Below are 57,671 nucleotides of genomic sequence, written 5' to 3'. Positions count from 1 at the left end.
TACTGGTTAAACCAATATTGCCACCAAGGTCCACCATAGTTTTGGGGTTGGACTCGTATTTTTTAATAAAATCTATTAATGCAAGGTATTCTTTTTGAATGACCACTTGGTTGAAAACAGGAATATCGCTACTGTTGTTTCTAAGCTTGTACTTGCTGTTTTTATGTACTATTTGCCAAGAGTTGTTTAGGAATTGAATGTCAGAAATACCTTGTGCATAAAAAAAATTCATGGCCTTACTGTTGTCCTTGAAAGTTTGATTTGGAAGCGATAAAAGTTTACTCGCGAAGCTTTCACAAAGTACGTAGAAGGAGTTTTTCAAGCCTAATACTTTTATCTTATTTATCGTTTTACTCATTTATTTTCGGTTAGTGAATTCAATTCGCTATGCGCTTTTCTATTTTTAATTAATTTTGCTGGAATACCTCCAACAATACTATATTCTTCTACTGATTTAGTGACTACAGAACCTGCCGCAATAATGGCACCTCTACCAATGTGCACACCATCTAGTATGGTACAGCCATGGCCAATCCAAACATCATCCTCAATAGTAATTCCTTTGGATATTAAGCCTTGGTCGTTGATGTTTTTCTCTAGGTCTTCGTACTTGTGGTTAGTTGGAATTATCATGGTTGCACCAGCAATTAACACATTGTTGCCAATGGTGGTTTTACCAAATCCGTAAATGATACAATAAGGGTTGATGCTACAATTATTACCTATGGAAATATCTCCCCCGTTTGAAAAAATAAATACCCCTTTTAAAATTTCACATGAATTACCAATAACAATATGGTTGCCTGGTTTTTTTATTTCAATGTTTACATCATTACCAAGATGGGTGTGTTCCCCAATACTTAAATTAGCGGTGTTATAGGTTTGTTTTAATTTAGCTAAATTAATGTGCTTATCTAAAAGTAAAAAGAACCTTGTGACGATATTTAATTTACGCTCCATTTGGCATTTAATTTCATGGCACCAATATTTTGACCTTCATAAATATTGGAATTTCCATTATTTATTTCAATACTTACACCATTTTCTATGTATTCATAATTAATGACCTTCGGGACAAATAATGAGCCATCTATTTGGTAAGATCCAGCAAGTAAATTACTGATGTCGATTACCACTTCTACCTTGTTTTTTGTTTGGTCTAAGTTAATTCTTTCAAAAATAGTTCCAACTTTTTGATTCCAGTTATCCTTGAGTAAAAAACCACAAGTTAGATTACGGATGCTTTCTTGGGAAATGACCTGCGCAGAAATAATTAATTTAGATCCTTCATGGCGGGCTTCAATTTCTTCGAAGTATGCCGATTGATTTTGTTTGTTTTTATTGAGTTTGTAATTCTCTACTACATTACTCGCTTGGTATTCGCGGATAATATCTGTTGTTTTTCCTTCCGATACGATAGTTCCGTTTTCTAATAGTATGGCTTTATTACACAATTGTTCCACGCTATTCATGTTGTGACTGACAAACAGTACAGTTCTACCAGTACCTGAAATATCTTGCATTTTACCTATGCATTTTTTCTGAAACTCTACATCTCCAACAGCCAAAACTTCGTCTACAATAAGCATTTCAGATTCTAAATGCGCAGCTACAGAGAAACCTAACCGAACAATCATTCCCGAAGAATATCTTTTTACTGGGGTGTCAATGTATTTTGAACAACCAGAAAAACTAATAATTTCATCTAAGTTTTTAGAGATTTCCTTTTTCGACATGCCTAAAATTGCACCGTTAAGGTATATGTTTTCTCTTCCTGTTAATTCCTGATGAAATCCAGTACCAACTTCTAGTAATGAGGTGATACGGCCATTATACTGAATACTACCTTGGGTGGGACTAGTAATTCGAGAAAGTAATTTTAGTAAAGTTGACTTTCCTGCACCATTTTTACCAATAATCCCCAATACGTCTCCTTCTTCTACTTCAAAAGAAACATCTTTTAATGCCCAAATATAATCGGAATCATTTTTTACACTTCTATCGTTTAAACCGGTTACTTGTAGATAAGGGTCTTCTTTCCCTCTTAGTTTACTGAAAAACCTATTTAAATCATGCGAAATGGTACCCGTTCCAACCTGACCAAGTCGGTATTGTTTTGATAAGTTACTTGTTTTTAATGCTATTCTTCCCATGATTAAATTGTATCAATAAATGATCTTTCTACTCGGTTAAATACAGACATTCCAGCCAATAATAAAAGGATAGAAATTACAAATGAATAAATTAAACCCGATAATTCAAAACTAGCGTTTTGATCAAAAAAGGTAAACTTAAATGTTTCTATTACACTAGTCATTGGATTGGCCATGATAATCCACTTGTATTTTTCGGGAACCATATTTAAAGGGTATACAATTGGTGTGGCATACATGGCTAATTGAATACCAAACTGAATTAAAAATTTTAAATCTCGGTACTTTACCGTTAAAGAAGAAATGATTAAACCAATACCAAGACCAGCTGCCATCATGATGAAAATAAGAACTGGTAATAATAAAATACTAGAATTTAAACCCGCTTCAAAGTCTGTGAAAAATACATAATAAAGGTATACCGCAATAAAAATTAAAAATTGAAAGAAAAATTTAATAAGGTTGGTAAATATAATTGACAAAGGAACGATTAGTCTTGGAAAGTATACTTTGTTAAAGATGTTTTGATTTTGAGAAAAAGTTTCAGAAGTTTTGGTAACACAATCTGAAAAATATGACCAGATGGTAATTCCCGATAAGTAGAATAATATTTGAGGGATACCGTTGGTTCCTATTTTTGCAATATTACCAAAAATCACGGTAAAGGTTAGGGTGGTTAAAATGGGCTGTATAACTACCCAAAGTGGTCCTAATATGGTTTGTTTGTATAGAGAAATGAAATCTCTTTTGATAAAAAGAAAAAGTAAATCTTTATACCTAAGCAATTCTTTTAAGCCAAAATTAATAAACCCTTTTTTAGCAAATATTTCTACGTCCCACTTATTTGGTGTGGTTTCACTTCCTACTTCCATTAACTTTTTGTGCAAATATAGTTTTTTTCTTTATTTAGGGGATTTGATTTATAAGTCAATTTTAATAGAAAGTAGGTGAGGGGTATTGGATATGGTTTAAAAAGGACTAAAACAGCATAAGTTTTTTTAGTAAAACACACATAATATTTTCATTTTAAGATGCTTGATGAGTAGCTGCAGGAGCATGGTAGAATGTAATGCCTGAAATGTTTGGAGGGTATGTAATGAGGCTGGTTATGAGTTTTTTTGATTATCAGAAAAGCAAAAGTTATAGGTCGCGGAAAAAGGTCCTTTTTTTTAAAATATAAAATACTTTTCTTTTCCTCGACTAAGTAGAAATTTATTTGTTTTAAATTTCTCATTTTGTTCGGCGATTTTTTTTAGAAAATTATATTAATTTATGTAATCTAATTTTTAAACCTAGAGTGTGTAAAATTATCCCCACAAGTCTTTCTCTTTGCGACACATACTTGTCAATTAAAATTTATTAAAATCGTTTATAAGGTAGTGGTTGATTTTTTTTTGATATATTTGTATATTATATAAATAATACTTTATGATGATGAAACAGAAATTTTTAATAATTATTCTTCTATTTACCACTTCAGGTGTGATAGGACAAACAGGTCCGGGTGGGATTGGTAATTCCAGTACGAACATGCTTTGGTACGATATTAATTCTGAAAACATTGGTAATGGTGCTATGGTAGAAGAGGTTACCGATTTTTCTGGTAATAATAACCACTTGGTGCAAACTGATGTTTTAAAGCGGCCAGTAAATGTGACCAATGTTTTTAATTCTTCCATAGCTTCTTTAAGATTTGATGGCGGGCAGAGTTTAACTGGGGGGGCAATGGCAGCTTATAATGGGGTGACTAAATATAATCAGTATTATATTGGAAGTGTTGATGACTTAAGTTTACTTTCTGTACCTTTTGCTTTCAAATGTGTTACTCCTTCTCGAGCATTTTCAACCGGATTTTTAACCCAGTTTGGGCTTATCAATGCAATTGGAAGACGATATGGGTTTGTTCGTAGAGCAAGCTTAGGCTCACCAACGACTTTAAAGGTTTTTCAAAATGATTATAATTCTTTGTCCGGTTTAATGAATGCTTATTTAGATTTCAGTTTGATCAGTTCTGATCCGGATGTTATAGAAAATACATTTATTACACATTTAGAAACATGGTTAGGTGGCAGTACTGGAGCATCAGGTACAGGTTATTATATGGATGGGTTTATTTCAGAGGTATTTGCTTTTAATATAGATTTAAATACTGCACAAACAAAAATATTACAAAATTATATTGGTGCAAAATACGGTACTACTATACCTACAGATCATTATGATTATGAAGCGACACATGGTGTTGGTTTAGTAGGAATTGGTAGAGATAACAATTTAAATAAACACTTGAATTCTATTGGTAATGGTATGGTGAGAATTCAGAAGTCTGCTATGACAGATGGACAGTATTTATATGTTGGGCATAATGACGAAAACTATTCTTCCTTAAGTACGGATGTGCCCGTGTTATTACTTAATTCTTCTAGACTTTTAAGAACATGGCGTATGGATGAGCCTACTGATGTAGGAAATATTCAAGTTACTTTTCAATTAGATAGTTTAAGTGATTTTAGTCCAGCACCTAGTGCTTATAAATTAATTGTAGATGCAGATGGTGTATTTGCTGCTGGAGCAACAACCTACTCTGGTACCTATAATGCTGTAACACGTACGGTTCATTTTACGGGGATTGATATGAATGCAGGTGACTATTTTACTTTATTAGGAGATGAACCAGTGGAAATATTTTCAGTATCAGATGGTAATTGGAGTGATCCAAGCACATGGAATTGTAGTTGTGTTCCTTCTGGATTGAATTTGGTGACTATCTCTTCTTTTACCACTGTTAATGTAGATACAGATGGGTATACTAAAGATTTAACTATTGCTGGTGACGGTGAATTGGAGTGGACTTTTGATAATAATTTAACCATTCAAACGGATGGCTTAACTATTTTCGGTGATATTACCATGCCTACAGGGAGTATTACTTTTGCAGGAACATCTATCCAAGAAATAGATTTAAATGGAGGAGAGTTTGATTTTAATGATATAGAAATAAACAACAATGGAGATGTTGTAGAATTACAGAATGGTACAATTGTATTAAATGGTACTTTAACCCCAACGAGTGGTAAATTTGATTTTACTGCAGGATCCTTTATTGTTAATTCTGTTTCAGCAGTGTCTTCTGCCAGAATTGCTGCGGTAAACGTGAATGCTGAACTTTCAGGTAATGCTACGGTTAGAAGATTTATTCCAGCAGGTGTTGCTGGTAATAGAAACCTAGCTTCTCCGGTTGTAGGTGCTACTTTAGCCCACTGGGATGATAGTTTAGCAATTAGTGGTTATGGTTTTCCTGATGGTTGTGCTTATGGGGATACTACAGCAAGTGGATGTTATTTTTCAGTGAAGTATTACTGGCAAGATCGTTTTTATGATATTACCAATATCAATTACGTCTTAGAAAACGGTAAGGGTTATGAAATTTTTATCGGAGATGATTTAGTGACATATTCAGGAACTACCATTGCTGTTACTGGTGCATTAAACAATTCGGATGTAACTACAATGAATACTACCGCTTGGGGTACTTTAGGTAATCCTTACGCTAGTCCAGTTTTGTTCAGTCAAGCTTCTACAACCAATGTAATGGGGAAATATTTTTATATCTATGATCCTGCTTCTGGTGGTTACCAATGGTATGATAAGGTTTCTAATACCTCTAGTATACCTCAGTTGGCAAACGGTTTGTTGGCAAGTGGACAAGGGTTTTGGGTAAAAGATTTTGGGTTTTTAACATTCCCGCAAAGTGCTAAAACTAGTACTAATGCTACTTTTATTAGAAATAGTGTGGCAGAGAATGGTATTCAATTAAAGTTGACACAAGACAATACTACTTATTTCAATGTGTCCAGTATTGTATTTGATCATACTGGAAGTGATTTAAAAGATGAAATGGATATCGAGTATTTAAGTACAGGTTTAGAAAAAGCTTCTTCTTTATATATGACAACAGATACTTTTAAATTAACCAAATCATACTTATTAAGAGATTATGCGGATAAAACAATTAACGTTGCTTTAAAAGCATTAACGGAAAGCTATTTTACCATTCATATTGCTGATGTTGCTAGCGTAAATGATTATTCAAATGTTTATTTATTCGATCAAACGTTAAATAAAATGATTGATTTACGTGCAGAAGGAGCATATACTTTTTATAGTGAAGTTGGAGAGTTCGATAGATTCAAAGTAATCTTCACGAATGATGTATTAAGTACAGATGACTTTATTACTACAGTAAACACTGGTACTGAAATTAATATTACTCAATTAGGAAGTGCGATTGAAATTAGCGCATTGAATGGTTTTGTAAATAATACGGTTTATGTTACCAATGCATTGGGTCAAGAAATTTTATCCCCTAGAGAAGTAAACTTGTCAAATGGATCAAAATTGTTAAATTTGTCCACAGACTTAAAAGGTTTGATGATTGTTGTAGTGAAAAATGTTAACGGCATTACAACGAAAAAAATTATTTTATAAAATTGAATTAAAAGAACATGAATAATAAAGGATTAAAAATAGTTTTATTGTTAGTATGTATTGTAGCTATAACCGCTATAGGAATTGCACAACCTCCTGCAGGACCACCTCCTGGCGGTGGTATTACTGGTGCAAATACACCTCCTTGTTGGGCACCAGAATGTGTTCCTATTGATGGAGGCTTGAGTTTCCTGCTTGCTGCTGGCGCACTTTTAGGATTTAAAAGCTTAAAAGGCAAAAAATAATAAAATTTAACTTAAATAATTTAAAACTTCATCTTGATAAAAGATGGAGTTTTTATTTTTGATAATGAAACTAAATAGAAAAGATGTATTAAGGTTTGCAGGTTTAGGGATTGGTCTTTACTTGCTTTGGCTGGTGATTTATCATTTTGTAATTACCACACATACTAACTGGGACTTTTTGTTAAACTATAACATTGTCTCCTTGTCTCATCATCTGTTTCACTTTTTTGGTATAGAAACATTTATTGATATTGAAAGTAACCATGTGGCCCTCCTAAGAGATCTTACAAGGCATACAGGTGTTTTGGTTGGGGATAATTGTAATGGCTTTAAATTATTCTCCATTTTCTCTATTTTTATTATTGCTTTTCCAGGCAATGTGAAATCTAAATTTATTTTTATTCCGATTGGCATGTTGCTTATACACCTGGCAAATATCATTCGGGTAATGGCTTTGTTGTTGATTAATGATTACAACCCTGCTTATTTAGATTTTAACCACGACTATACCTTTACTTTATTTGTCTATTTAGTCATCTTCCTTCTTTGGTTATATTGGATTAAGCATTATGGAAAAAAAACAGCTTAATAAAAGCAAATATTTATTTTACGGCTTAATAGCCTTTATTGTAATAAGCGGCTTTCTTCAGGATTTTTTCATGAAGAACATCAACTTGGTGTTAAAACATATAACAACAGGTTTGACTAATTATAGTGTACCGCTTTTTTATCCTTTAGAAGACTGGACTGTTGCGCAAATATATTTGCTTAAATGGGTGTTGACTATTTTTTGGATGATTTACTTCTGGACCTTATCTTTTTTTACGCTAAGGGTTTATTTTAAACCACGTGGCATAAGCGTACGTGCCATTAATTATGTTTATTTAATACTGTTTGGGTTGGCTGGAATATTGTATGTTACAGGATGGGTATTTGGCATTGGTAATACCATGTATCATATCGTCCGAACACTAACAGGACTGACAAATTCTTTTATGCCAGTCCTTATTGTGTTTCTATTTCTTAATTATTTCCCGAAAGAAGCGGAAAATTAAACTTATTTATTGGTTTTGATATAGGACTCAATCGCCATAGTCATGCTTGGGTTTTTTGGTTGTGGTGCATGAATATCTAACCTAAGGTTATTCTTTTTTACTGCATTCGCAGTAGTGGTTCCAAATGCTGCAATCATGGTCTTGTCTTGTTTAAAATCAGGAAAATTCTTTAACAAGGATTCAATACCAGAAGGACTGAAAAACACCAATAAATCGTATTTTACTTCCTCTAAGTCCGATAAATCAGCAGCAACAGTTCTATACAGAACCGCTTTGGTATACTTTACATTACTTTCCTCTAATGTATCCGGAATATTTTGTCTTAAAATATCAGAGCAAGGCAATAAGTATCTTTCATCTTTGTGCTTCTTAAGTACTTCTACTAAATCGACAATATTTTGCTTTCCGTAAAATATTTTACGTTTTCTATACACTACATATTTTTGTAGGTAATAGGCAATTGCTTCAGAAATACAAAAGTATTTCATGGAGTTAGGTACTTTATACCTAGTTTCTTCAGCTATTCTAAAAAAGTTGTCTACCGAAGTTTTACTGGTTAAAATTACTGCTGAATGCAGGCCTAAATCAATTTTTTGTGCTCTAAACTCTCTTGCAGTAACACCCACCACATTAATGAATGGACGAAAATCAATTTTTAATTTGTATTTTTCGGCTAAATCAAAATAAGGTGATTTTTCACTTGCAGGTCTTGGTTGCGAAACTAAAATAGTTTTTACGCTCATATCAAATTAAAATTTTCTTAGTTATTTCAATTCTAATCTACAACGAATTTTAAAATAATTAAAATGGGTAGTATTTCGAGGGTGCAAAGATACAAAATTATATAGAAATACGAAATATTAAATTGTCGCGCCTCTTTAAAAGATTTAAATCGCAGTACCATTCCTGTTACCAACATAGCTATCCCCCCTATAATGAGGATGAAATCGTGAAGTCCTTCGTTAGGAAAAACACTTAATGCTGTAATTGGAAGTAAAATTAAACCTATGATTTGGTAATATTTAATGATATTGGCTATGTCAAAATAAACAAATCGATTAAACCAGTTAGAAATTAAGAATAATACGCCAATTTTAACCGCATGAAAAAGGAGTATAAAAAGTAAGATTAAAGTTAACTTGGAAAAAGAAGCAGATGCGGTGTTTATTATATTGTAGGTAATTAGCAAATAGATGTAAATACTAAATGTAATGAGGTAATTAAGCACTAAAAAGTAACTAGAGGCAGATAAGGTGCCCAGTATTTTTTTGTTCATATTGGTGCTGGTACTCAATAAACCTTGGATATAGTTGGGTTTGTTAATTCGTGCAATCGCTACCAATAAAAGGGATACTACCAACATAAACAAAACCAAATACATGGTATTGTTTTGTATAGGGACAAGTTTTCCAATGTCGAAATCGCGTGGATTCATGCTATAAAATTAAGGATTTATATACCCAATATGTTAAAAAATATATCTAAACAAATTTTTAGTGAATTACCAAATTAGAAAAGTGAAGTAACTTTGAATAGAAATTATTTGTAATTTTTGATTTTTATTTAAAGAATAACCGATCTTCAATTGAGCCTGACTTCAAATACTGTTTAAATCTTTCATCAAACAAGGCTATATTTTCATTAACTTGTATTTTAGATATTAATTCAATTTTACCATTAATTATGTGAAGAGAACTCGAATCATAACTATTATCAAGGTATAGTCTTGGGTCATTAAAAATACCTTTTTTTATGTAACTTGTAATAATTTTTTGATTATTAAAAAAACTGTTGTTCAAGCTGTAGAATGTTGTTTCATCTTTTACAGCGATAGCGTTCAGATTATCTCTAAATACACAATTTGAAACAATTGCAGTTGATTTTTCACCTAAGCTTAATCCTTTATCAAGAAATGAATTAAGCTCACATTCAGAAATGTGCACATAACTACCACTTATGTCTAGCCCATCACCATTCGCATCTATTTTTTTAGGATAAAATACAGAGCTCTTTACGTTTGCAAAACAAAAATCTAAGTCAACTTGATCAGCATAATTATCAATAAAAAAACAGTTTGAAATATTTACTTTAGAGTACTTAATATTAATTCCATCATCTCCTTGACTGTTTGAAAATGTTGAATTTATTAATTGAACATTACATTCATAAATTGCAAATTGTCCAGTAAACAATCTACCATTAAAAAATGATGATTTTCCACCTGAAACGACTGTATTATTAATATAAGCAGTGTTTTTTCCATTTCCAATAATGGAGAAAGTTCCAAATGGTTTGTGTTTATCCATTGATGTGATATTAATAGGATTCGACTCGGTTCCATTCAAATAGACACTTCCATTTATTTGAAAATGAATATTTGAATCTAACATAATAGTAACACCTTCTTCAATTGAAACCGTATAGCCCGTTGGAAGACATATGTTATTTTCAACTTGATATTTCCCTTTTTTTATATAAATCGTATCATTTAATAATTTATATTTTATGCCAGCTTGGTCCAGACCATTGATTTCACTTGGTTGATAACTTGTTCTGTTGATATAATTAAAGTAAATTTTCTTTTTTGACAATGTATCACCAGTTACTGCGTTTATGTATAAGAAATCTTTCTTAGGATTAAATGTCTTGTTTGGAAGTTTAATTGATAATATAATGTTCTTATAAGATAGGTCGGGCGAAAAAATTACCCCGTTCAGAATACTTACCAATTGATTGGTAGATTTGTTGATTATTTTAATTTGAGCAAAAGCATCTAATGCAATATCTATTGTACCAGCCGTTGTATCAATGGAACCATAAATATGTGCATTTGAAATATAGTCTTTATATATATCTAGTGTGTTATCAATTAAAGTTTTTATGGAGTAGTTAATTAAATTTAATTTTCCATGATTATAGTCAGCGTTTTGAACCGTTTTGATAGAATTAAAAACACTATCAAGTTGATTAGAAATGTGATTTCTATTTGAGTAAAATTTATAGAGGAACTTATCTCGATCGTTTCTAATTGAATTCACTGAAAGTAATAATTTAAAAAAATGATTCCACTCATATTTGTGATACCGTTCATTAAAACTTTTAAATACTAAACTATTAAAATCAGGAACGGCTTCAAAATTTAATTCTTTTGATACATCTGATCCTTTATATTCAGGGCGGTATATTGGATAGAAATGACCCCGACTAAAATCATAAACAAATTTTAAGTTATCTCCAGTAACATGATGAGAATTATTATTTAGGGCCATTAAAGCAAGAAATTTCGCCATGTATTTTTGGTCGATTTGCTTCAGAATTAATTCTAATCTATCATTTTTAATGTTATCTGTAAACCTCTCATATTCAGCTACTGCTAAACTATAATTCTCATCATCTTTTGAATCCAAGTGCCCATGAAAATTATTTAGGGATGATATGTGTGGTCTACCTTCTTTTCTTGTCCAGTCACTTGTATTTGATAGTATTACAAAGTTAGTGATTCCGAAATTTCTTTCCAAAAACTCTTTTTTAATATCTTCTACAAAGTAATATGAACCTACATTTTTATTGTTAATTTTGAGTATTTTAAATGTGCCAGTAGCACTAATTAATCCAGCTTCTGAACCAAGGAAATTCAATGAAATTACTTCTTCAGCTTCTTCACTTTTTATTATTTTAAAACGTCTTGCATTATTGATTTTCGGTCCTGTTTTAGAAAGTTTTAGCGAATAAGAATATTTATCATTAATGTAATGATTCATGTGAGTTCCATGGTATTTGATTTTTGCATCACAAAACTCACCATCTATAAGTATTTTAATGTCTACCCATTTTTTTTTAACAGGTTCTCTATTTCTATAATTAGCTAGTTTTTCCTGTGCGTTTTCATCAATTAAAATTTCAAGATAATCTTTTTTTTCAAGAGAAGTGGTAAGACCATAAAAAGTTTTTACGCCAAATTTTATAGTTTTTTTACTGAGATCAAATGTAGTGGTGGGAAAGAATAATATGCAAACTAATAATAAGGATAAAAGTAAAATAAATGTTCTTTTTAAAGCAGAATGCTCATAAAATTTATTCATAATGAAAATATTTCTAATGTAAAATTAACAAAAAGTATTTTAAAACTTCGCAAGTTAATTTTTTTATTTGATTTACGATAAATACTTAATGTGTTTGGACAGTATAATCGTTTTAACACAATAATTATTTTCTATTCTGAACAATTAAACCTGGATAGTGCTAGATAATTTATTTAACTGAAAATGTTTTTATCAATATTTGAGTTAGTACTTTGACCTTATTAAAATCAATTGGATTAAGTACAGCTTCTTAATAAATTCTTGCATCATTTTTTAAAAAAAAATACTGCCGCCTAAATGGTATTACTTTGTACCTGAACTAATTTTCCAATGTCGAAATCGCGTGGATTCATGCTGTAAAATTAAGTATTTATACATTCAATCGACATTAATTTTTTACATTCTATCGAAAACAATAAAATTATTTACATTTGTTCAAAAGAAAAAAAATATGGCAACTGATTTATATACGCATCCAGATTATTACAATTTAGACGATTTGTTTACCGAAGAGCATAAGTTGATAAGGGAAGCGACGAGAGCATGGGTGAAACAAAATGTTTCCCCAATTATTGAAGATTATTTTGAGCGTGCTGCTTTTCCAGAACATTTGGTAAAACAACTTGGTGAAATTGGTGCATTCGGGCCTTATATACCTACTGAATATGGTGGACCTGGATTGGATCAAATTTCCTATGGTATTATTATGCAGGAATTAGAAAGATGTGATTCTGGTTTAAGATCTACTTCTTCGGTACAAAGTTCTTTAGTTATGTACCCAATTTATAAGTATGGTGACGAAGCACAAAGAAAAAAGTTTTTGCCAAAATTAGCAAGTGGTGAATTTTTAGGTTGTTTTGGTTTAACAGAACCTGATCACGGTTCTAATCCTGGTGGGATGACCACCAATTTTAAGGACATGGGTGACCATTATTTACTCAATGGCGCTAAAATGTGGATTTCTAATGCGCCATTAGCTGACGTAGCAGTAGTTTGGGCAAAAAATGAAGAAGGTAGAATTCATGGTTTGTTAGTAGAACGTGGCATGGAAGGTTTTACGGCGCCAGAAATGAAAGGTAAGCATTCTTTAAGAGCTTCTATTACTGGAGAACTTTTGTTTGATAACGTAAAGGTGCCCAAAGAAAATTTATTACCGAATAAGTCCGGTTTAGGAGCGCCACTAGGTTGTTTAGATTCTGCAAGATATGGAATTGCATGGGGTGCTTTAGGCGCTGCTATGGATTGTTATGATCAAGCTGTACGATATGCCAAAGAAAGAACACAATTCGGTGTTCCAATTGGCGCTTTTCAACTGACGCAAAAAAAATTAGCGGAAATGATTACGGAAATTACAAAAGCACAGTTATTAACGTTCCGACTTGGTCAAATGCGTAATGCAGGTACAGCTACTTCTGCTCAAATTTCAATGGCTAAAAGAAATAATGTGGAAATTGCATTGAATATTGCTAGAGAAACAAGACAAATTCTAGGTGCTATGGGAATTACCAATGAGTTTTCTGTAATGCGACATATGGCAAATTTAGAATCTGTAGTTACTTATGAAGGAACGCATGATATACATTTGCTTATCACAGGTATGGATGTGACTGGGATTTCTGCATTTACTAGAACAGCACCAGATTTAAATAAATAATTTAATAAGAAATAGCCTTAAAAAGGAGCCTTGTGGCTCCTTTTTTTTATGGAATAATTCTTCCTACACCAGCTAGTTTTCCACGCCAATATTTGGAAGTTTCTATGTTCGTTGTAATAATACCGCTACTGGTAGAAGCGTGAATCATAGTCAATGGTTCGTTAATGGCAGAAGTAACTATCCCCACATGGGTGATTTTAGATCCAGATTTGAAAAATACCAAATCACCTTCTCTCGCTTCTGAAATTTTAATTTTTTCGATATGTTCTTTTTGAGCGGCTGCAGAACGAGGTAGCTGAATTCCTTGGCTGTTATAAACAAAACCCGTGTATCCAGAACAGTCAAATCCCTTTGGACTGGTTCCAGCCCACTTATAAGGTACGCCCAATTGTGCATTAGCTGTAGAAATAATTTCACTTCTTAATGCCATTATTTCTTCTTCTGCATAAACTTCATTATTACCATGCGTTTTGTTGGGGCGCTTATTCTTAATGGGGTAAACAATTTCTTCTTGCTTTTGTTCCTGTGGGAGTTGAAGGCCACTCGGACGGACGGTCTGTAGTTGGTTTTCTAAAAAGTTTCGAATAATTATGGCGTTTTTTAGTTCTTTTTTAGCCGTTAAGTCTTTTTCTAAACCGATTAAGTATCGCTTTAAAGCTGCAATTTCAAAATAATGCGCTTTGCTGTATATGTTGGCTTTGCTATGTGCTAGAAACTGGATGTATGTTTCAATCGCTTTTTCTAAAGATTCTGGATGCCTAGGATTATATTCAACATCACTTGCGAGTCTAAATAAAGCCAAACTTTTATAAAAAGTAGGCATGCCACTATAATCATAGTCAGGTATGGCAAGTAATTTATTTGCTTTACGAAGCACTTTCGTATAATGCTTTTGACTGTATAATACTTCCAATTGGTCAATTTTTTTATCCTGACCAAAAGACATTGAAGTAAATAAGAGTACCACAAAAATTAATAAACCTGCTTTCATACTTCAAAATTACGGCTTTTAATGGTCCGTTTCGTAAAGTTACAATAGCAAATTTCCACAGTAAACTGTTAAGTGTTTTAGATAAAGTTCGATTTTTTAGGGCTTACCCGATTAATTCATTTATTTTTGATTAAAAATTATATAAGTTGAAGTATTTTTTAATTGCAGGAGAAGCTTCTGGAGATTTACATGGAAAAAATCTCATGAAGCAATTAATGGAAGTCGACAAAGAGGCAACATTCCAATTTTGGGGTGGAGATCAAATGGCGAGCATTGGAGGAGAACCTTTAAAGCATATTGATTCACTAGCTTTTATGGGTTTTGTGGAAGTGATCGCAAATTTAGGCACTATTTTAAAAAACATCAAACTTTGTAAATCTCAAATAAAGGCCGCCAAGCCGGATGCATTAATTCTGATTGATTATCCCGGTTTTAATTTAAGAATAGCGGAATTTGCAAAGCAATTAAATATTCCCGTGCATTATTATGTTTCTCCACAAATATGGGCTTGGAAACAAAATAGAGTACACAAAATAAAAAAGGTGGTAGATGAAATGTATACTATCTTGCCTTTTGAAAAAGCTTTTTATAAAAAGTTTGATTATGATGTGCAGTATGTTGGTCACCCATTGGTAGATGCCATACAAGAATTTAAAAAAGAAGCCTTAAGTAAAAAGGATTTTTTAAATCAATTTGAATTAAGTGGGCAACCTATTTTGGCGCTTTTGCCAGGCAGTAGGGTGCAAGAAATTAAAACTAAATTGCCAATTATGCTAAAAGCTGCGGCGCAATTTAAAGATTACCAGATTGTTATTGCTGGTGCACCTAATAAATCTATAGCATTTTACCAAAAGTATTTGAATGGTTTGTCGGTTAAAATTATTGAAAATTCAACCTATAATTTACTTAATAATAGTAGTCTTGCCATGGTTACTTCTGGTACCGCAACATTAGAGACTGCTTTATTTAAGGTGCCCCAAGTGGTATGTTATAAGGCTAGCTATCTTTCTTACCACATTGCAAAAAGGTTGGTTAAGGTACCTTATATTTCCTTGGTAAATTTAATCATGAATAAGGAAGTGGTCAAAGAGTTGATTCAAGGAGATTTGACCAGTAAGAAAATAGTGAAAGAATTGCGACGTTTAGAAGCTGATAGTGCTGATTTACAAATGGAATATGATAAGCTAGAAAAAGTGTTAGGTGGTGGTGGTGCTTCTCAAAAGGTGGCGAAAATGATTTTTAACCGCTTAAAAGCTTAATTCAATAGGTTTATCTTGTTTAAAATGTTAATAATTTAAAGTTTGCATGGGTCATCACTTAAAATCAAGATTTAACTTTGTGTCGTGAAAACGTGGTTCCTCTTTATATTATTGGTCATTTCCAATTTCTGTTTTTCTCAATCTTACGAGATTGGGATTTTAAGACGGTATGAAATTAATGACCTGTTGATTTCGTACCATAAAGGATCTTATAATGTGTATGGTGACGGAGAAAAAAAGCATACTATTTTACCTACCGAGTCGGTGGAGATTAAAGTATCTGGTAACCAACTTTCATTGATCCAAGGTGTGCAGCCTTTAGGGGTGTACGATACCATTTGGATAGAGGAGTCCTTGCCCAACCATTCTTTTAGAATTCAAGGGTTAAAACCAAAAAAGTTAAAAGAAAGAAAATACAATAATAATTTAAGAATTACCATAGATAAAAACCACAGCATAAAAGTGGTTAACTTAGTGCGTATGCCAAATTACTTGGCGGGTGTAATTGAAAGTGAAGGTGGTGGTGGTCGCCATTTAGAGTATTATAAGGTGCAAGCGACCCTTAGTCGTACCTATTTATTAAGTCACCTCAAAAAACATGCAAAGGAAGGTTTTCAATTGTGCGACCAAGTACATTGTCAAGCTTATCATAATATGCTTATTTACACGCCTACAATTATTGATGCCGTGCAAGCAACAAAAAATATAGTGATGATTGATGCACGATTTAAGTTAGCCAATGGCTTCTTTTTTGCCAATTGTGGTGGGCAGACCAGTGAATCGGACTTTGTATGGAATAATGCAGTTTCTTATTGTAGAAGTGTAGTAGATACTTTTTGTATTCATACCCGACAAGCCACTTGGGAGAAAAGGATTCCAAAAGCAGCTTGGAAAGAATACTTGGTCAAAGAGTTTGCTTATCCTGTGAGTGATTCTATTTTTAGAAATTATCTGTATTATTTTACGCAAGAGCATAGGCTTGCATTTTATCAAATACCACAATTAGGGATTCCATTAAGAGATATTCGATACCATTTTAAATTGCGTTCCACTTGGTTTGATTGTCATTTAGAAGGGAATGAAGTGGTTTTAAATGGGCGTGGTTTTGGACATGGTGTCGGCTTGTGTCAAGAAGGTGCCATGAATATGGCAAAACAAGGGTATTCTTATAGTCAAATTCTTCAGTTTTATTTTTCTAAAGTTGGCTTGATTAATTATTTTGATTACCTGTTTTTTAGGCAAGGTAAATTTTATGATACTATGATAAATTAAAAAAGGGACTTGTTACAGTCCCTTTTATTAAAATAATAAATAAATAAACTTACTCAAAAAATACAGTACATGCAGCAGTGCAATTCGCATCTGGACCAGTACCGTTACCAGAGAAAGAATTTGCGGCTTCTACAGCAGTTATGGTAGTCGCTATAGTAGAATTACAAGAAATTTGAGCACCGTTATCGATATATAGACCATAACTATTTGCGTTATTCACATTACAGTTGTTCATCTCTACTTTACCTTTCACATGAATATTTGAATACTCATAAGCCCAATAGTTTCCACCATCCGCTATGGTAGTATAAATTAATTTATTATTTGGGTTATTGGATTCAATTCTCATACCCGACCAGTATCCAGTCGAAGCATATCTACCCACAATAGTTATTGGGTTAGAAGAGGTTCCTGTTGCATTAAGATAACCAGTGGCTTTTACATTAATTACTGCTGTGGCTTCCATTTTAATATTTGATCCTGGAGAAAGTGTTAATCCACCGTCAATAGTTAAATCGTCTACAAGTAAAGGAGTTGTAGTAGCAGGCCAAGTAACATCAGTACCAATGGTTCCGTTTCTTACTTCAACATAGTCGTTGGTATTTGCTTCGTTATAGTTTGAAGCACCGTCAATCTTATGAACTTGATCCACTGCCAGACTAAAACCAATTTTATTGGTACCAAAAGTATTCGAAGAAAAATTACTGATTAAGCCACCGTTTTCTATAAATAAACCATATTCTGCATTGTTTGTAATGGAGGAATTACTCATGGAGATTTGTGCATTGTTACCTACGTATACTCCTGCATAGTCCCAAGCCCAATATGTTCCTGCATCACTCACTGAAGCGTGAATAAGTTTATTGTTTGGGTTGTTAGACTTGAAGGCTATACCTGTCCAAAATCCTTTGGCAGCAGTTTCGCCTTTAAAAATAATTGGGTTTTCTGCTGTTCCAGTTGCATTCATATAGCCATTACTCTCAATGGTAATGGATGATCCTTCACACATGGTAAATATAGCGCCAGGCATTACTGTTAATTCTGAGGAAACATAAATGTTACCACATACTTCGTAGTTTTTCGCTACTAAGGTAGTAGGTGCTGCAATGTCATCTATCAGTGCTTCCGTAATTATTTCGGGCGGGTATTCACAAGTGCCATTATCCTTTTTTACGGTATGGTCATAATTTAAAGCTAGTGGGTCTGTACATCCTTGTCTACAGGAAGATAATCCTATTGCAGTTATTGCAATGGATAGCATTAAGAATTTCTTTTTCATCATTATAGTTTTAGTGATTAGTTAAAACAAATTTATTACCAATTTATTAATCATTGGGTAGGGAATTCCCTAGGGTGCTAATTTTCAATTAATCCCAAGGCAATTACTTTCTTTACTAAACCGGTTATGTTTTTCACATCTAATTTGATGTAAATATTGTGTTTGTGCATTTCCACTGTCTTTACCGATATATTTAAGGTTTCCGCAATTTGATTGGTTGATTTTTCTTGCATTATTTCTTTTAAGATACCCAATTCTCTATTGGTAAAATGGAGCTGTTGTGGCAAGGTAAATGCTTTTAAAATTTTTTGTGTTTTCTGACTGATGTATTGCTGCCCATTAATTACCATTTCAATGCCTTTGGTGATTTCTTCAAAAGGCTCTGTTTTTAAAATGTAGCCATGTGTTCTTTTGTTAAAATATAAAATAGTACTCTCGTCCGAGACTGAGCTAAGCATAATTACTTTTACAGCGGGGTAGTCGGCAATTAACAAGTTGATAAAGGTTTTTGCATGGTCTTTTCCAAATTTTATATCGAGCAGTAAAATGTCGATTTTTTCCTTACTTAAGGTGGAAAATAAAGCTGTTTTATTGTCGCAAGTTAAAAAAGTAGCATTGGGTATTTTAACCGAAAGCAAGTTTTGAAGTCCCGATAAAATTAAGTGGTGGTCGTCTGCAAATAAAATATTCATGACCTTATAATTTTAAATTTATTATGGCTAGGGTGCCATTGTTATCTTCACTTTCAATAGAGAAAGATGCTTCAATGGTGCGTAGCTTATTTTGCATTCTGGCATAACCGTCCGCTATTTTGTAATTATTTATATCCATCCCTTTTCCATTGTCTTCTACCATAATGTTTAAGGTGTTTTCAAGGATTGAAACCTGTACGTTACATTCGGTGGCATCAGCGTGTTTTAGTACATTGTTTATTAATTCTTGTGTACTTCTAAAAATAACACTTTCGGTAAATTTATCCAGAACAAATGGGGATTGTATTAAGTCGTTGAAATTGATTTTGATTAGGGCAGTAGAGTTTTCATGACAAAATTGTTCAATGGCTTGAGAAAAGGACTTGTTTTTTAAATAGAGTGGCGATAGATTATGGGAAATTCTTCTGGTTTCGTCATGTACCTTTTCTAATTGGTCAATTGTTGTTTTAAGCGCAGCTTGGGATGGGTTTTGGTTATATTCATTGGTCAATTGCAGCCTTATTCCAGTAAGTGTTGAAGCTATGCCATCATGCAGCTCACTGGCTAGTCGTTCTCTTTCCTTTTCTTCTCCTTGAATGGCTGCCAAAATTTTATTTTTCAAATTTGTTTCTTCTACCAATTTAAGCTTTTGTATTTGATTTTTTCGGTAAGAATAATAGGCAATAAATAAAATAAGTAAGAGGGAAAGTAAGACAAAAATCCAAAAAGCACGCACATTATTTTTTGCTTTTTGATCGGCTAACGCTAAAGCTTGTTCCGCTAATTTCTTTTCACTTTTCTCTGCTTCGTATTTTATTAATAATTCATTGAGTTTCGTTTTACTTTCGGTATTCGCCTTTTCAATATAATCTTCTTGGGCTTCTTTTAAATACTGGTAACCTTTTTCAAAATCACCAATGCCAGCATAGGCGAAACTCAGATTTTTTTTAATGGCAAAAAAAGTATTTAAATTCCCTTGCTTGGTGGACTCTTTACTGGCTTCTTCTCCATAAACTATTGCTTTTTCATAATTTTCAGCCGCAACATTAGCAATCAGTAAGCCAATTTTATTGAGCATTGCATAATGCCCTTGCTGATATTGTTGACTATAACCTAAGGATGTTTCATAGGCTTGTATTGCTTCCGCATATTTTTCCTGGTTAATAAACACTTCTGCTTTTGCATGGTAACCTACAATCTTACCAACTGGATTGTTGTATTTATTTGCCAATTCAATGCTTTCTTCGGTTAATTTTTCACCCAAAATAGTTCTATCAATCTTTAATGCGGAAATGGCATAAATGGCGGTCAGACCTGGAAGATATATGGTGTCTTTTAATGCTTTTAAAGTTTGGTATGCTTCCTTGCTGTAATTATAAGATTGTTGGTGTTCATTTAAGCTTAAAAACAAATTGGCAATATTATTTTTAATCAGTGCAGCTTGATAATCATTTTCATACAATTCTAAAATTTGAATCGATTTATTGTAAAAATAGACCGCTTCTTCTACTTGGTTCTGGTAACTTTTAACGGTAGCTCGAATGTTATAAAGTTTTGCGTTTTTAAAAGCTAAAGTATCGCCAGATTGCTCAATACTTGCGTTTGCAATGGAGTCGGCCTTATCGAGCTGACCAGTTAAGAATAATGTTTTCGAATAATTATAAGCGAAAATGTTTTTGATGTTCTTTTCAATGGATTCTTTTGAAATCAAGTTCGCTTCATGATATAAAGAGTCTAATTTATCTGGGGCAGTCAAAACCATTCCAAACAATTGCACAATTTTCAATGAGTCACTCTCCTTTGCTTGAAGGGTATTCACAGAAAATAACATATAGATAATGATGGTGTAGTATTTACTTAACATATTGATATAAAAACTGAAAGATACAAAAAAAGCGCCAATTTTCATTGACGCTTTTAAAGGGAATTTTTTTATTTATTTATTATGTTCCAGCACATAATTCAATACTTTAGTCATTAAGTGAACGCGGTCTTTTCCACGTACGTTGTGCGGGTGCATAGGGTAAGGAAAGAAGTCCATTTGAACTTCTGCTTCTATAAAAGCTTTCACCAAGGCTAAGTTATGTTGCATTACGACTACGTCATCTGCAGTACCATGGATCAATAGTAGGTTACCGTCAAGATTTTTCACGTAATTCATTAAAGAAGCTTTTTCGTATCCTTCTTTATTTTGCGCTGGACGGTCCATGTATCTTTCTCCATACATTATTTCGTAATACTTCCAATCTGTCACTGGTCCACCAGCAACACCTGTAGTAAATGTACCCGGTTGACGGAGCATCAATGAAGTGGTCATAAAGCCACCAAAACTCCAGCCATGTACAGCCAGTCTATTGCCGTCTACATAAGGTAAAGATTTTAAAAACTTAACCCCTTCTAGTTGATCATCCATTTCATGGTCTCCTAAGTTTCTATGGATAACAGATTCAAATTCAAATCCTCTATTGGCTGAACCTCTATTGTCTACTGTAAATACTAAATAGTCTTGTTCAGCCATCCAATACATCCACAAAGAAGCACCACCGTACCACGAGTTAGTAACCAATTGTGCGTGCGGCCCTCCATACACATAAACCAATACAGGGTATTTTTTATTTGAATCGAAATTACTTGGTTTAATTAACCTATAGTGAAGATCTGTTTTCTTATCTGCTGCTTTAATGGTACCGTATTCAGCCGTACCCATTTGGATGTTTTCTAAAGGGTTTTTAGCCGTTAACACGTTTAATTTTGTTTTCCCTTTCGTGCTCATTACTTTTTCTATATTAGGAATAGTTACTGAAGAATAAGAATCAAACATGTAAGTAAAGTCATCATTAAAAATCAATGAATGTGTTCCTTCTTTTGTTAATTGGGTTTGTTTCCCCGATTTTATATTTACTTTGAAGTAATGCTTTTCTGTTGGTTTTTCACCTGTTCCGGTAAAATAGATATTTCCTTTATCATCATATCCTTCAATGCCAGTAATGACCCATTGGTTAGTGGTCAATTGTTTTACAAGTTTACCGCTAATGGCATTGTATAAATACATATTCATAAAGCCATCCTTTTCACTCATCCAAATAAAATCTTGGTCATTTACAAAGTAAACTGGACTTTCTGGTTCTGTCCATTTGTCATTTTTTTCTTCCAAGATAATTTTTTTCATCTCTCCAGAAAAACCATTATATTGAATTAATTTAGTGTGGTTTTGGTCTCTGTTTACTTCCGCAATATATACTTCTGAACCATCTAAATTCCATCCGAAATTAGTGATATAGTCTTCTTTGTCTCCTGTTGGTTGGATAAAAAATGTTTTACCATTTTGCGTGTTGTAAACGCCAGCTTTTCCTTGTTCACTAGATTGTCCAGCCATTGGGTATTTAATACTATTTAAAGAACCGGGTGTATCGTTAATGTTCAATAGTGGGTAATCAGCTACTTTAGATTCATCTTTTTGATAAAACCCTATTTTATCACCTTGTGGTGACCAAAAAATACCATTTGTAATGCCGAATTCACTTCTAGCAATGGCTTGTCCGCTCACGGTTCCTTCTTTGTTTGCAGTGATTTGTTTGATTTCTTTTTTTGCATCCACTAAAAATAAATTATTGGCTACCGTATATGCAATCTGTTTTGATGCCGCATGAAAGTTTATATTTTCTGCTTCTGCCGGTGCTTCATTTAAAAAAGTACCGCTTTTATCTGCCAAATTAATCAAGTAGAATTTATTTTTATTTTGTAAATAAAATTGATTTTCATTCTTCCAGGAAACGACATTGATGTATCCAGGTGCTTCCCCTGTTATTTTTGCTAACTCTTCGGTATTGATCAAATTTGTTTTGTTGCCACTGTTGATGTCCGTTTTTACCAATGTTTGGTAATCGGCACTTAAGGAAGCATAAGACTTACTATTTGGAATCCACTTCACCATGACAGAACGTTGTGGGTAAAATGCGCGATATTGTTGCATCACAGCGTCTTTTAAAGTGAGTTCCGTTTTTTGAGCATTTACATTGATGCAAATGAAAAGCAAGAACATGCTTTGAATTATTTTTTTCATAATATTTTATTTGTTTTGTTGCAAGCCTATAAATTTAAGATAAAAAATTGAAGTGATTATAAATTATACATTAACGGTCTTTATTCTTTATCATATTTTTTAATCCCTTGCGAATTGCGTATATTAGCAACCAAAATTTAGACCAAAAAATGGCGAACAATATAAAAAAATTGAAATCAAAGGTGCAAACTATAGATCAGTCTAAAATAAAAGAGGCATTTAGGTTGATGGGGACGGCTAAAACCATGGCCGAGATATATGAAGAAAATGCAAAAGTAACTTCCAAATATGTACATGCTACTTCGCGAGGACATGAAGCAATTCAGATCGCAATGGGAATGCAGTTGAAGCCCCAGGATTGGGTTTCACCTTATTATAGAGATGATTCAATTTTATTAAGTATAGGCATGCGTCCATATGATGTGATGCTGCAGGTTTTTGCAAAAAAAGATGATCCTTTTTCGGGAGGAAGAACTTATTATTCTCACCCAAGTTTAAAGGAGGAGGATAAACCAAAAATTATTCATCAATCTTCAGCTACGGGTATGCAAGCCATTCCAACTACTGGTGTGGCTATGGGTATTCAATATAAAGAAAAAGTAGGTATTGCCGAGGATTTTAAAGGGGATAACCCTGTGGTAGTTTGTTCTTTGGGAGACGCTTCTTGTACAGAAGGTGAAGTGTCAGAAGCTTTTCAAATGGCTGCCTTAAAACAATTTCCTATCATTTATTTAGTACAAGACAATGAGTGGGATATTTCAGCGAATGCAGCAGAAATTAGAGCACAAGATATAACACATTATGCAAAAGGTTTTAATGGCTTAGAAGTTAGAACCATTGATGGAACTGATTTTGAGGCGTGTTACAATACAATTGCAGAGGTAATTTCTATTATTAGAAAAGAAAGACGCCCGTTTTTAATACATGCTAAAGTTCCTTTATTAGGTCACCATACTTCTGGTGTGCGTAAGGAATGGTATCGAGATGATTTAGAAGAAGCGGCATTAAAAGACCCTTATCCAAAACTTAGAAAGCTTGTAGAAGATGCTTTTGGCATTGCAGAAGTAATTAATATTGAAGCTTCGGTAAGAACAGTAGTGGAGGAGGAGTTTAAACAAGCCATGAATGCTGAAGATCCTTCGCCAGATAGTTTAACCGACCATTATTTTGCACCAACACCAATTACCGAAGAAAAAGGGGAACGTTCTCCTGTTGGAAAAAAACCTACCGTGATGGTAGATTCTGCCTTGTTTGCAATGACGGAAATATTAAGTAAGCACAAAGAGGCTTTGTTGTATGGACAAGATGTGGGTGGTAGATTAGGTGGTGTATTCCGTGAAGCAGCTACATTGGCACAGAAGTTTGGTGACGAAAGAGTGTATAATACCCCAATTCAAGAAGCATTTATTATTGGTAGTACAGTTGGTATGTCGGCAGTTGGACTAAAACCAATTGTGGAGGTGCAATTTGCAGATTATATATGGCCTGGACTAAATCAATTGTTCACTGAGGTGAGTAGGTCTTACTACTTGTCGAATGGTAAATGGCCTGTTAGTGCTATCATCAGAGTTCCTATTGGTGCTTATGGTTCTGGTGGACCATACCACTCGAGTTCTGTTGAGTCTGTTGTGACTAACATCAGAGGGATTAAAGTGGCATACCCATCTACTGGAGCCGACTTAAAAGGATTATTGAAATCTGCATTTTACGACCCGAACCCTGTCGTTATTTTTGAACATAAAGGCTTGTATTGGAGTAAAATTAAAGGTACTGAAGGTGCAATTACAGTTGAACCGGATGAAGACTATGTGATTCCTTTTGGTAAGGCGAGAACGGTGATTGAAGCTATGCCTGAAAAAGTACAAGCATCAGAATCTATGGTAATTATTACTTATGGACGTGGTGTGTATTGGAGTGCGGAAGCAGCAGAAGCTTTTCCTGGACGAGTTGAAATTATTGATTTAAGAACCTTGAGTCCTATAGATGAAACGGCTATTTTTGATGCGGTTAAAAAACACAATAGAGCCATGTTGGTGACTGAAGAATCTATTGAAGCTACTTTCACATTGGCTTTAGCGGGTAAAATTCAAAAAAACTGTTTTGAGTATCTAGATGCTCCAGTAGAAATTATTGGTTCTGTTGATACGCCTGCAATTCCATTGAATTCTATTTTAGAGGCTGCATTGTTAACCAATGCAGATAAAGTGCGCGTAGGAATTGAAAGAACATTAAACTACTAAAAAAATATAGTACAAACAATAAAAAGGAGGCTAATGGTCTCCTTTTTTGTTTGGAAATTGTTTTAATCGTTGGCCTTATCCAATAGGAATATTTCTAGGTTATTGATCTTTGTTTTCTCGTAGATGTATTGGTTCCATTCTGCCATTTCTTTTTTGTTTTCACCCCTTTGTACTTCTTTTAAGAATTGGTTTTCTTGTGTCAGCATTTTCAAATATTGGGTAGTATAGATTTTTTTTACACTTTCAAAGGAACGGTCGGATTGCTTTATTTTTAAAGCCAATTCGATTCTGTTTATTTCCATTAAATCAAAGTACATATTGATAAAACAATGCACTTTTGGAGAAAGCGGTAAATAGTAAAAACTTTTGTAGGGATCGAAAATAGTTTTTATTAATAGGTTAACGGAGTCCTTGTAGTTATTATAGTCAATAAATAGTCTAGCTTCCAAGTGGTACCTTTCAGAAATAATATTTGTTTCATTAAAGCGGTTGATTGGTTTTTCATTTGGCTTAAAAAGTATTCTTTTACCGGTCCACTGGATAAAGGAGTGTTCAAAAAAGTTTGTTTTATTGGGTAAGGAGCTTTTGAAGAATGTTTGGTTTGTAATGGTCTTGCTGTCCTTATAAAAAGTATTATTTTCTTTCGATTCATCACTTATTTTCAGTTCTTGGTGGTTTTGCCAAAAAAATGGGTTAAAAGGAAAGGCATTTAATTTGCGATAGGTTCCTAAATCTTGTTCTGAAAAACTAAGTATAGGTAAGAAAAACAATTCCTTAAAATCATACATTTGAACTACTGCAGTAGAATGAATGGTAAAAATAGAATCTAGTCTATTTTGATAAGTAAGTGCATAATTAAAGTCTAAATGTTCTAAAAAGGATTGTTGGACTATTTTTTTAAAGGTTTTGGTAATGGATAAATCTATATTTAGTATCTTATCTGTTGGAAATAAAGGTGAAAAAGGATGTCTAATGGCATGCGGACAGTTTAGGGAGATTTTTTCAAGTTGATGCGTATTTTGGTTATACCAAATTTTGGCATAGAAGTAATTACCGCTCGTATCTTTAGGGGTCAACTTCAGTACAAAAGTAGAGTCCTTATCTTCATTCAAATATTTTTGAATGCGCTTAATTCGGTATGTTTTTTTTAAACCTCTTTTAGATAATTGTAAAGGGTTAATTGGGAAAAAAGGGGTCTCTTGAAGTAGTTTATTTAAATTTAATGCTTGTGCACTTTCTACAGAAACGAACAAGTTGCGGTTGTAATACTGTAAACCAAATCGACCACTTTTCAGGAACAATTCTTCTATGTCATAGCCTCTGATACTGGCATTGTAAAAACATTCTACTAGTTCAATTTGTTTTTGGTTGATATAGGTTTTTAAATAAAAATATGCCTTGGATTGCCGTTTTTTCTGGGTCGCTTTTTTCTGGACTTTTATTAAATAATTGAAGAGGGAAGTGTTGTCAATTCCGTTGACAGTGACAGTGGACAGCAATTGGTTTTTTTCTTGAAGATAAACTTTACGTGGCTGCTGTTGCGGCGCAATTTTTAAAAAGTAAGTTTTATAACCAATAACCTTAATGGTGACGCTGTCACTAAGTGCTGCATAAGGAATTTCAAAATAACCATTTTCATTGGCTAAAACGCCTTTTTGAAGGGCGTGATTAAATATTACAGCAAATGGAATCTGTGTTTGGTCAACCGCGCTTAAAACGTAGCCTTGGAAGTCGTTGGACTGGTGTTTTTGCGTAAATCCACAAGCACTAATTCCCAAAAACAATATAACATATACCCACCTCATTTATTTCTAATTTAGCTAAATGACAATGGGTTTTTCAATGGCTATCCTTTTTTATTGTCCTAGTATTTTTGCATCTACAAAAAACACGGATTGAATAGCTATTTCCTGATCCGAATTAAAAGCTTCATCTGTTACTGTTTGTACCCTTAAACCAAATTTATCTTTCTTGATGTATTCTTGTAAATCATTTTCGGTTGTTTCTAGTTCTAAAGTTTTGTCAATGTCTTCAGAAACGTTTTCATTCCATGCTACTTTGATTTCAGAAAGTCCTTCGGCGGTTAAATATATTTGTATGGATTTTAAAAATTTAAAATTACCATTGGAAGGAGATTGATGCGTCATGGTCAATTTGGTAATTTGAATCAACTCGATCAAATCCTTTCTTGTGTCATTAATTTCAAACTCTGCTTCCGAATTGGTTTTTACATCCGGTGTTAATATATTAAAAGGTAGGTTAAGACCAGTAGAAGATGGTATAGTAACCGACTGATTAAATTCTAGATTGAATTTAGTATAAGCATCTACTTTTTTACAACTAATGAATAGTGTTGCCATTAAGCAGGTGATGATAAGCAGTACTTTGCGCATATTTTATTGTATGATTAGCCTTTTAGTGATGGTTTCTCCTTCGTATTTGATATTTACAATATATAAGCCTGGTGCTAAATCTTGTGTGTTAATGTGCAGTTGATTATTTGATTTTTCAATTGGTAATTGAAAATTTTGTCCCAAACCATTGTGAATTGAGATTTGAGATGGATCAATATTATCTGCACTTAAGGTAAAGAATGCTTGAGCTGGATTTGGGAATAATTCGACTTGACTATTGTTGTAAAGCTGATCGTAGGAAAGCGGAGAGTCTACCGAGAAGTTATAGATAATTGAGCCACCAAAGTCACCATTGAATGATTTTAAGGTAAATCCGCCTACTTCTTTTATAAAAGCAGATCCACTTCCGTCACTGTTTGCCCAAAAATTAATACCATCTCCGTCTGAATCTGAAATTAATAAAGTATAACAGCCAGCATATAGTTCAAAAGTATCTTTGTAGGTAGTGTTTGAAGACATGCCAGTTCTTGTAAATATTACATTTCCTGCATCATCAAAAAGTTCAATTTTACTTTCATGAGGGGCATTGTTTGTTTTAAAATTCAAGTAAAAAGCTTCAGGTAAAATATCTACCAAGTTAAATTCGGATTGGTAAGTGTTGTTGTGAATAAATTCATCCGTTCCACCATTCGGATTTTTAATGGTCACATTGAATTTGTTATTGGTTGGATTCGCACTTTGCCATAAACTACCTGGAGAAGGTAAATCTACTTCTGCCTTTTCTAAGAAAGCTAAATTTCCTGTCCACGTAAAAGTTTCAAGTGTACTGCTGCTATTTATCCAATATTCAATGGTCAATGAAGTCAATGCAGTGCTACCTGTATTTTGTATCACTACCGTAGGGTTGGCACAAATAGAATTAAAGCGTTCGTATTCTACATAGCTTGAAGGATCAAGGATATCTACTAATGCAGCGTCCAGACTAAAGTTCGGAGCACCATAGGAAACCAGTTGGTTGTTCACAATGTAATTGGAAGTACCAGTTGCTGTAATTATACCATAATCAATTGTGTGTGTTTGTCCCGGTGTTACAAAAGGTGTTAAATCATATTCTTCTAAATCTGAAGGTTTACCAGGACACCATCCTGCTCTGTCATAAATCCATGTTCCGCCTTGTGGGTAAATTGGGTTTTCCGCACAAGCAGTCCATACCGTCCATTGGAATTCATTTGCACCGCCATCAATGTTGTAAAAATGGTCTCTAGGTATAAATTCTCCTTCTTGACCATGTCCTGTAATTACAGATTTTAATTTGTAGGCAGAAGCTGCTGGATTCATTAAAACATCCCTTGGTTCAAAGCTTGAGTTGTCCATAATCGAGGTGTATGATTTATAGTCGTTTCTCCATATTTGTTGTACATCCACAATATCTCGTGGTGGTGTTCCAACTATAAATAAAAATTTGATGTCTAAATCTTCATTCCATTGTCCACCTCTCTCTATGGTCATCAATTTATCTCCTTTTAAAACGGGCATATAATCCGTTAAATCTACTTGCCATGTTTTACCAGTTGCACCTAGGTTTAAATTTACGCCATAAGGAGTCACAAAGGAAATAATTTCAAAACGCATTGGCATTCTTTGAAAATAATCCAAATCTGAAATGTTAATGGTGCCATTTGGAGTTACAATGGTGGAATCCGTTTTTACGCCATTTTCATCAAAGAAATAGCTATAAGACGCCTCCCAATAGTAATTGCTTGATGCGGTAGCAATCTCATCATTTAAAATCGTTCCTGCATTGGAATTGATTTGATATTCGTTAACTAAATTACTCACTTGTTGAATAGAATCAACTATTGAATCATTAGATATAGTTAGGTTATAAGTACCTTGCGCAAAAGTTAAATTTGGTCTTGCAGTCAATGCTTGAAAGTCTTTAAATAAAGCTAAGCCATTTGGCATTTCCCAAATTTCCCCATTAATAATTTCCCCATTTCTACTGTGGGTCGATAAATCGTTAATGGTAGTCCCTTGTCCTTCGTTTAATGGTAAATAAGTTTCTAAATCCGCGTAATTAGGGTGCGTTGGATTTAATTTTTGCTTACTCCAATTCGAAATTTCTGTCGCACTTAAATTCGTCCCCCATAATCTTAATTCATCAATAATGCCATCAAAATAACGGTTATTTACACCGCGACTAATTCTCATTTTAATACCGTCGTTAGTGTCTGTATTTACGCTTAACGATTGAGAGCCGCCCGTACTTTCTAATTGGCCATCCACATAAAAAGAACAATCTGTAACGTTGTTGCCATTTAAAACAATTGCAATATGGTGCCATTGTCCATCATTGATTAATGTGGTGCCGTATTTAAATCCGCCGTTTATTTCAGCCCTTAAAGTACCATCTCCATTTATTCTAGTAACCCATTTTTCACCAGATACATCTGTTCCCCAGCTACAAATTTCTCCGCTATTACTACCTGCATCCGCTTTAATCCAAGCTTCAATGGTTCTGTTTGTATTGCCCGAAATTCCTTTATAGGTGTCTGCTTCTATGTAGTTTGACCCGTTAAAATGAGTATAACTGTCGTTGCTGCTGAAAGCCCCCATATTTAATATGTTACTTCCTTCTATTTCAATTGTTGTGTTGGTGTTTGGATTGGTAAATGAGAATTCCACTAATAAATTATCTGTTCCATTCCATGTAAAAGGCGTGTAAAATTGAATTCTATTTTGTCCATTTGTAAAGTTGGTATTCGCGTAAAAGACTTCAGAGAATCCGTTTAAATTAAGATTGGTTAAATCAACCGTTAAATCACTTGTCTCTTTTAAACGTACTCTAAAATAATTAGCATCACCACCAGCATTTAATACATTCAATAGTAAGGCATCAATGTTACCTGCGGTTAAACCAGCATTACTTAATTCTGATTGGGTAAATAAAAATACAGACTTGGCATTTCTACTTGCAGTAGGTAGCGCTTCATTCATGTTCTGTGTCCCCGTACCAATAATGGCTTGGTTTTCTGAAACGATATTGTTTAAAATTACAGCTTGTTGAATATGCAAATAATAGTTGTAAATCGGCGTGGTTGAATAATTATAACTCGTACCATTATAGCCAGTTATTTTGTGCGAAGCTGTTGTGCTAGGAATAGAATCTACTCTTGTAGAATCATGTATATAAGAATTACAACTGTAATCCCATTCTCCACAAGCAACATAGTTACCTCCTGTAGTGTTTACTGCACCATTTCTACAACGCATATTGTAAAGCATTAATACTTTGGAGTAAGATATGCCTGGATTATCCGGAAATGGAACCATCATTGCTCTTGCTAATCCCCCATTGGCACCAGTAGTCATTGTGTAATCAAATGACTGTACAACAATTGTATCTCCTGGAGACTGACTGTATGCGAAGTGAATAAATAAAGTGGTAAGTAGAAGAGAAAATATTTTCATGGCATTCTTTTTATGATTGTGCGGTCTAATTTACAAAAAATGAAGTACTAAAAGTGTATATAGGTTATAAAAACCATAAGGTTAGTGGTATTTGTTTAGAATTTACCAAGATAATTCTATTTGATAAAATTCTGAAGGAATTCCGTCTCCATCACTAACAAGTACAGCCCTTAGTTTCTTGGGGGATATTCTTTTAGATATACTAATAGATTCTATTTTTGTTTTTAAAGTTCCTTGGTCGGAAGTGAGTAACTTGCAGATGGGGTTTGCATTGTTTTTTAGTTCCGTTAAAGGGAGGACACCAACAAAGCTTCCCAAAATTTCTCCATCATCAATGGCATTAGATGTGTTTTCCATAGAAGCTGTAAATAAAATGGTGTTGCTTTTGGTATCTATTGTCGCGCCAGAAAAACCAGCTGCACTACCATTTAAGATTGGTAAATTAATTTTATAGAAAGAAGGAGTTGGAAACGGGCTGTTGCTTTGTATTGCTTTTAAAAAGGAGGGGTATGAAAATTGTATAATGTGATTAGAGCCACGATTGAATAAATAAAAATCAGTGCCACTTATTGCTAGTGCTTCAATATTTAATGCCACATTTTGAAGGAAGGGACTGCTTTTTAAAAATTGATAAAACCTAGTCATTGAATAGGAAGTCATTTTTTTTGTAAGTAAATCTACACAGATTAAATGATCTCTAGTTGGGGAAATTGAACCTGAACCAAAAATGTATAATTGATCCGCCATACTTTCTATGGCTTCAAAGTCAGGTTTTTTAACTTTTGGAATTACCCCATTACTATCCACTGGTAGGTTTGTCAAGGCCTGTTTATTAAGCATATTTAAATGGCTGTCCAATTCAAATAAATAATTAACATTATCTCCAATGGCAAATATACCATGCTCATTATGGGTAATACCAGAAGCGGATGCAGGGTTTTCTAGCGTGCCTTTGGCAATTATTTTAATACCTAAACTAGACTTGGAACAACTAGTAAAATACAATCCAAAAAAAAGTAATAATAGCAACTTCATCTTTAATTTTTTACAAATATAAAATAATGTACCTTCCAAACTGATGTTAACGCAATGTTAAGCGGTGTTAAACTTAACATAATATTAATATGATAGTTAGTTAACATTTCGTAAATTGACTTATTTTTGCCAAATAAAATAACTAAACATCAAAATATTATGTCAAAATCTAAGAAAGAACAAAAAGTAAAAAAGAGTGTTAAATCTAAAAAACAGTTGAAATTAGTTGCTAAAAAGAAAGCTAAACAATTGAAAAAAGAAAAGTCAAAAGCAAAAGCAAAAGCAAAAAAAGCGAAGGCAACAGCAAAAAAAGTAGAGAAAAAAGCAAAGCTAGCGAAGAAAAAAGCAGCAAAAAAAGCGAGCAAGAAAAACAGCTCAAAAAAGAAATAATTAATCAGAATTGAAAATAATGGGGTAATGTTTTACACAGTAACTAAAAAATTCTTTCAGACCTGAGAGCATACTTTTAACTGTAAATGAAGCAAAGATTAGCCCCATTATTTTTCTGTCTCAGGTTATCCATTCCCCCAAAATTGCAGTATAGGCAAATAAAAATCGCATTAGAATAGCAGGCATAGAAGGCCTAGTGGCAATGTTGACTTTTACTGTTTTATCAAATAGCTTGCTTTATGGATTGGAGCAATGTAGTTGATTAACTGCTGTTACCAATAAATTGCCAGAAAAAGGGCATCTAAAAATTAACTTGATTCAGGCGTGGTAATTTTGCCACCGTCTTTGTTCATTTTTCATTCTTGTATTGAATTTTAACGGCAATGGAACTTCAATGTTTAATAATTCATTAGTAATTGGATGATTAAAAATCACTTTATTGGCACACAGAAATAATCCTTTTTGTTGTATGGTTTCTTCGCTATATAATTTGTCACCAAGAATTGGCGTATTATTCCTAGAAAGGTGAATTCGTATTTGATGGGTACGTCCCGTAATTGGTTTTAATTTCACCAAAGTTAAGTACTCATTTTTTAAGGATTTCACTTCGGAAATTACCTGGAATGCTGTAGCTGCATTTTTGTTTTCAATCGCACTGTCAAACCAGCCTTCTTTAGTTTCTAGTCTCCCCATTGCTAATGCGTGGTATGTTTTTTCAATCTTTTTTTCCTCAAATAATTGACCTATTTTTATGCGCGCAGGTTTTGTTTTTGCTATAATAACAAGTCCGCTTGTTTGGTTGTCTATTCTGTGGGTAGGCAATGGCCAAGATAAAGCATGCTTTTCTACAGTAGGTATTAGATTATACCTTAAGGTGTTTGCAAGTGTTTTAAATTGATTTCCGCTTACTGTAAGTCCGGCCGGTTTATTTACAATCGCCAAATGGTTATCTTCATAAATCACAGGTATGTCTAAATGGTATGTTTTTGGGGGCGACTGGATCAAGTCAAGAATCATTATTTCATCTCCAATTTTTAACCAGGTTCCGCCAGGTACCTTTTGCCCATTTAATAATACGGCACCGTTTTTTATGCCCTTCTTTACACTTTTTCGGGACTGAAAAAAAGAAACATATTTTTCACAATAAGTATTCAATCGAATGGCTTCCTGTAGTGTCGTTATTTTAATTTGTTCAATTATCTGCAAGAGAAAAAAGGTTTAAATGGTTTATCAAAGATAAGGGCTGTTCTTTTTACAAAACAATTAAGTGCAAATAAAATAAATTTTATTGTTTTTTTGATTATATTTAAAATACATAATTGACTGCCTTATAAAGGACTTGGGTACGCATGTTAATAGCTGCATAAGGTTTTGTCTCCAATAAAGGAGATAGAATTCAAAAAATATTTGTGGTAAAAGAACAGAAACTGCTTAGTTAAATGTATTGGAGAAGTAGTAAAGTATCGTGCGCTAAAAGATAAGAATGGTTTTATATGTGTAGTTTTAAAATGCCCCGAAAATAATCGAATTTTAACATGGATATTGTATTTAAGGTTGAACGTACTAGCCTTTTTGGTTTTATTCGTTGCAGCTTTTTCTAGGGGCGTAGACAATTTTTTAAACCATGAATTTTGGAAAGGTTTTTGTTAAGCTGTCCATATTGTATTTTTTTATTTAAGGAAATAAAAGGATGACACAAACGGCAGAAGAAGGTTTTACAGGATAAAAAAGGGGGAGAGGATAAATTAGAAGTTTAATGATAAAATATGAACGAAAAAAAAAATAGCTTTTTATCCATTTTCCATAATGCTTATACGGCATGGGTTATATTATTTGTTTCTATTTGCTTAACTATATTAGCTTGGTGGATTTCGTCTAATTTTTCGGAGCAATTGGCAAAAGACAGATTTTTCGCTAAAGCGGATGAGGTGGCAATTGCAATTGATGAAAGAATGATTACTTATGAGCAGGCTCTTTGGGGTGGGATAGCTTTATTCAATAGTTCTGATGAGGTAACACGTTTAGAATGGAGAAATTATGTGAACACCCTAGATATCAATAACCGACTGCCTGGTATTCAAGGTATGGGATATGCCATACCGATTGCAAATGAAGCAAAGGATTCCTTTGAATTACAAATGATAAAAGATGGCTTTTTCGATTTTAAAATTAAACCCGAAGGAGTAAGAGATACTTATACTTCGATTCTTTATTTGGAGCCATTCGATTGGCGAAATAAACGAGCATTTGGATACGATATGTGGTCGAATGAAATGCGTCAAAGTGCCATGCAAAGAGCGATTGATTCTGGTGAAGCATCCACTTCTAGTATCATTACTTTGGTACAAGAAACTGAAACAGATGTACAGAAAGGTTTTTTAACCTATTTACCTGTTTATAAAAAAGGGGCTGATCTTTCCACCGTCGCAAACCGTAATAAATTTTTTAAAGGTTGGGTGTATAGTCCGTTCCGAGTTGGTGATTTAATGAAAGGTATATTGGGCGAAAATGTATTGGGGTTTGATTATGAATTGTATGATGATGACCAATTCAATGAAAGTAATTTACTCTTTGATTCGGATTCACTCATCCATCTTTTAGACCATGAACATCAACCAGATTTAACCATCCAGATTCCTATATCCATCCAAGGTAGAGATTGGGTAATGTACGCGCATTCTACCGAAAAGTATATTACCAGAGGTGAAAGGTTACTGCCAAGGGTGGTTGCATTTTTTGGATTTGTAATTGATGTGTTATTGTTCTTTGTAATATATTCTATTCAAGGAAATGAGAAAAAAGCAAGGTTATTGGCTTTAGAAATGACAAAAGACATTCGAGAAAAAACAAAGGAATTAGAGCGGAGTAATAAAGAGCTTTCTGAATATGCTTACATCACTTCACACGATTTACAAGAACCATTGGGTACCATTAAAAGTTTAGTCGAAATTATTGTGGACGAAAATGAAGATAATATGGCACCTGAAACGAAAATGCAATTTGGTTTTATAAAAGATTCCGCCCAAAGAATGAGCAACATGATTCGTTCTTTATTGGAGCTTTCCAGGATAGGTAAAAACGCTGTTAAACAGGAGGTGGATATACAACAAGTTTTAGTAGATGTTAAGGCCGACTTGTCCAATAAAATAAAAGAAGTGAACGGAAAAGTTTCTTGGGAGGGGAAATTTCCTAAGGTAATTGGCTATGAAGCGGAGCTTAGGATGTTGTTTCAAAATTTAATTTCAAATGGGTTGAAATTTAAAAGAAAAGAAATAAATCCTGAAATACATATTTCTTACCAATTTAAAAATGGGATGCATGAATTTTTTGTTGCCGATAATGGAATTGGAATTCCTGAAAAGCACCATGAGAAAATATTTAATATTTTCAATCGTTTACACGATAAAAGCACGTACGAAGGAGAAGGTATTGGTTTGGCACATTGTAAAAAAATAGTAGATTTACATCAGGGTGAAATATCAGTTAATTCTACTATAAATGAGGGGACAACCTTCAAAATCTCTTTAAATGAAAAATAAATTCAACTGTATATTACTTATTGATGATGAGTTAAGCACGAACTACATCCATAAAAGAATTATTAGTAAACTTGATTTATGCCTTGAAATCATAATCAAAACAAATGCGCAGGATGCCTTAAATTACTTGCTAGAAGAAGAAAATAATATACCAGATTTAATATTTTTAGATATTAATATGCCTGGCATGGATGGTTGGGAGTTTTTAGAGGAATACAAGCTATTAGCAGCAGAAAAAAGAGCCACACAAACTTTATTGATGCTGTCTACATCTATTAATCCAGACGATAGAGAACGGGCAATGCGCAATGACAACGTTAAGGATTTTATGAATAAGCCGCTTACGGAAGAGTCCTTACTTTTTATAGCGGAGACTTATTTAAAATAAGATTTTCGATAGTTTGTTACTTTTTAAGGTAATGGAATTATAAGGGTAAAATATAATTTTTCTTTTGAAAGATAAACATAAATTTTCTGAGGATTATAAGTTTGTGCAAGCTGCCCAACAAAACAGGTCGGCTTTCGGTTATTTGTATGAAAAGTATTTTGAAAAACTCTATCGGTATATTTTTGTAAAAATTGGGGAGAAGCAAACTGCAAATGATTTATGTCAAGCGGTTATGCTAAAGGCCATGTTAAATCTACATAAATATGAAGATAGGGGATACCCATTTTCGAGCTGGTTATATAAAATTGCAGGAAATGAAGTAAATTTGTATTTTAGAAAACTTAAAAAAATGCAGGAAGTTAGTTTGTCGCCAGCAAATTTAACAGCATTGATGTTAGAAGTAAAGATAGAGAACCCTGGGGCAAAAAGCACGCAAGAAGTGGTGATTGATTTGATGAATGAGCTAGAAACTGCGCAGGCTGAAATGATTGAATTAAGGTTTTTCTTGGGCTTTTCCTTTAAAGAAATGGCACATTATTATCAAGTTTCAGAAGCTAATGTAAAGATGAAACTATATAGGTTATTAAAAAAAGTAAGGCGACTTTATGGCGCAAAAAATGAAAAAATATAGCATAAATAGGGATAAAGATAAAGAAATGCCTAGTGGGGATGAAATTGAGAAAATGAAAAATTTTTCACAATTGAAACACCAATATGACGAGGTATTAAAAAGACCGAAAAAACCTATATACCAGAATAAGAAACTTTTTTTACTCTTGTTGTTGATTTTATTGATCTCTTTTTTGCTTTCACAAACGTTGACTTAATATTAAATGTAAGTCGTAGATTTGTTACTCATGATAAAGGATGTATTAAAAAGCCAATTGACAGTTATGGGATTGATCACCTTAATCGGTTTCCCTTTATTGGCTTGGCCTTTACTTTATTTTCAAAATATTTCATGGCGGTCTTTATTTGAAATTGCCCCTGAAGATTACTTCCAAATTCCCTTATATTTATCCATTGGAATTGGCTTTGGAATTTGGATGATTTGGCTGTCTGAAAAACCATATTTTGAAAAAGGATTAGGTCCTATAAAAGATAGATTTACAGATTTAAACCTAACCACTTTTCATGTTTTTTTTCTTGCCATAGCTGCAGGCGTGGGAGAAGAAGTGTTTTTTAGAGGAGCTATTCAACCTTATGAAGGGGTTTGGAGTACAGCCATTATTTTTGTAGCCATCCATGGCTATTTTTCTTTTCAATATAGAACCATTAACTTGTTGGCTATTTTTTTAACCGCTTTTATTGTCCTCATTGGATTTGCTGCAAAAAATGAGAGTTTATGGTTGGCGGTGGCCGCTCATTTTAGTTACGATTTAGTATTACTGTTTTACTATAAAAATAATTAAAGTTTAGAATCTTACTTTTTAAAATAGACTCTGGGAAACGGGTTGAAAAAATCGTTTAAAATTTCTATCTTTACCACTTTAAAATTATTTTTTGTAAAACAATAAGCATGACCAAGATATTAATCATTGATGATGAGATTAGCATTCGTAGAACACTGAAAGAAATTTTAGAGTTTGAAAGCTATAAAGTAGACGTTGCAGAAGACGGGTTAGCCGGTTTAAAGGCAGCTAGAGAAAATCATTATGATGTTATTTTTTGCGACATTAAAATGCCACAAATGGACGGTATTGAAGTGTTGGCTAATTTTAAATTAGAGAAAATTTCAACGCCAGTTATCATGATTTCGGGACATGGAAATATTGAAACAGCTGTGGACTCTATTAAAAATGGGGCTTATGACTTTATTGAAAAACCTTTAGATTTAAATAGAATCTTAGTCACTATAAAAAATGCATTAGATCGAAGAGATTTAGTGGAGGAAACAGTGGTATTAAAAAAAGAAGTAAAGAAATTAGCCAAATCATCTACGATTATTGGTGATTCAGCGCCCATACATGCTATTCTTGAAATGATAGCAAAAGTTGGTCCAACGGATGCAAGGGTATTAATTACTGGACCAAATGGCTCAGGAAAAGAGTTAGTGGCAAGACAGTTGCACGAACAAAGTGGTAGAGTTAAGTCTCCATTTATTGAGGTTAATTGTGCAGCAATTCCATCTGAACTAATCGAGTCTGAATTATTTGGACATGAAAAAGGAGCCTTTACTTCTGCAAATAAAATGCGAAAAGGTAAATTTGAATTAGCAGATGGAGGGACGTTGTTTCTAGATGAGATAGGAGATATGTCCGCTTCTGCGCAAGCAAAAGTGTTAAGAGCGTTACAAGAAAATCAAATCACAAGAGTAGGTGGAGAAAAACATATAAAAGTAGATCCAAGAGTGGTTGCTGCAACCAATAAGGATTTAAAGAAAATGATTGAAAACGGAGAGTTTCGAGAAGACCTTTACCACAGATTAAGTGTTATTAAAATAGAAGTACCTTCTTTAAATGATCGTGCCGAAGATATTCCAATTCTTGCTAATTATTTTATTGCTAAAATTTGTCAAGAATATGGTATTGCTACAAAAACTTTTAACACTGCTGCATTGGAGGCACTTTGCGCGGTAGACTGGACTGGAAACATTAGAGAATTGAGAAACATTGTCGAAAGATTGGTTATCTTATGTCCGAGTGAAATAAGCGAACAAGATGTTAAACTTCATGTAAAATAAAATGAGCGTACAAATTCCAGATTACGATATTATTCAGACAATTATTGAGCAAGCTTTAAGGGAAGATGTGGGAGATGGAGATCATACTTCATTGGCTACAGTTCCCGCTGAGGCGAAAGGAAAAGCAAAATTGCTCATTAAAGATGATGGTATACTTGCTGGGATGGAATTAGCGGAAATCATTTTTAAAAAAGTAGACCCCACTTTAGAAATGGTTACCTATAAAAAAGATGGAGATGTAATTAAAAAAGGGGAAATCGCCTTTCATGTCAGTGGTAGTTCTCGCTCTATCCTAACCGCAGAAAGGTTGGTCTTAAACTTTATGCAACGCATGAGTGGTATCGCCACCCTTACCAAAGAATATGCTAGTTTAATTGAAGATTTACCCACTAAACTATTAGATACCCGCAAAACTACTCCTTGTGTTAGAATGATGGAGAAATGGGCCGTTAAAATCGGTGGGGGCCATAACCATAGGTATGCTTTGTATGATATGGTGATGATTAAAGATAACCATGTTGATTATGCAGGTGGAATCACGAACGCTATTGATAATGTTGCTGCCTATTTAAAGGCGAATAATAAAGTATTGAAGGTAGAGATTGAAACTCGAAATATGGCTGAGGTAGCTGCGGTGGTTAAACATGGAAATGTAGACCGTATCATGCTGGATAATTTTAGTCCAAGTGAAATTACTGAAGCCTTAAAAATAATACCTAGAGATAAGTTTGAAGTAGAAGCCAGTGGAGGTATCAATAAATCAACGCTTAGAAGTTATGCTTTAACTGGGGTAGACTTTATTAGTTCTGGTGCTTTAACCCATTCTTACCAAAGTTTAGACTTGAGTTTAAAAGCAGATTTTAAAATCTAAATACCTCCTCCATTTTTCGTGGACCTAAAAGATACTGTTGTCATTTTTGAAGCTTGATTAAGGAAATGTATATTTCTTCAGTGTATGGTTAAGTAGCGGGTTCTTGTCTTTTTTTATGGCGAAAAGCTGCTTGATTCTTATAGATTACTTCTTGATAGTATCCTTCTTTTGTAGGACTAAAGTCCTGCACAGCGTCAATTAACTACTTTATTTTCACAAAGATTTTTAAGGACTTATTGCTTCTTTTCAAACTCTTCTAAGGTTAAGTATTTTCCTTTATAGAGCACTTTAATACTTGGGTCGGTTAATTGGTAACCTTGGTATTCTTTTAATAAATCTTCTGCTTCCTTTAAGGTGTTTACTTTTTTAGAGTAATACTTGGTTGTACCATCCTTCTCTTTGATTGGCTGTACGCCACCAATAGATAAGAACTTTTGAATAACATCAATTGGAATTTCGTTTTCGAAGGAGCCCAATAATATTTGATAATTGATAGAAGCTGGATCAATTTTAGGTTTGTCGCGTTTCGGAATAGTGTCTAATGGTCTTGGTTCAACAAAAGAGGCAATTTCTTTGGATTCGTCGTAAGAGTTTGGTAAAAATAATACACCAGCTTCCTTTAAAGAAATTCTTTTTTGATCTTGGTAAGCCACTACTTCATTCTCTACAATTCCTTTTTTCTCTACCAGTGTTCTAGAGAGAGTTTTCGCATCTTTATAGGAGTCGTATACGCCAGCATAATACCTTACTTTTCCATCTTGGCCTTTTGCAAAGGTGATGTTTTCAATACCTCTATAAATACTATCGGCATTAATAGGTGTGTCAAAAGTTCCTAATTTAACCCTAAAGCTAGGTTTTGATTCATTGTATTCAGGTAAAGGTTTTCCTGCGGCAATGTTTATTTTTTCAATTTTATCTACTACCTCGGTATTTATGGCTTTAAAGTCGCTATTATTTCTGGTTTCTTTACCAATCTCATCTACTACCACTCCCTGGTTTTCAAGACTTGTTTTTGCTGCAACTGCGTCTTCAATAAATTCATATTTACCTAAAACATAATAAACGGTATCTCCTTTAGTTACAGTTTCAAAATCAGTGTAGCCTAAGTACTGGTGTAGGTCATTTGCAGAGATACTTTTATGTTCTTTCCCTACAATAACAACATAACTTTTATTACCATCTTCTCCACGGCCTTTTGTTTTTACAATTTGTCCTTTGTCATTTTTAAAATCAACCCTTAAAAAATCTTCCTCAAATCCGTAAGCCAATCCAGTTGAATCGATTAATAATTGTTGAATTCTCAAAAATTCAGCTTCAGTAATGGTTACCCCGTATTGGTTGACATAATTACCTTTCGGTGTTACTTCCTCATCAAAATAATCCGGCACGCCGTCTTCATCTGTATCTAAAGGACAACCAAACTCATTTACTAAAGCTTCTAATGGCGTAGCAAAACAATCATCCAAAGCATCAATAACTCCATCACTATCCCAATCCGTTCTATCGTATAAAGCCAATAATTCTTCTTCAGTTAAGAATTCATCTTCGTCCTCCTTTTTTAATTTTTCTAAATCGTAACTAATCCCAATATTTGAATACAAAATAAAGTCATTCCTAGCATCTCCTTTTCGTTCACCACTTCCTGCTACTGAAATGTTATCCAATAAATCAGTGAAAGTATAATTTAAAGTAGCACCAATTCTAAAGTCGACTCTAGGTGTCATGTGAAATTCAACACCAAAGGAAATAGGTATGGCAAAACTTTGCTCTTTATATTTCCCTAAACTGTCAATGTTTTGTTCTCTTAAATCTGTTTCGTAAGTGTAATCTCTAATCAAGGGTTTTGCATTGTTTGCTCCAGGATCATTTTGGGCTAAATTCATGATAGAACCATCCGTCCAATAATAGTATTTTTGTCCATTAGCATCATATAAATCTGTTTTTGAAAGGAATTCAAAAGTAGAAAAACCTATACCAACATATGGATTGAAAAAAGAGCGGGTAGGATCGAAAAACGGATAAAAATTGTATTGTAGACTAACGCTGGCCATTCTGACCCTGGATTCGAAATTCAAATTCCTAGTCAAGGTTCTTTCGTTGGCACTAACTTTTCCATAAACGGCTAAAAATTCTAAATTAAAAGCTTGTGTTAATGGTGCATTTAAAGTGACATTTCCTCCCATACGATTAACTGTAGAAGAGAAGCCGCTTTGGTATTGCTGAATTTCACCAAAATAAGCTACCGTTCCTGTACCGATACCAATCCTTGGTTTTAAGACACTGTTCAAAGTGTCGAACTGTGCATTGACTGTGAAGATACTACAGTAGCACAATATAAAAGCGAAGTATTTGAATATTGGTTTCAACTAAGTTAGGGGTATATTTAGGGCTAAAATAATTAAAAATAACGGATTTAACAACTAATTATAAACTTGAAAATATTTTTTCAATTGCTTCGGTAGTAAGGTTCACTTCAAAAATATCTCTTCCTCCCAGTCCACCGTTATTGTCCGTGCTTAATTTACTGTAATATGCTTTTTTTAATTTTGGATAGAAAACAAAATGTGTTTCGTCAGATACATCATTAATTGGGAAGCCAATGTTGATTGGCGTAGACCAATTTTCTCCTACTTTTTTGGATACATAAATGTCATAACCACCCATTCCTTCATGACCTTCAGAGCTGAAAAATAAATATTTATTATCCCCACTTACAAAAACAGTAGTTTCTTGCTGTGCCGTGTTGATGGTATTTCCTAAATTTTCTGCTTTTTGCCAAACATCAGCTACTTTTTTACTGGTCCAAATATCTGCTTTTCCCTCTCCGCCTATTCTTTCACTGATAAAATACATGGTATTTCCATCTTCTGTGAAAGTCGGTGAAGCTTCAAAGTAAAAAGTATTCAAGGACCTATCGAATGGTTTTGGTGATGCCCAATTTTTTTCTTTGTTTAATGTCGAATAGTAAATGTCGGTACTTTGTGTATTTATTTTTTCATTTAATAAGCCTTCCGTGTTAATGGTTAAATATAAAACAGCACCATCTGCAGAAAAACCAGCCATGTCATCAAAGCCTTGGGAATTTAATTTTACAATCCTTGGGTCTAAGTTTTTTCCTGTTGTCCAATCCTTGCTGGTAGCATCCCAATCGGAAATTAAAATATCTGAAAAATACTTACTGTCACCAGCACTTTTGCCACCACCAGTATTCTGTGCTTTTCTAGAAGAATAATATAATTGCTGTCCATCATTAGATAAAAAAGCAGCATAATCATCATGCCTTGAATTAACCGTTGCACCCAATGGTTTAATAGTAACATCTAATGGCGTTTTAATCATTTCAAGTCCTCTTTTACATTCCGAAATCTTTTTATCGACTAACAGTCCTTTTATTCTAGACTTGGGCATGGTTAATAATGACATTTCATAGGCTTTGATTGCCGCATCAAAATTACCTAAACGGTGATTCGATTGGCCAATTACATATTGTAAATCTTTATTTGCATTGGGGTCATTACTTTCTGCAATTTTAGCATATTTTAAAGCGGTACCATAGTTCCCTAAGGCTAAATGACTTTCTGCTACCCAGTAATTAGCGTTCGCATGATTTTTATTAATACTCAAAGCTTCCCTAAATTTTAACAAGCCAAGACGGTATCTGTCTTCATTATAAAATGTTCTTCCATCTGAAATTAATATTTTTATTTCTGCTTTTTTCAGTATGCTCAACGTGGAATCTGGCGGGGTAGATTCAAAGGCGTAAACAAGACTGCTTAAGGATAAGAAAAGTAGGAATAAGGTATGTTTCATAGGAGTGGTTAGTGTTTTATCAAAACTACAATAAAAAATTATTTTATACTAAAATATAGTCGACATTTAACTTTTAGGGACTTTTTTTAAGTCAACGATCTCATTCATAGATAGCGTAGCTGCCGCAATGGCAATTATCGGACTCAAGGCTGCCATAGTTAATAGACTCCATGCCCCAATTTCCCAAAGTTGACCGTAGCCAAATTTGGCGATAATAGCGTCATGGTTATTTGCAATGTAAAAATAAAGTAAAAATAAGGTGGAATAAACACTGCCCGTTGCAATGGCTAGTCCCTTATGTTGTGAGACAAAATAAACACTTTGCTGAATGTTTAATCTTCTTCTTTCATTTACATAATCGATAAAACTAAAGCCATAATAATAAAAACCAACGATAAAAGGAATAGCAAATATGATAAAGCTCTTTGCCGATAAATCGAAGAAAGAAACCAAACCTAAAAATATACCTACAAAAATATAATACCAAATTAAATTTCTTAAAGCAATAATGGCACCTCGCTTAATGTCATTGATTAAATTTTTAAAATTAAAAGGATAGGCATTGCCTGTTAAAATTCCTTCAATTTTTTGGGATAAAATAGCTAAAATTGGCGATAAGAGTACTACGACTATGTATAAGGTGAATTGGGTAAATATGATGTATAAGCCATCAAAAAAATACATGGCAATGGTTTCGTAAATCAATTGATTGATGGTTTCAATACTCTCTGATTTAACCGAAAGTTCATTACTAATATTTAATTCTATGGTTTGAAAATAATTACCTAATAAATAAATACCGATAAAGAGGATAAGGGGAAAGATAAAATAACCGTAAAGTTTGTGGCTAAATAGAAATTTAGTCCCTATCCAATAGTTTTTTAACCCGATTCCAAACTCTTTAAAAAATTGTAGCAATGTGTTGTTTTTTCAATTCAGTTTTAAAATTAGTAGATAAAACTAAATATTAACAGACTTAAAGAAAGTATTTTTTACTTTTATCAAAAAAAAATAATTGAAATTACTATTTACATATCAACCAGCCTGGATATTTTTAATCATAGTCTTAGCACTTGCCTATAGTTTTACCTTATATTATCGTGAAAAAATATTAGTCGATTTAAAAAAATACTGGTTATGGATTTTATTCGCGTTTCGATTTTTGAGTGTCGCCATTATTGGCTTGCTATGCTTGGGGATTATCTTAGAAAAATTCAATAATAAAAGTCAGAAGCCAATTATTTTTATTGTGCAGGATCAATCGGAATCCATTATTCAGACAAAAGATTCCAGTTATTATAAAGGCGCTTACTTAAAAGAACTGCAAATTTTTTCTAATCACTTAGCGAATAAATTTGAAACCATTAATTATGGTTTTTCAAATGTCGTTACCAACGAATTAGACAGTAGTTATGACCATAAATTGACAGATGTTTCTATGGCATTAAATCAAATTTATGACCAATATGCTAACCGTAATATTGGGGCTATTGTACTGGCAACGGATGGTATTTATAACCAAGGACAAAATCCAGTTTATACTTTAAACCGAAAACCTACTGTACCAATTTACACTATAGGTTTAGGGGATACTGCTGTTTTAAAAGATGTTTTGATTGCTGATTTGATACATAATGATATTGCTTTCTTAGGTAATGATTTCCCGGTGCAAGTAAATATACACCAACGTGGTTTTAAAGGAAAAACCTTAAAAGTAAGTCTAATGCAAGGGGGAAAATTATTGCAAAGTAAATCTATTCAAACCAAAGGTGAAGAAGAGGACATAATAGTTGATTTTACTTTGAACGCTAAAAGTATTGGTTATAGAAAGTATATGGTTTCTGTAACACACCTGGCAGAAGAGTTTACTTACCGAAACAATGAGAAGAATTTTTACATGAATATTATGGATGGCCGTCAAAAAATATTATTGACATATAGTGGCACCCATCCCGACATAGGAGCCATTAAGTATGTGATTAAAAATAATGATAATTATGATGTAGATGCAAGTGCTATTGTCGATTTAAAAGGAGACTTAAAGGGGTACGATTTAATTATTATGCACAATTACCAAAAAGGCAATCCAGTATTAGATGAAATGGTAAAAACGAATGCCACGCCAGTCTTAAATATTATAGGTTTAAATGCTGATTTGAATGCCTTGTCAAATGCTAATATTGGATTCTCTGGGCAAGGAGGTAAAAAAGAAGATGTCAGCTTTTCACCTAATCCAAATTTTAACGAAATAATTTACCCTGCAGAAGTAATGCAAATGTTAAGTAAGGCACCACCTTTGGCTACTCCCCAAGGCAATATGAAGTTTTCAGGCGGTGTAAATGTAATTGGTTTTCAAAAGATAGGGAATATCAATTTGACTAAACCCTTGGTGTATGTGAATGAAAAAAGAAACAATAGGTATGCGGTTATTCTAGGGGAAGGAATCTGGCGTTGGCGTTTATTTGATCAAATGCAACACGAGTCCACCGAAAATTTTGAAATATTTATTTCTAAATTAATTACCTATCTCGCGGTGAAGGAAAATAAAGACCCATTTAAAGTTAATATTTTGAATGAGTATAACGAAACAGACCAAGTGTTGGTGCGTGCAGAATTGTATAATGCGAGTTACGATTTGATTAATACACCGGAAGTGAAGTTTACTTTAAAAGATGAAGATGGAAAGGAATTAAACAACGTATTTTACCGTTCCTCAGCTGCATATGAATTGAACTTAGGGAATTTAAATCAAGGAATTTATTCTTGGGAGGCAAAAACCACCTTTAACGGGAAAGTATTTAACAAAAAAGGGACATTTATTGTCAAGGAATCAAAGTTAGAATTGGCTTACCTTACTGCCAACCACCGACTGTTAAAAAACATGTCTCAATTAACTGGTGGACAATTTATGTTACCTGCTCAGTTAGATGAATTAGAACAGGTTTTGTTAAACAGAGAAGACATTTTACCAATTACCTATCAAGAAAAAGCATTTGACGATTTGATAGATTATAAATGGTTATTTTTTATGGTTGTTTTGTTTTTATCTGTAGAATGGTTTATTCGTAAATTTCAAGGCGGATATTAATCAATCTTGTATAATTAATACTTTTTCATCTTCTCTAAAAAATTCTGGCTGAAACATGGTATGTGAAATATTGAAGTCTTTTCGAACCATTTCTTCAATGGACTGACAAACAGCATCAAATTCGGACAAGGTAATGTCTTCTTCAAACTCTAAATGAGCTTCTAAATAAATATCCTTGTCATTTAATTCCCATAAGTGCACATGGTGCATATTTTTTACTTTAGGAAATTTACAAACGGCAGTTTCTATATCTAAAATAGACAAGTGCTTTGGACTGAACAACATGAGAATAGATACTGATTCTACTACGATTTTAAGACTCAAAAAGAACAAGTAAATAGAAATTGTAATAGTCAATAAAGGATCAATCCAATAAATACTAAAAAAATGCATCATTAAACCGCCAATTAAAACCGCGACTGAAATAATTAAATCCGAAAATAAATGGATATAAGCCGAACGCATGTTCAAGTTATCCTTGGCATCTTTCTGTAAAATTAAGACAGAAATACCATTGCCAATTATGGCTACTAGGGACAACCAAATCACATAATTGGTTGCAATGGGTTCAGGGGTTATTAATCTAAATGCTGCTTGGTAAGCCAAATAAGCAGAAACAATAATTAAACTAACCCCATTGATAAAAGCGGCAATTATTTCGGCTCTTTTATAGCCAAAAGTATGACTCAAGGTTTGTTCTCTTTTGGTCATTCTATCGGCAGTATAACTTATTACCAAAGAAATGACATCTGTAAAATTGTGTAATGCATCAGATATTAATGCTAAACTTCCTGAAATTAGGCCACCAATTAACTGTCCTACTGTAATAAAAATATTGAGTAAAATAGTAAAAAATAACTTTTTACCCTTGATGGATGTGGTGTGGTTGTGGTCGTGGTTTACACTCATTTCTATTCGTATAATGCAATGGCAGTGTTCATTAATGTGGTCAGGGTTTCCATGTCAATGTCTTCATAAGGGTCAATATAAAAAGCCTTCATTTTCTTTCTTTCTCCTTGCACCAAGCTTGGGTGATCCATCTCGTTACCTCTGGTAAAACAAATATAAGGATGTTCGGTTTCTTTATCCATCCATAAATAACAAAACATTTTCCCTTCAAAAGTATAAAATGGCAATTTCCATTTGTAGGTTTCCCTTATTTCGGGATGAAAACCCGTAATGATGGAACGCAAAAAATACAAGCAGGATTGTTGTGGTTCTGCTTTCATTCTAAAAAAGGTTTCTAATTCTGATAACATTAGCTTTCTATTGGGTATAAAATGGGTTTACTTGGAGAAGCGTCGTTTTCTAAACTGATAATTTGCAAGTTTAAAATGTATGGTCCATCCTTCACTTCAATGGGAACATAAATCAATTCTGTGATCGTTTTATCTAGTCTTGGTTGGTCTGGATAATTCCAAAAAGTATGATGTGCCATTAACTTACCATTGTCATTTTCACGATCAACAGAAGGTAAATCAATCAACAAGTGTAAAATGTTTAATGCATTAATGTATTCAATGGCGTCTTTGGTCAAGTAAGGTGGGTTAGTATTCGAATAATTTTTATTTTTCTTCACCACTTCATTAGGCAATGTTCTGATGATAATCGCTTCAAAATTTTTTTGATCACCTATTTGGTTTGCTAATAATTCCTTGGTGATTATCCAATCATTTTCACCAAAATCGGTGTTTTTAAAAGATTCAGGTTGCACAGTAATTAATAATGCATGGTAAAAAAACTGTGTGAGTGATTCATTGATACTATAAAACTCCCGACTAATGTGTCCTACGTTTTCGGTATGTGTGCCATTCCCATGTGGATTCAGCAATATGTTGTTAAAGTTGGTACTGCCACCTTCTGTAACTTTTCCTATAAATCCATCTCCTGTCACCGGCCAAATTTTTACAGGTGCAACATACCAAGCTAAAGCGCCTGAAGTTGGACTAAGGGGTAAGGAAATGTCAATCCCATTTTTAGTGTCAAATTTTTGATTGTTAGTCGTTTTAAGAATCATTTTGTAGAAATGTGAAAGATTTAAGCATAAATATACTTAAATGGTAAACATATAAATTTATTGTACGTATAAAAATTAATACATTTGTTACGTCTATGGCCAAACATAAGTTATTTTTAGAAGAAGAATACAATTTTGATTTAATCGGAATCTGTTGCAGTCATTCTGATTATAGATTATGTTGGGCAATGAATAGTGCATTAGAGATTAATTTAAGTAAGTCGGATGATTATTATTTAAAAAATAAAAAAGATGGAGAATACTATTTTTCATTTTATGAGTATACAGATGAGGAGACTTTTCAATCTTATTATTTATTAAAAAATCTATCCTTTGATAATTATAAGCGATTGATTCCTGAACAAGATCAAATCGATTATTTTTTGATAATTAAAGACAATTACGACTTAATACTTAATGATTTCTTAACGCGGTTAAAAAAAATAGACTGTATTTTAACCGCATTTAATTATGACCCCGAACAACTGAAGTCGAAAGCGAACTTGTTGTTTTAAAATATATAAATATGATTAATAAAAAAACAAAAATTGTTGCCACAATGGGCCCTGCATCTACTAATGATAAGGCTGTATTGAAGGAAATGATTCTAAATGGTACCAACGTATGTCGATTAAATTTTTCGCATGGTACCCATCAAGATCATTTGAATACCCTGAACATGGTGCGTGAAATAAATGAAGAACTTGGATATAGCGTCGCATTATTGGCGGATTTACAAGGTCCAAAAATCAGAATAGGTGAGGTAGAAAATAACCATGTCGATTTGATTAATGGCGAAGAATTGATTATCACGACTAAGAAATGCATGGGTACAGCGAAAAAATTGTATCTTACTTATCAAACCTTTCCACAAGATGTTGCTGTAGGGGATAAAGTTTTGTTGGATGATGGTAAATTAGAATTAGAAATATTAAGCTCTAATAAAAAAGATGAGGTTGCTGCTAAAGTAATTCATGGCGGTAAATTATCTTCTAAAAAGGGAGTGAACTTACCCAATACAAAAATTTCATTACCTAGTTTAACGGAAAAAGATTTAATTGATTTGGAGTTTGCTTTAAAACATAATGTCGATTGGATTGGACTTTCTTTTGTGCGTTCGGCAAGAGATATTATTGAATTAAAACACATCATATCAAAACATACTAGTAATGCCAAGGTGATTGCTAAGATTGAAAAACCAGAAGCTGTTGCGGATATTGATGATATAATCATTCAAACAGATGCGGTAATGGTAGCGCGTGGTGATTTAGGGGTGGAAGTGCCAATGGAAAAAGTACCAACCATTCAAAAAATGATTATCCGTAAATGTCGTGAATATGCAAAACCTACTATTGTGGCAACGCAAATGATGGAAAGCATGATTGAAAATGTCACTCCTACAAGAGCTGAGGTAAATGATGTCGCTAATGCGGTATTAGATGGCGCGGATGCCGTAATGTTATCTGGAGAAACTTCAGTAGGTAAATTTCCAATAGAAGTGATTAAGGCCATGACCAAGATTGTTATGGAAGTGGAAAAGTCAGACGAAATTTACCACAAAGAAGAGGTGCCAGAAAAAAGTCAAGAACGGTTTATTTCTGATTCTATTTGCTTTAATGCCGCTCGACTTTCACAAAGGGTAGAGGCAAAAGGTATAATTACCATGACTTTTTCAGGGTATACCGCCTATAAAGTTTCCTCTCAAAGACCAAAGTCAGATATATTTGTATTTACTGAAAACCGCCAGATTTTAACACAATTAAACCTGGTGTGGGGAGTACGTGCTTTTTATTACGATAAAATGGTAAGTACCGATCATACCATTGCAGATAGTAAGTACATCTTAAAGAAAAATGGTTTTTTAAAGGCGAATGACTTGGTCATCAACATTGCTTCAGTTCCTATTGAAGAAAAAGGTCCTTCAAATATGGTGAAATTGAGTCAGATCGATTAGGAGTAATAAATCGTAATATTAAAGTGTCAAGTACAGTTTATTTATATTCTGTAGAAGACTTAAAATTATTAATTAAAGCTGAACAATGACGTCGTTGTTCAGCTTTTTTGATTTGTACTGTTTTTTTTAGACATTAATTTTAAGAATTATTCTACAATGAATGTTGAAAATTGATTACCTGCTTGATCTTTTAGCTTTAAAAGGTAAATACCAGGACTTAAATTTGTTTCGATAACCGCGCAATTTGAGTTTACCGTAAATTCATGGTAAATTTTTTGTCCTATGGTATTGTATATTTCTATTTCCATTCGCTTAGACAGTCCCGAAATTTTAACTTGAAAAGTCCCATGGTTAGGATTTGGAAATAAGTTTATATCCGTAAAGTTTTCTTGCATCAAACCAAGGTCATATTCGCAATTTAAACTAAAATACGATTGAATATCTTTGTTTGTCCAAGTGTTATTACTAAAAGCTACATTATCCACTTGAATACAAGTTAAATTAGGGTTGTCTCTTGTGTCAAACTCATAATCAATTAAAATCGCATGGTTATTACCATTTTGTACATTCAATTGCTCTAAATTATTACTGGCACAATTAATCCATCTTAAAACAGGATTGTGTTGAAGATTTAGTATTTTAATATGGTTAGAGTCGCAGTCTAAAGATTCTAAAAAATTTAAATTAGAGACATCTAATTTAGTTAAATTGTTTTTTTTTAATCCAAGTAGGGTTAAGGAGTCTTGAAAACTGAGGTCAATGGAATCAATTTGGTTTTTAAATAAATTTAAGCTTTTGATTTTCGAATTTTGACTCAGGTCTATTTCACTTATGAAGTTATTCTCAAGCGTAACATATCTTAAAAGATGGTTTTGTGTCAAGTTAATTTCATTTAAAGAATCTGAACATACTAATTTAATTAAGTTCTGATTCGAAGTGATGTCAATACTGTCCATGCTGACATTTTGAATTAATAATATTTCTAAATTCGCGTTTTGGCTAAAGTCAATGGATTTGCAATTTAAACTGCCAAGTCCTATATATTCTAAATTTGTATTATTGGTAATCACTAAGGTATCTATTGAGGAGTTTGTAAATTGAATTTTTTTAAGGTTTGTGTTTTGGCTTAAATTAGGGTTATTGACCGACACGAAATTAAGGTATAACTCATTCAGTGAGTCCATGGTGTGAATGGGTAATGTACTGCCAAAATATGTATTGATTTGAAGATACCTTAAATTAGTAAATGCTTCTAATCCTGTTAAATCACTAATGAATTGGGAGGAGATAGAAAGTGAGTCTATGGCTTCAGCATTTGAGTTTAGAATTTGTCCATCAGCAATTGGACCTGAATCAATGTTTAAGTTGATGAGGTAAATTTCGAATGAGCCATCTGGAATACTTGTGTATTGACTTTTAAGTGTAAAACAATTACCCAAGAGGAATAGGAAGATAATTAATTTGGCAAATATTTTTTTCATAAAATAAAAATTAACACTTAAATACAAGTTGAACATCCCATCCATTTGGAGGATAATACCAGTTTCCAGACATGCCACCTCCAGACATGCCACCTCCAGACCCATTACCCCAATTCCAATTATTTCCTACACAAAACATTGTTGGTGTTGTAGTTACCACCCATGGTGATTGACCACCGGGTACAATATATTGAGCGGTTGCACTTACCCAATGTGCGGAAGGATCATTCGCATAGAACGCTTGTAAATTTATAGCAGAAAAACCAGGGACCGTAAATTGTTGAAATACATAATTCGAATAATTTTGATTTCCAGGGCAATCTTTAATTACTAATACTGTTACCGAGATTGAAAGTTCACATTTATTAATTACTTTCAAATCTAAAACTTGACTAAAAGCTTTATTTTCTTGGTACAAGACACAAGACATTAAAGATGTACTTTTTCATAAAATGGTTTTTTGAATTCAATACTAAGTTATATAATTTAAATTTAAACTCCAAATATGTAAACTGTTTTTCATGAGTGGGTTAATGGGGTTTTATGTGCTGACTGACTAATGTCTTGTTTTGTTCTATTTTAAAATATTCTTTTTTGTATAAGTCTTTAGTTGACATTAATTAAGTAATCAAAAAAGCAAGTTATCTTAATACAATATTACTTCTTAATGGATCAATTTTAGATAATTGACTTCAAATAATTATTGTTAACTTAGACCATACACTATTAAATAGTTATGCTATGATTCGTTCTGTTCTGTTGTTTTTCTTATTGCTTAGTTTTAATGGTTTTGCGCAAAGCTTGAAAGATGATGCTTTAAGACCACCCATTTATCAAAGGGTCGGAATCAGTCTAGCTGCTAATGAGGTTTTAGAAACATTGCATCATTTAGGTATTGATTTAAGTTGTGGAGCCACTTTAAAGCAAGACAGTATTTTTATTGAATTGAATGAAGTTGAGTTGGCTGAATTATCGAATCATCAGATAAACTATCAAATAATAATCCCGGATCTTACGCAATATTATAGTGACAGAGCAGTAGAAAATTTACCCCAAGCCAGGCTTGAATTGGAGAAAATGAAATTAAATCAAGGCATTAAAGGACAAAGTGTATTAAAAAATGTTGGACAGTATAATAGCTGTGATGAAATTGATTGGGACGTACCTTCAAACTGGCACCTAAACCCGCAAAATTCCCCAAATTCATTTGGTGGTTGTTTAACCAATGCCCAAGTAATGCAGGAGTTGGATGAAATGCGGGCACAATACCCAAATTTAATCTCATTAAAATTGGATGCCTCACCTATAAATCAAACCACCATACAAGGCAATACTATTTATTATGTACGGATTTCTGATAACCCAGATGTAGATGAACCCAATGAACCCGAAGCCTTATACCAATCTTTAATTCATTGTCGTGAAGCAAGCTCAGTGATGCAATTATTGTATTATATGTGGTATTTGTTAGAACATTATGACAGTGATGAAAGTATTCAATATTTATTAAATAACCAAGCCTTGTTCTTTATTCCAGTTTTTAATCCTGATGGTTTTTTATACAATGAAGCGCAAAGCCCAAATGGAGGAGGCATGCAGAGAAAAAATATGAATGGGGGAAATGCTTGTGGCCAATTCTCTGATGGCATTGATTTAAATAGAAATTCAGCTTATTATTGGGGGAATGGTGGGTCGTCCACTTCACCTTGCAATGCAACTTATATGGGGACTGCTCCTTTTTCTGAAAATGAAACACAAATCATGCGTGATTTTTTCTTACAACATGATTTTAAATTATCATTGAATCACCACAGTTATAAAAATGCCATGCTGCATGCTTATGCGGGAACAGCTATTCCAAATCCAAGAGCAGCTGAATACGCTAAATATAGTCACGATATGAGTTTTTATAATCGCTATGCATACGGACCCAGTTCCTCCATTAGCGCTTTAAACAGTGGCAATATGAATGATTGGATGCAAGGAGGTGTAGCAGGTGTGAGTGCAAATGGAACCGCTACTGGAGTGGGGTCGGGCAAGCATACTTTGGCTTGGACACCTGAAAATGGAAATAGTAACGAGGGTGGTTTTTGGCCTACACCATCAAATTTTGTTCACATTGCCAAAAGGGCCATGCGAATGAATTTTTTGGCAGCTTATTATTCCGGTACCTATGCAAAATTGCACGATTTAAATAAGCTTGCTGTGGATGCCATGAATGATTCCCTGTTTTTTGGAATAGAAAATCTGGGCCAAACACAAGGTGTTTTTACCGTAACTGTAAATCCTTTATCTTCAAATGTATTGTCAGTTGGTCCTCCAGTAATAATTAGCGGGATGAATGTTTTGGAGCAAAGTGAAGTTGGGATAAATTTTATTTTAGATCCCAATATTCAAATCAATGATACCATTCAATACCTGGTCACTTTAACAAACAACTATGGATCTGATAGCCTATTGTTTGAATCTACCATTACGCAGGTTTATAAACCAAGCATTATATTTAAAGATGATCCAGATTTTGTTGGGTTAACCAATTGGACGGAATACGGTGGCAGTTGGTATTTAAGTCCTGATGCTTTTTCAGGAAGTCAAGCTATTTCATCCACAAATACGGCGCCTTATTTGGCCAATCAATCTAAATCCATTCAATTAAATAATTCTTTTGATTTGAGTGTTTCCAGTAATGTACATATCCAATTTTACACAAAATGGGACTTGGAACGCAGTTTTGATTATGTTCAATTCGAAGTCTCAACTGATGGATTGAATTGGTCTCCCTTGTGCGGTAAATTAACAAAGCCGGGTGGACCAGCATCAAACAGTACTTATTCTAATAAGTCAGCTAGCAATGGTTTTCAGCCAGAAGGAGCGGCTTTGTATGATGGAGATATGAATGGAAATTGGCAACAAGAGGAGATTCTCATTAATATAGATCACAATTCATTTTTTTTAAATCAAAGTACGGTTTATTTTAGGTTCAATATGAATACTGATTATAGTAACCAACAAAGCTCATATTCAAATGCAAATTTTGAAGGCTTTTCTTTTGATGATTTTACCATTTATAATGCGCTTGAAAATGTTTTGTCAACAGGAATTGAAAGTGTTAATCAACTTAACTTAGCAATCTATCCAAGTCCTTTTACTGATGAGGTAAATGTTACGCTGCATGAGGAAGAAATGATTCATACTATTCTTATCTATCAAGTAAATGGACAATTAATTTATCAAGAAGAAAGTTGCAATGCGTTTAAAATGAAAATCAATACGAGGGAGTGGAGTAGCGGTATTTATTTTATTCAAGTGAATGAAAAAGCAATTCATAAAATGGTGAAGTTTTAGAACGAAGAAGCTTTTGGTATTTAGCCCTTAGATTTTTTATAAAGAAGTTAATTTAGCGGTTAGTTTTTAGCCATGAGCCGTTAGCTTTTTGGTGGTTGGAATATGAGGTTTTGGTTTTCGGAAAATGAGAATAAAGACTATGATCTTAAGTCTAGTTTCTATTGTAAAGTATCTAGTTATCTAACCACCGTCACATAGCCCGAATAAGTATGCTTCTTATCCGACATGGTTTCGGTGAAGTCGATTTTCCAAACGTAGGCTGCTTCGGCGACAAATTGGTTTTGGTATTGTCCGTCCCAACCTATGTTTGGGTCTTGGGTCTCAAAGACAATTTCTCCCCAACGGTTATACAATTGCATCCTAAAGTTGTAGATGTCTACTCCCGAAGTAAATTCAGGTTGAAAAGTATTGTTGATATTGCCTGAGTTTGGGGAAAAGGCATTGGGGATAAAAAACAAAATTTCATCTGCAATGCTAATGGTTGTTTGGTAAGTATCGTGACAATTGGCGGACTGGTCGTAAGCGGTTAACACCACACTGTATTCCTTGGCAATTTCTGGGTACACATGACTCGGACTGACTACCGCAGAAGTTTCATTGTCTCCGAAGTTCCATGTAAATGAACCCGCATTGGTGGATTGATTTTGAAAGACTAAATATGGATTTGAAATGCTGGGGTCTTCAGGAGTGTAAGTGAAATAAGCGGTGGGACGAGGATAGACTTGAATGTAATTGGTATAAGTAATGGAATCCACACAACCTGAGTGGGTCTCGACTTTGTATTGCACATCTATTCCTAAAGGAATTTCATCTGAATTTTGAAAACAGACCAATGGATTTTTCAAGTTAGAAGTCTGTCCATCTGAAAATGCCCAAGTGTAAGTTCCACCTGTATGTGCTGTGGAGGAATCAGAAAACTGAATGCAATCCCCGCTGCAAATTTGTGAATTAGACAAAACAAAATCTGCCGTAAAATTATTGAAAATGGCAATGCTTTTACTGGTGTCGTGTACACAACCAAAACCACTGGTGATTTGTAAACTGACCGTATAATTACCATTGGCAGTATAAACATGGTTTGGGTTTTGAATACTCGCTGTACCTATGTCACCAAAGTCCCATGCGTAATCATTGATATTTCCACTCGAAATATTAGACGCATCAAAAAAAGATGCGTTAAAGCAAGAAGAAGTAAAAGTAAAATCCGCGACAGGTTGCGGGTGAATGGTGATGTTTAAAGTGCTGGTATCGGTACAAGCAGAATCTGAGATTGCTACCAACCGAACATTGTAATTCCCTGCTTGGTTGAAAGTGTGACCAGGTTCAAATAAAGCGCTTGTAGTATTGTCCCCAAAATCCCATTCGTTATTGGTAATGGTGCCTAAAGCAATATTGGAATTATTGTTTAAATTAATGGACTGAAACACACAAGTATCTGTAATGCTAAAATCTGCTATTGGATTTGGATTGACAAAAACAGTCTGCACCAAGCTATCCGCACACCCTTGGTCCGACTGGGCAAAAAGTTGGATGGAATAAGAACCCGTATTATTATAAATATGATTTTCAATGGAATCAATCCCAAAAGTATTGTCTCCAAATTGCCAGTGAATGCTGTCAATAGAACTAGTTCCTGCAATTGTTGTTAAATCGTTAAGCACAGTTCTTTCAACTAGGCAGTTGCCATTGATTGAAAAATCGACAACTGGACTCGGATGAATGGTAATGGTTTGGGCGGCGGTATCGGTACAGCCTAAATTCGTTTCAACAAT

46 protein-coding genes (1 of these 46 running past the window's edge) are annotated in these 57,671 nt (G+C 33.5%); 20 read left to right on the top strand and 26 right to left on the bottom strand.

The window, feature by feature from the left end; genetic code table 11:
- The 4 genes in view from DNU06_RS00225 to DNU06_RS00210 are tightly spaced (at most 2 nt apart) and all read right to left on the bottom strand, a layout consistent with a single transcriptional unit that may run on beyond the window.
- A protein-coding gene (locus DNU06_RS00225; protein WP_111061197.1) for an FkbM family methyltransferase crosses the window boundary here: on the bottom strand, window positions 1–358 show its 5' end (the start). It extends 485 nt beyond the left edge of the window; 358 of the gene's 843 nt are visible here — the first part of the coding sequence; the start codon lies at window positions 356–358; the stop codon falls past the left edge of the window.
- A complete protein-coding gene (locus tag DNU06_RS18320; RefSeq protein WP_111061196.1) occupies window positions 355–960 on the bottom strand; it encodes an acyltransferase in 606 nt (201 codons plus the stop codon). The genes DNU06_RS00225 and DNU06_RS18320 overlap by 4 nt, the downstream gene beginning before the upstream one ends.
- Window positions 945–2,153 carry an ABC transporter ATP-binding protein gene (locus DNU06_RS00215; RefSeq protein WP_111061195.1) on the bottom strand — a complete coding sequence of 403 codons (1,209 nt, stop codon included), beginning with the start codon at window positions 2,151–2,153 and terminating at the stop codon, window positions 945–947. The genes DNU06_RS18320 and DNU06_RS00215 overlap by 16 nt, the downstream gene beginning before the upstream one ends.
- A gap of 2 nt (window positions 2,154–2,155) precedes the next feature.
- Window positions 2,156–3,040 carry an ABC transporter permease gene (locus tag DNU06_RS00210; RefSeq protein WP_233502897.1) on the bottom strand — a complete coding sequence of 295 codons (885 nt, stop codon included), beginning with the start codon at window positions 3,038–3,040 and terminating at the stop codon, window positions 2,156–2,158.
- 541 nt (window positions 3,041–3,581) lie between these two features.
- Between DNU06_RS00210 and DNU06_RS00205 the strand changes: the two genes are divergently transcribed.
- Genes DNU06_RS00205 through DNU06_RS00190 form a run of 4 tightly spaced genes read left to right on the top strand, consistent with a single transcriptional unit; the run spans window position 3,582 to window position 7,941 of the window.
- Window positions 3,582–6,641 carry a hypothetical protein gene (locus DNU06_RS00205; RefSeq protein ID WP_146239094.1) on the top strand — a complete coding sequence of 1,020 codons (3,060 nt, stop codon included), beginning with the start codon at window positions 3,582–3,584 and terminating at the stop codon, window positions 6,639–6,641.
- 17 nt (window positions 6,642–6,658) lie between these two features.
- Window positions 6,659–6,886: a PID-CTERM protein-sorting domain-containing protein gene (locus tag DNU06_RS00200; protein ID WP_111061192.1), complete on the top strand. Its 228-nt coding sequence runs from the start codon at window positions 6,659–6,661 to the stop codon at window positions 6,884–6,886.
- A 43-nt stretch (window positions 6,887–6,929) separates the two neighbouring features.
- Entirely contained in the window at window positions 6,930–7,475 is a 546-nt protein-coding gene (gene xrtX, locus DNU06_RS00195) for an exosortase X (RefSeq protein ID WP_111061191.1), read from the top strand.
- On the top strand, window positions 7,456–7,941 hold the full coding sequence (locus tag DNU06_RS00190) for an XrtX-associated membrane protein (protein WP_111061190.1): 486 nt from the start codon (window positions 7,456–7,458) through the stop codon (window positions 7,939–7,941). Before xrtX ends, DNU06_RS00190 begins: the two co-directional genes overlap by 20 nt.
- Before the next feature lie 2 nt (window positions 7,942–7,943).
- Here DNU06_RS00190 and DNU06_RS00185 read toward each other — a convergent pair whose 3' ends face one another.
- The 3 genes from DNU06_RS00185 to DNU06_RS00175 form a co-directional block, all read right to left on the bottom strand.
- A complete protein-coding gene (locus DNU06_RS00185; RefSeq protein ID WP_111061189.1) occupies window positions 7,944–8,684 on the bottom strand; it encodes a uroporphyrinogen-III synthase in 741 nt (246 codons plus the stop codon).
- Window positions 8,685–8,716: 32 nt separating this feature from the next.
- Window positions 8,717–9,376: a DUF4271 domain-containing protein gene (locus DNU06_RS00180; protein WP_111061188.1), complete on the bottom strand. Its 660-nt coding sequence runs from the start codon at window positions 9,374–9,376 to the stop codon at window positions 8,717–8,719.
- Window positions 9,377–9,500: 124 nt separating this feature from the next.
- Window positions 9,501–12,023, bottom strand: coding sequence for a right-handed parallel beta-helix repeat-containing protein (locus DNU06_RS00175; protein WP_111061187.1), 2,523 nt, complete (start codon window positions 12,021–12,023; stop codon window positions 9,501–9,503).
- A gap of 451 nt (window positions 12,024–12,474) precedes the next feature.
- Between DNU06_RS00175 and DNU06_RS00170 the strand changes: the two genes are divergently transcribed.
- Window positions 12,475–13,677 (top strand): acyl-CoA dehydrogenase family protein, encoded by a 1,203-nt coding sequence (locus DNU06_RS00170; RefSeq protein WP_111061186.1) that lies wholly within the window; start codon window positions 12,475–12,477, stop codon window positions 13,675–13,677.
- Between the two features lie 46 nt (window positions 13,678–13,723).
- On the opposite strand, the gene DNU06_RS00165 is transcribed toward DNU06_RS00170, so the two are convergent.
- Window positions 13,724–14,668, bottom strand: a complete 945-nt coding sequence (locus DNU06_RS00165) for a C40 family peptidase (RefSeq protein ID WP_111061185.1) — start codon at window positions 14,666–14,668, stop codon at window positions 13,724–13,726.
- A 146-nt stretch (window positions 14,669–14,814) separates the two neighbouring features.
- Between DNU06_RS00165 and lpxB the strand changes: the two genes are divergently transcribed.
- Entirely contained in the window at window positions 14,815–15,927 is a 1,113-nt protein-coding gene (gene lpxB / locus DNU06_RS00160; RefSeq protein ID WP_111061184.1) for a lipid-A-disaccharide synthase, read from the top strand.
- Between the two features lie 84 nt (window positions 15,928–16,011).
- Complete coding sequence (locus tag DNU06_RS00155) at window positions 16,012–17,199, top strand: SpoIID/LytB domain-containing protein (protein ID WP_146239092.1); 1,188 nt, start codon at window positions 16,012–16,014, stop codon at window positions 17,197–17,199.
- 49 nt (window positions 17,200–17,248) lie between these two features.
- Here the strand turns inward: DNU06_RS00155 and DNU06_RS00150 are convergent, their stop codons facing one another.
- The 4 genes from DNU06_RS00150 to DNU06_RS00135 form a co-directional block, all read right to left on the bottom strand.
- Entirely contained in the window at window positions 17,249–18,478 is a 1,230-nt protein-coding gene (locus tag DNU06_RS00150; protein ID WP_146239091.1) for a hypothetical protein, read from the bottom strand.
- A 77-nt stretch (window positions 18,479–18,555) separates the two neighbouring features.
- Window positions 18,556–19,170, bottom strand: coding sequence for a LuxR C-terminal-related transcriptional regulator (locus tag DNU06_RS00145; RefSeq protein WP_111061181.1), 615 nt, complete (start codon window positions 19,168–19,170; stop codon window positions 18,556–18,558).
- A gap of 4 nt (window positions 19,171–19,174) precedes the next feature.
- Window positions 19,175–21,079 (bottom strand): tetratricopeptide repeat-containing sensor histidine kinase, encoded by a 1,905-nt coding sequence (locus DNU06_RS00140; protein ID WP_111061180.1) that lies wholly within the window; start codon window positions 21,077–21,079, stop codon window positions 19,175–19,177.
- A 27-nt stretch (window positions 21,080–21,106) separates the two neighbouring features.
- The gene (locus DNU06_RS00135) at window positions 21,107–23,233 is read right to left on the bottom strand and encodes a S9 family peptidase (RefSeq protein WP_111061179.1); all 2,127 of its coding nucleotides are present in this window, start codon (window positions 23,231–23,233) and stop codon (window positions 21,107–21,109) included.
- Between the two features lie 149 nt (window positions 23,234–23,382).
- On the opposite strand from DNU06_RS00135, the gene DNU06_RS00130 reads away from it, so the two are divergent.
- Entirely contained in the window at window positions 23,383–25,473 is a 2,091-nt protein-coding gene (locus DNU06_RS00130) for an alpha-ketoacid dehydrogenase subunit alpha/beta (RefSeq protein WP_111061855.1), read from the top strand.
- 62 nt (window positions 25,474–25,535) lie between these two features.
- Here the strand turns inward: DNU06_RS00130 and DNU06_RS00125 are convergent, their stop codons facing one another.
- The 4 genes from DNU06_RS00125 to DNU06_RS00110 all read right to left on the bottom strand — a co-directional run bounded on the left by DNU06_RS00125 (window position 25,536) and on the right by DNU06_RS00110 (window position 32,333).
- Window positions 25,536–27,278 carry a carboxypeptidase-like regulatory domain-containing protein gene (locus tag DNU06_RS00125; protein WP_111061178.1) on the bottom strand — a complete coding sequence of 581 codons (1,743 nt, stop codon included), beginning with the start codon at window positions 27,276–27,278 and terminating at the stop codon, window positions 25,536–25,538.
- Between the two features lie 51 nt (window positions 27,279–27,329).
- Entirely contained in the window at window positions 27,330–27,866 is a 537-nt protein-coding gene (locus DNU06_RS00120) for a hypothetical protein (protein ID WP_111061177.1), read from the bottom strand.
- 3 nt (window positions 27,867–27,869) lie between these two features.
- Window positions 27,870–31,298, bottom strand: coding sequence for a LamG-like jellyroll fold domain-containing protein (locus DNU06_RS00115; RefSeq protein WP_111061176.1), 3,429 nt, complete (start codon window positions 31,296–31,298; stop codon window positions 27,870–27,872).
- 102 nt (window positions 31,299–31,400) lie between these two features.
- Entirely contained in the window at window positions 31,401–32,333 is a 933-nt protein-coding gene (locus DNU06_RS00110) for a DUF6929 family protein (RefSeq protein ID WP_111061175.1), read from the bottom strand.
- A gap of 126 nt (window positions 32,334–32,459) precedes the next feature.
- Between DNU06_RS00110 and DNU06_RS17725 the strand changes: the two genes are divergently transcribed.
- Window positions 32,460–32,723 carry a hypothetical protein gene (locus tag DNU06_RS17725; RefSeq protein WP_146239090.1) on the top strand — a complete coding sequence of 88 codons (264 nt, stop codon included), beginning with the start codon at window positions 32,460–32,462 and terminating at the stop codon, window positions 32,721–32,723.
- A gap of 318 nt (window positions 32,724–33,041) precedes the next feature.
- Here the strand turns inward: DNU06_RS17725 and DNU06_RS00105 are convergent, their stop codons facing one another.
- Window positions 33,042–33,929, bottom strand: coding sequence for an RluA family pseudouridine synthase (locus DNU06_RS00105; RefSeq protein ID WP_111061174.1), 888 nt, complete (start codon window positions 33,927–33,929; stop codon window positions 33,042–33,044).
- A gap of 560 nt (window positions 33,930–34,489) precedes the next feature.
- Here DNU06_RS00105 and DNU06_RS00100 point away from each other — a divergent pair.
- The 7 genes from DNU06_RS00100 to nadC all read left to right on the top strand — a co-directional run bounded on the left by DNU06_RS00100 (window position 34,490) and on the right by nadC (window position 40,204).
- Window positions 34,490–36,262, top strand: coding sequence for a CHASE domain-containing sensor histidine kinase (locus tag DNU06_RS00100; protein WP_111061173.1), 1,773 nt, complete (start codon window positions 34,490–34,492; stop codon window positions 36,260–36,262).
- A complete protein-coding gene (locus tag DNU06_RS00095; RefSeq protein ID WP_111061172.1) occupies window positions 36,252–36,650 on the top strand; it encodes a response regulator in 399 nt (132 codons plus the stop codon). Before DNU06_RS00100 ends, DNU06_RS00095 begins: the two co-directional genes overlap by 11 nt.
- Before the next feature lie 64 nt (window positions 36,651–36,714).
- The gene (locus DNU06_RS00090; protein ID WP_158526785.1) at window positions 36,715–37,281 is read left to right on the top strand and encodes an RNA polymerase sigma factor; all 567 of its coding nucleotides are present in this window, start codon (window positions 36,715–36,717) and stop codon (window positions 37,279–37,281) included.
- Window positions 37,268–37,477 carry a hypothetical protein gene (locus tag DNU06_RS00085; protein WP_111061170.1) on the top strand — a complete coding sequence of 70 codons (210 nt, stop codon included), beginning with the start codon at window positions 37,268–37,270 and terminating at the stop codon, window positions 37,475–37,477. The genes DNU06_RS00090 and DNU06_RS00085 overlap by 14 nt, the downstream gene beginning before the upstream one ends.
- A gap of 30 nt (window positions 37,478–37,507) precedes the next feature.
- Window positions 37,508–38,062: a CPBP family intramembrane glutamic endopeptidase gene (locus DNU06_RS00080; protein ID WP_111061169.1), complete on the top strand. Its 555-nt coding sequence runs from the start codon at window positions 37,508–37,510 to the stop codon at window positions 38,060–38,062.
- A gap of 107 nt (window positions 38,063–38,169) precedes the next feature.
- Entirely contained in the window at window positions 38,170–39,333 is a 1,164-nt protein-coding gene (locus DNU06_RS00075; RefSeq protein ID WP_111061168.1) for a sigma-54-dependent transcriptional regulator, read from the top strand.
- Between the two features lies 1 nt (window position 39,334).
- Window positions 39,335–40,204, top strand: a complete 870-nt coding sequence (gene nadC / locus DNU06_RS00070; RefSeq protein WP_111061167.1) for a carboxylating nicotinate-nucleotide diphosphorylase — start codon at window positions 39,335–39,337, stop codon at window positions 40,202–40,204.
- 233 nt (window positions 40,205–40,437) lie between these two features.
- On the opposite strand, the gene DNU06_RS00065 is transcribed toward nadC, so the two are convergent.
- The 3 genes from DNU06_RS00065 to DNU06_RS00055 form a co-directional block, all read right to left on the bottom strand.
- On the bottom strand, window positions 40,438–42,492 hold the full coding sequence (locus tag DNU06_RS00065) for a hypothetical protein (RefSeq protein ID WP_111061166.1): 2,055 nt from the start codon (window positions 42,490–42,492) through the stop codon (window positions 40,438–40,440).
- Between the two features lie 136 nt (window positions 42,493–42,628).
- Window positions 42,629–44,014: a tetratricopeptide repeat protein gene (locus DNU06_RS00060; RefSeq protein WP_111061165.1), complete on the bottom strand. Its 1,386-nt coding sequence runs from the start codon at window positions 44,012–44,014 to the stop codon at window positions 42,629–42,631.
- Window positions 44,015–44,080: 66 nt separating this feature from the next.
- Window positions 44,081–44,932 (bottom strand): EI24 domain-containing protein, encoded by an 852-nt coding sequence (locus tag DNU06_RS00055; RefSeq protein ID WP_111061164.1) that lies wholly within the window; start codon window positions 44,930–44,932, stop codon window positions 44,081–44,083.
- Between the two features lie 97 nt (window positions 44,933–45,029).
- Between DNU06_RS00055 and DNU06_RS00050 the strand changes: the two genes are divergently transcribed.
- Window positions 45,030–47,102 (top strand): vWA domain-containing protein, encoded by a 2,073-nt coding sequence (locus tag DNU06_RS00050; protein WP_111061163.1) that lies wholly within the window; start codon window positions 45,030–45,032, stop codon window positions 47,100–47,102.
- Here DNU06_RS00050 and DNU06_RS00045 read toward each other — a convergent pair whose 3' ends face one another.
- The 3 genes from DNU06_RS00045 to DNU06_RS00035 are packed head-to-tail and all read right to left on the bottom strand — an operon-like array spanning window position 47,103 to window position 49,119.
- Entirely contained in the window at window positions 47,103–48,011 is a 909-nt protein-coding gene (locus DNU06_RS00045) for a cation diffusion facilitator family transporter (protein ID WP_111061162.1), read from the bottom strand.
- Between the two features lie 2 nt (window positions 48,012–48,013).
- Complete coding sequence (locus DNU06_RS00040) at window positions 48,014–48,331, bottom strand: DUF1801 domain-containing protein (RefSeq protein WP_233502895.1); 318 nt, start codon at window positions 48,329–48,331, stop codon at window positions 48,014–48,016.
- Window positions 48,332–48,360: 29 nt separating this feature from the next.
- On the bottom strand, window positions 48,361–49,119 hold the full coding sequence (locus DNU06_RS00035; RefSeq protein WP_111061160.1) for a cyclase family protein: 759 nt from the start codon (window positions 49,117–49,119) through the stop codon (window positions 48,361–48,363).
- 95 nt (window positions 49,120–49,214) lie between these two features.
- On the opposite strand from DNU06_RS00035, the gene DNU06_RS00030 reads away from it, so the two are divergent.
- Window positions 49,215–49,634 (top strand): IPExxxVDY family protein, encoded by a 420-nt coding sequence (locus tag DNU06_RS00030; protein WP_111061159.1) that lies wholly within the window; start codon window positions 49,215–49,217, stop codon window positions 49,632–49,634.
- Between the two features lie 11 nt (window positions 49,635–49,645).
- The gene (gene pyk / locus DNU06_RS00025) at window positions 49,646–51,073 is read left to right on the top strand and encodes a pyruvate kinase (RefSeq protein ID WP_199398963.1); all 1,428 of its coding nucleotides are present in this window, start codon (window positions 49,646–49,648) and stop codon (window positions 51,071–51,073) included.
- Window positions 51,074–51,219: 146 nt separating this feature from the next.
- On the opposite strand, the gene DNU06_RS00020 is transcribed toward pyk, so the two are convergent.
- Together DNU06_RS00020 and DNU06_RS00015 are read right to left on the bottom strand one after the other, a co-directional pair.
- Window positions 51,220–52,554: a T9SS type A sorting domain-containing protein gene (locus tag DNU06_RS00020; RefSeq protein ID WP_158526784.1), complete on the bottom strand. Its 1,335-nt coding sequence runs from the start codon at window positions 52,552–52,554 to the stop codon at window positions 51,220–51,222.
- A 10-nt stretch (window positions 52,555–52,564) separates the two neighbouring features.
- Window positions 52,565–52,984, bottom strand: coding sequence for a hypothetical protein (locus DNU06_RS00015; RefSeq protein WP_111061156.1), 420 nt, complete (start codon window positions 52,982–52,984; stop codon window positions 52,565–52,567).
- 311 nt (window positions 52,985–53,295) lie between these two features.
- On the opposite strand from DNU06_RS00015, the gene DNU06_RS00010 reads away from it, so the two are divergent.
- The gene (locus DNU06_RS00010) at window positions 53,296–55,899 is read left to right on the top strand and encodes a M14 family zinc carboxypeptidase (protein WP_111061155.1); all 2,604 of its coding nucleotides are present in this window, start codon (window positions 53,296–53,298) and stop codon (window positions 55,897–55,899) included.
- A 176-nt stretch (window positions 55,900–56,075) separates the two neighbouring features.
- Here DNU06_RS00010 and DNU06_RS00005 read toward each other — a convergent pair.
- Window positions 56,076–57,671 (bottom strand): PKD domain-containing protein (locus DNU06_RS00005; protein WP_146239089.1); only part of this gene is annotated, 1,596 nt, incomplete at its 5' end.

It is taken from the genome of Putridiphycobacter roseus (assembly GCF_003234935.1).
Lineage (GTDB): Bacteria > Bacteroidota > Bacteroidia > Flavobacteriales_D > Crocinitomicaceae > Putridiphycobacter > Putridiphycobacter roseus.
This window is presented reverse-complemented; position numbering and strand designations above follow the sequence as displayed.

What these genes read in the sequence shown, in the direction of transcription:
- DNU06_RS00100 (WP_111061173.1), top strand. Translation starts at nt 34,490, where the DNA reads ATGAACGAAAAAAAAAATAGCTTTTTATCCATTTTCCATAATGCTTAT.
- DNU06_RS00150 (WP_146239091.1), bottom strand. Translation starts at nt 18,478, where the DNA reads ATGAAAAAGAAATTCTTAATGCTATCCATTGCAATAACTGCAATAGGA.
- DNU06_RS00030 (WP_111061159.1), top strand. Translation starts at nt 49,215, where the DNA reads ATGGCCAAACATAAGTTATTTTTAGAAGAAGAATACAATTTTGATTTA.
- DNU06_RS00165 (WP_111061185.1), bottom strand. Translation starts at nt 14,668, where the DNA reads ATGAAAGCAGGTTTATTAATTTTTGTGGTACTCTTATTTACTTCAATG.
- DNU06_RS00110 (WP_111061175.1), bottom strand. Translation starts at nt 32,333, where the DNA reads ATGAAGTTGCTATTATTACTTTTTTTTGGATTGTATTTTACTAGTTGT.
- DNU06_RS00015 (WP_111061156.1), bottom strand. Translation starts at nt 52,984, where the DNA reads ATGTCTTGTGTCTTGTACCAAGAAAATAAAGCTTTTAGTCAAGTTTTA.
- DNU06_RS00145 (WP_111061181.1), bottom strand. Translation starts at nt 19,170, where the DNA reads ATGAATATTTTATTTGCAGACGACCACCACTTAATTTTATCGGGACTT.
- xrtX (WP_111061191.1), top strand. Translation starts at nt 6,930, where the DNA reads ATGGAGTTTTTATTTTTGATAATGAAACTAAATAGAAAAGATGTATTA.
- DNU06_RS00125 (WP_111061178.1), bottom strand. Translation starts at nt 27,278, where the DNA reads ATGAGGTGGGTATATGTTATATTGTTTTTGGGAATTAGTGCTTGTGGA.
- DNU06_RS00075 (WP_111061168.1), top strand. Translation starts at nt 38,170, where the DNA reads ATGACCAAGATATTAATCATTGATGATGAGATTAGCATTCGTAGAACA.
- DNU06_RS00120 (WP_111061177.1), bottom strand. Translation starts at nt 27,866, where the DNA reads ATGCGCAAAGTACTGCTTATCATCACCTGCTTAATGGCAACACTATTC.
- DNU06_RS00115 (WP_111061176.1), bottom strand. Translation starts at nt 31,298, where the DNA reads ATGAAAATATTTTCTCTTCTACTTACCACTTTATTTATTCACTTCGCA.
- DNU06_RS00140 (WP_111061180.1), bottom strand. Translation starts at nt 21,079, where the DNA reads ATGAAAATTGGCGCTTTTTTTGTATCTTTCAGTTTTTATATCAATATG.
- DNU06_RS00205 (WP_146239094.1), top strand. Translation starts at nt 3,582, where the DNA reads ATGATGATGAAACAGAAATTTTTAATAATTATTCTTCTATTTACCACT.
- DNU06_RS18320 (WP_111061196.1), bottom strand. Translation starts at nt 960, where the DNA reads ATGGAGCGTAAATTAAATATCGTCACAAGGTTCTTTTTACTTTTAGAT.
- DNU06_RS00190 (WP_111061190.1), top strand. Translation starts at nt 7,456, where the DNA reads ATGGAAAAAAAACAGCTTAATAAAAGCAAATATTTATTTTACGGCTTA.
- DNU06_RS00020 (WP_158526784.1), bottom strand. Translation starts at nt 52,554, where the DNA reads ATGAAAAAAATATTTGCCAAATTAATTATCTTCCTATTCCTCTTGGGT.
- DNU06_RS00045 (WP_111061162.1), bottom strand. Translation starts at nt 48,011, where the DNA reads ATGAGTGTAAACCACGACCACAACCACACCACATCCATCAAGGGTAAA.
- DNU06_RS00170 (WP_111061186.1), top strand. Translation starts at nt 12,475, where the DNA reads ATGGCAACTGATTTATATACGCATCCAGATTATTACAATTTAGACGAT.
- DNU06_RS00095 (WP_111061172.1), top strand. Translation starts at nt 36,252, where the DNA reads ATGAAAAATAAATTCAACTGTATATTACTTATTGATGATGAGTTAAGC.
- DNU06_RS00130 (WP_111061855.1), top strand. Translation starts at nt 23,383, where the DNA reads ATGGCGAACAATATAAAAAAATTGAAATCAAAGGTGCAAACTATAGAT.
- DNU06_RS00215 (WP_111061195.1), bottom strand. Translation starts at nt 2,153, where the DNA reads ATGGGAAGAATAGCATTAAAAACAAGTAACTTATCAAAACAATACCGA.
- DNU06_RS00040 (WP_233502895.1), bottom strand. Translation starts at nt 48,331, where the DNA reads ATGAAAGCAGAACCACAACAATCCTGCTTGTATTTTTTGCGTTCCATC.
- DNU06_RS00135 (WP_111061179.1), bottom strand. Translation starts at nt 23,233, where the DNA reads ATGAAAAAAATAATTCAAAGCATGTTCTTGCTTTTCATTTGCATCAAT.
- DNU06_RS00060 (WP_111061165.1), bottom strand. Translation starts at nt 44,014, where the DNA reads ATGAAACATACCTTATTCCTACTTTTCTTATCCTTAAGCAGTCTTGTT.
- DNU06_RS00080 (WP_111061169.1), top strand. Translation starts at nt 37,508, where the DNA reads ATGATAAAGGATGTATTAAAAAGCCAATTGACAGTTATGGGATTGATC.
- DNU06_RS00035 (WP_111061160.1), bottom strand. Translation starts at nt 49,119, where the DNA reads ATGATTCTTAAAACGACTAACAATCAAAAATTTGACACTAAAAATGGG.
- DNU06_RS00180 (WP_111061188.1), bottom strand. Translation starts at nt 9,376, where the DNA reads ATGAATCCACGCGATTTCGACATTGGAAAACTTGTCCCTATACAAAAC.
- DNU06_RS00175 (WP_111061187.1), bottom strand. Translation starts at nt 12,023, where the DNA reads ATGAATAAATTTTATGAGCATTCTGCTTTAAAAAGAACATTTATTTTA.
- DNU06_RS00010 (WP_111061155.1), top strand. Translation starts at nt 53,296, where the DNA reads ATGATTCGTTCTGTTCTGTTGTTTTTCTTATTGCTTAGTTTTAATGGT.
- DNU06_RS00200 (WP_111061192.1), top strand. Translation starts at nt 6,659, where the DNA reads ATGAATAATAAAGGATTAAAAATAGTTTTATTGTTAGTATGTATTGTA.
- DNU06_RS00185 (WP_111061189.1), bottom strand. Translation starts at nt 8,684, where the DNA reads ATGAGCGTAAAAACTATTTTAGTTTCGCAACCAAGACCTGCAAGTGAA.
- pyk (WP_199398963.1), top strand. Translation starts at nt 49,646, where the DNA reads ATGATTAATAAAAAAACAAAAATTGTTGCCACAATGGGCCCTGCATCT.
- DNU06_RS00085 (WP_111061170.1), top strand. Translation starts at nt 37,268, where the DNA reads ATGAAAAAATATAGCATAAATAGGGATAAAGATAAAGAAATGCCTAGT.
- nadC (WP_111061167.1), top strand. Translation starts at nt 39,335, where the DNA reads ATGAGCGTACAAATTCCAGATTACGATATTATTCAGACAATTATTGAG.